The sequence below is a fragment of the Uliginosibacterium gangwonense DSM 18521 genome (assembly GCF_000373965.1).
Lineage (GTDB): Bacteria > Pseudomonadota > Gammaproteobacteria > Burkholderiales > Rhodocyclaceae > Uliginosibacterium > Uliginosibacterium gangwonense.
On sequence record NZ_KB892840.1, the window covers coordinates 57,672 to 115,342 of the forward strand.

The 57,671-nt window shown below is 54.9% G+C and carries 48 protein-coding genes (2 of these 48 cut by a window edge); 30 read left to right on the forward strand and 18 right to left on the reverse strand.

Annotated features, from left to right (window positions below; genetic code table 11):
* Nucleotides 1-371: the start of an ABC transporter substrate-binding protein gene (locus tag B145_RS0109325; protein WP_342662015.1), read on the reverse strand. The gene continues 817 nt to the left of window position 1, outside the view; the window shows 371 of its 1,188 coding nt (coding positions 1-371); the start codon lies at nucleotides 369-371; its stop codon lies beyond the left edge, outside the window.
* A gap of 523 nt (nucleotides 372-894) precedes the next feature.
* Between B145_RS0109325 and B145_RS27400 the strand changes: the two genes are divergently transcribed.
* The 3 genes from B145_RS27400 (at nucleotide 895) to B145_RS0109340 (ending at nucleotide 5,315) form a co-directional block, all read left to right on the forward strand.
* Nucleotides 895-1,803, forward strand: coding sequence for a pectate lyase (locus B145_RS27400; RefSeq protein ID WP_018606873.1), 909 nt, complete (start codon nucleotides 895-897; stop codon nucleotides 1,801-1,803).
* 100 nt (nucleotides 1,804-1,903) lie between these two features.
* Nucleotides 1,904-3,964, forward strand: coding sequence for a WD40/YVTN/BNR-like repeat-containing protein (locus B145_RS0109335; RefSeq protein WP_018606874.1), 2,061 nt, complete (start codon nucleotides 1,904-1,906; stop codon nucleotides 3,962-3,964).
* 292 nt (nucleotides 3,965-4,256) lie between these two features.
* Nucleotides 4,257-5,315 (forward strand): pectate lyase family protein, encoded by a 1,059-nt coding sequence (locus B145_RS0109340; RefSeq protein ID WP_018606875.1) that lies wholly within the window; start codon nucleotides 4,257-4,259, stop codon nucleotides 5,313-5,315.
* 126 nt (nucleotides 5,316-5,441) lie between these two features.
* On the opposite strand, the gene hypB is transcribed toward B145_RS0109340, so the two are convergent.
* From hypB to hypA, 3 genes are all read right to left on the reverse strand, one after another.
* Nucleotides 5,442-6,185, reverse strand: a complete 744-nt coding sequence (gene hypB, locus B145_RS0109345; protein ID WP_018606876.1) for a hydrogenase nickel incorporation protein HypB — start codon at nucleotides 6,183-6,185, stop codon at nucleotides 5,442-5,444.
* Between the two features lie 36 nt (nucleotides 6,186-6,221).
* A complete protein-coding gene (gene moaA / locus B145_RS0109350) occupies nucleotides 6,222-7,241 on the reverse strand; it encodes a GTP 3',8-cyclase MoaA (RefSeq protein WP_018606877.1) in 1,020 nt (339 codons plus the stop codon).
* Nucleotides 7,242-7,347: 106 nt separating this feature from the next.
* Nucleotides 7,348-7,695 (reverse strand): hydrogenase maturation nickel metallochaperone HypA, encoded by a 348-nt coding sequence (hypA, locus tag B145_RS0109355; RefSeq protein ID WP_018606878.1) that lies wholly within the window; start codon nucleotides 7,693-7,695, stop codon nucleotides 7,348-7,350.
* Nucleotides 7,696-7,901: 206 nt separating this feature from the next.
* Here hypA and B145_RS0109360 point away from each other — a divergent pair, with 206 nt between their 5' ends.
* The 20 genes from B145_RS0109360 to B145_RS0109450 all read left to right on the forward strand — a co-directional run bounded on the left by B145_RS0109360 (nucleotide 7,902) and on the right by B145_RS0109450 (nucleotide 31,199).
* A complete protein-coding gene (locus B145_RS0109360) occupies nucleotides 7,902-11,747 on the forward strand; it encodes a proton-conducting transporter transmembrane domain-containing protein (protein ID WP_018606879.1) in 3,846 nt (1,281 codons plus the stop codon).
* Nucleotides 11,748-11,767: 20 nt separating this feature from the next.
* Complete coding sequence (locus B145_RS0109365; RefSeq protein ID WP_018606880.1) at nucleotides 11,768-12,706, forward strand: respiratory chain complex I subunit 1 family protein; 939 nt, start codon at nucleotides 11,768-11,770, stop codon at nucleotides 12,704-12,706.
* A 10-nt stretch (nucleotides 12,707-12,716) separates the two neighbouring features.
* Nucleotides 12,717-13,166: an NADH-quinone oxidoreductase subunit B family protein gene (locus B145_RS0109370; protein WP_018606881.1), complete on the forward strand. Its 450-nt coding sequence runs from the start codon at nucleotides 12,717-12,719 to the stop codon at nucleotides 13,164-13,166.
* 9 nt (nucleotides 13,167-13,175) lie between these two features.
* On the forward strand, nucleotides 13,176-13,679 hold the full coding sequence (locus B145_RS0109375) for a 4Fe-4S dicluster domain-containing protein (protein WP_018606882.1): 504 nt from the start codon (nucleotides 13,176-13,178) through the stop codon (nucleotides 13,677-13,679).
* Nucleotides 13,676-14,272 carry an NADH-quinone oxidoreductase subunit C gene (locus B145_RS27405; protein WP_018606883.1) on the forward strand — a complete coding sequence of 199 codons (597 nt, stop codon included), beginning with the start codon at nucleotides 13,676-13,678 and terminating at the stop codon, nucleotides 14,270-14,272. Before B145_RS0109375 ends, B145_RS27405 begins: the two co-directional genes overlap by 4 nt.
* On the forward strand, nucleotides 14,269-15,357 hold the full coding sequence (locus tag B145_RS0109385; RefSeq protein ID WP_018606884.1) for a hydrogenase large subunit: 1,089 nt from the start codon (nucleotides 14,269-14,271) through the stop codon (nucleotides 15,355-15,357). The genes B145_RS27405 and B145_RS0109385 overlap by 4 nt, the downstream gene beginning before the upstream one ends.
* Nucleotides 15,358-15,527: 170 nt before the next feature.
* Nucleotides 15,528-15,719, forward strand: coding sequence for a 4Fe-4S dicluster domain-containing protein (locus tag B145_RS0109390; RefSeq protein ID WP_018606885.1), 192 nt, complete (start codon nucleotides 15,528-15,530; stop codon nucleotides 15,717-15,719).
* A 17-nt stretch (nucleotides 15,720-15,736) separates the two neighbouring features.
* Entirely contained in the window at nucleotides 15,737-16,576 is an 840-nt protein-coding gene (locus B145_RS0109395; RefSeq protein WP_018606886.1) for an XdhC family protein, read from the forward strand.
* Nucleotides 16,577-16,632: 56 nt separating this feature from the next.
* Nucleotides 16,633-19,389 (forward strand): molybdopterin-dependent aldehyde oxidoreductase, encoded by a 2,757-nt coding sequence (locus tag B145_RS0109400; RefSeq protein ID WP_018606887.1) that lies wholly within the window; start codon nucleotides 16,633-16,635, stop codon nucleotides 19,387-19,389.
* A 65-nt stretch (nucleotides 19,390-19,454) separates the two neighbouring features.
* Nucleotides 19,455-21,746, forward strand: a complete 2,292-nt coding sequence (locus B145_RS0109405) for a pyridine nucleotide-disulfide oxidoreductase/dicluster-binding protein (RefSeq protein WP_018606888.1) — start codon at nucleotides 19,455-19,457, stop codon at nucleotides 21,744-21,746.
* Nucleotides 21,743-21,958, forward strand: coding sequence for a DVU_1557 family redox protein (locus tag B145_RS0109410; RefSeq protein WP_018606889.1), 216 nt, complete (start codon nucleotides 21,743-21,745; stop codon nucleotides 21,956-21,958). Before B145_RS0109405 ends, B145_RS0109410 begins: the two co-directional genes overlap by 4 nt.
* Nucleotides 21,958-22,647: a DVU_1556 family methyltransferase gene (gene trsM / locus B145_RS28070; protein WP_083917698.1), complete on the forward strand. Its 690-nt coding sequence runs from the start codon at nucleotides 21,958-21,960 to the stop codon at nucleotides 22,645-22,647. The genes B145_RS0109410 and trsM overlap by 1 nt, the downstream gene beginning before the upstream one ends.
* A gap of 4 nt (nucleotides 22,648-22,651) precedes the next feature.
* Entirely contained in the window at nucleotides 22,652-23,107 is a 456-nt protein-coding gene (locus B145_RS0109415) for a DVU_1555 family C-GCAxxG-C-C protein (RefSeq protein ID WP_018606891.1), read from the forward strand.
* Nucleotides 23,108-23,111: 4 nt separating this feature from the next.
* The gene (locus B145_RS0109420) at nucleotides 23,112-24,215 is read left to right on the forward strand and encodes a DVU_1551 family NTP transferase (RefSeq protein WP_018606892.1); all 1,104 of its coding nucleotides are present in this window, start codon (nucleotides 23,112-23,114) and stop codon (nucleotides 24,213-24,215) included.
* Entirely contained in the window at nucleotides 24,212-25,603 is a 1,392-nt protein-coding gene (gene trsS, locus B145_RS0109425) for a radical SAM (seleno)protein TrsS (protein WP_026258994.1), read from the forward strand. The genes B145_RS0109420 and trsS overlap by 4 nt, the downstream gene beginning before the upstream one ends.
* On the forward strand, nucleotides 25,584-26,900 hold the full coding sequence (locus B145_RS0109430; RefSeq protein WP_157288343.1) for a DVU_1553 family AMP-dependent CoA ligase: 1,317 nt from the start codon (nucleotides 25,584-25,586) through the stop codon (nucleotides 26,898-26,900). The genes trsS and B145_RS0109430 overlap by 20 nt, the downstream gene beginning before the upstream one ends.
* Entirely contained in the window at nucleotides 26,897-27,532 is a 636-nt protein-coding gene (locus B145_RS25090) for a histidine phosphatase family protein (RefSeq protein WP_018606895.1), read from the forward strand. Before B145_RS0109430 ends, B145_RS25090 begins: the two co-directional genes overlap by 4 nt.
* A 183-nt stretch (nucleotides 27,533-27,715) precedes the next feature.
* Nucleotides 27,716-27,907: a 4Fe-4S dicluster domain-containing protein gene (locus B145_RS0109440; RefSeq protein ID WP_018606896.1), complete on the forward strand. Its 192-nt coding sequence runs from the start codon at nucleotides 27,716-27,718 to the stop codon at nucleotides 27,905-27,907.
* An 81-nt stretch (nucleotides 27,908-27,988) separates the two neighbouring features.
* A complete protein-coding gene (locus B145_RS0109445; RefSeq protein WP_018606897.1) occupies nucleotides 27,989-29,173 on the forward strand; it encodes an FprA family A-type flavoprotein in 1,185 nt (394 codons plus the stop codon).
* A 94-nt stretch (nucleotides 29,174-29,267) separates the two neighbouring features.
* Nucleotides 29,268-31,199 (forward strand): sigma-54-dependent Fis family transcriptional regulator, encoded by a 1,932-nt coding sequence (locus B145_RS0109450; RefSeq protein WP_018606898.1) that lies wholly within the window; start codon nucleotides 29,268-29,270, stop codon nucleotides 31,197-31,199.
* Between the two features lie 72 nt (nucleotides 31,200-31,271).
* Here B145_RS0109450 and B145_RS0109455 read toward each other — a convergent pair whose 3' ends face one another.
* From B145_RS0109455 to B145_RS0109470, 4 genes are read right to left on the reverse strand one after another with little or no spacing between them, the layout of a single operon-like run.
* Nucleotides 31,272-32,900 carry an NAD(P)-binding protein gene (locus B145_RS0109455; RefSeq protein ID WP_018606899.1) on the reverse strand — a complete coding sequence of 543 codons (1,629 nt, stop codon included), beginning with the start codon at nucleotides 32,898-32,900 and terminating at the stop codon, nucleotides 31,272-31,274.
* 26 nt (nucleotides 32,901-32,926) lie between these two features.
* Nucleotides 32,927-33,976: a thiamine pyrophosphate-dependent enzyme gene (locus tag B145_RS0109460; RefSeq protein ID WP_018606900.1), complete on the reverse strand. Its 1,050-nt coding sequence runs from the start codon at nucleotides 33,974-33,976 to the stop codon at nucleotides 32,927-32,929.
* Between the two features lie 14 nt (nucleotides 33,977-33,990).
* A complete protein-coding gene (locus B145_RS0109465; RefSeq protein ID WP_018606901.1) occupies nucleotides 33,991-35,244 on the reverse strand; it encodes a transketolase C-terminal domain-containing protein in 1,254 nt (417 codons plus the stop codon).
* Complete coding sequence (locus tag B145_RS0109470; RefSeq protein WP_018606902.1) at nucleotides 35,237-35,815, reverse strand: 2-oxoacid:acceptor oxidoreductase family protein; 579 nt, start codon at nucleotides 35,813-35,815, stop codon at nucleotides 35,237-35,239. The genes B145_RS0109465 and B145_RS0109470 overlap by 8 nt, the downstream gene beginning before the upstream one ends.
* Nucleotides 35,816-36,252: 437 nt before the next feature.
* On the opposite strand from B145_RS0109470, the gene B145_RS0109475 reads away from it, so the two are divergent.
* Nucleotides 36,253-37,404, forward strand: a complete 1,152-nt coding sequence (locus B145_RS0109475) for an iron-containing alcohol dehydrogenase (protein ID WP_018606903.1) — start codon at nucleotides 36,253-36,255, stop codon at nucleotides 37,402-37,404.
* Between the two features lie 163 nt (nucleotides 37,405-37,567).
* Nucleotides 37,568-38,800 (forward strand): phosphoglycerate kinase, encoded by a 1,233-nt coding sequence (locus B145_RS0109480; RefSeq protein ID WP_018606904.1) that lies wholly within the window; start codon nucleotides 37,568-37,570, stop codon nucleotides 38,798-38,800.
* 85 nt (nucleotides 38,801-38,885) lie between these two features.
* Here B145_RS0109480 and B145_RS0109485 read toward each other — a convergent pair whose 3' ends face one another.
* From B145_RS0109485 to yqhD, 3 genes are all read right to left on the reverse strand, one after another.
* On the reverse strand, nucleotides 38,886-39,929 hold the full coding sequence (locus tag B145_RS0109485; protein ID WP_018606905.1) for a suppressor of fused domain protein: 1,044 nt from the start codon (nucleotides 39,927-39,929) through the stop codon (nucleotides 38,886-38,888).
* Nucleotides 39,930-39,989: 60 nt separating this feature from the next.
* Nucleotides 39,990-41,390 (reverse strand): ATP-dependent RNA helicase DbpA, encoded by a 1,401-nt coding sequence (gene dbpA, locus B145_RS0109490; RefSeq protein ID WP_026258995.1) that lies wholly within the window; start codon nucleotides 41,388-41,390, stop codon nucleotides 39,990-39,992.
* 221 nt (nucleotides 41,391-41,611) lie between these two features.
* Complete coding sequence (yqhD, locus tag B145_RS0109495; protein WP_018606907.1) at nucleotides 41,612-42,769, reverse strand: alcohol dehydrogenase; 1,158 nt, start codon at nucleotides 42,767-42,769, stop codon at nucleotides 41,612-41,614.
* Nucleotides 42,770-42,872: 103 nt separating this feature from the next.
* Here yqhD and B145_RS0109500 point away from each other — a divergent pair, with 103 nt between their 5' ends.
* Together B145_RS0109500 and msbA are read left to right on the forward strand one after the other, a co-directional pair.
* Nucleotides 42,873-43,880 carry a LysR family transcriptional regulator gene (locus tag B145_RS0109500; RefSeq protein ID WP_018606908.1) on the forward strand — a complete coding sequence of 336 codons (1,008 nt, stop codon included), beginning with the start codon at nucleotides 42,873-42,875 and terminating at the stop codon, nucleotides 43,878-43,880.
* Nucleotides 43,881-43,958: 78 nt separating this feature from the next.
* A complete protein-coding gene (gene msbA, locus B145_RS0109505; protein ID WP_018606909.1) occupies nucleotides 43,959-45,758 on the forward strand; it encodes a lipid A export permease/ATP-binding protein MsbA in 1,800 nt (599 codons plus the stop codon).
* Between the two features lie 63 nt (nucleotides 45,759-45,821).
* Here msbA and B145_RS29495 read toward each other — a convergent pair whose 3' ends face one another.
* The 7 genes from B145_RS29495 to ffh all read right to left on the reverse strand — a co-directional run bounded on the left by B145_RS29495 (nucleotide 45,822) and on the right by ffh (nucleotide 53,705).
* Nucleotides 45,822-46,319, reverse strand: a complete 498-nt coding sequence (locus tag B145_RS29495) for a type IV pilin protein (RefSeq protein ID WP_018606910.1) — start codon at nucleotides 46,317-46,319, stop codon at nucleotides 45,822-45,824.
* A gap of 90 nt (nucleotides 46,320-46,409) precedes the next feature.
* Complete coding sequence (locus B145_RS0109515) at nucleotides 46,410-49,367, reverse strand: hypothetical protein (protein WP_157288344.1); 2,958 nt, start codon at nucleotides 49,365-49,367, stop codon at nucleotides 46,410-46,412.
* A gap of 18 nt (nucleotides 49,368-49,385) precedes the next feature.
* Nucleotides 49,386-49,931 (reverse strand): PilX N-terminal domain-containing pilus assembly protein, encoded by a 546-nt coding sequence (locus B145_RS0109520; protein ID WP_018606912.1) that lies wholly within the window; start codon nucleotides 49,929-49,931, stop codon nucleotides 49,386-49,388.
* Entirely contained in the window at nucleotides 49,928-51,037 is a 1,110-nt protein-coding gene (locus B145_RS0109525) for a PilW family protein (protein ID WP_018606913.1), read from the reverse strand. Before B145_RS0109525 ends, B145_RS0109520 begins: the two co-directional genes overlap by 4 nt.
* Nucleotides 51,018-51,392 (reverse strand): type IV pilus modification PilV family protein, encoded by a 375-nt coding sequence (locus B145_RS0109530; RefSeq protein ID WP_018606916.1) that lies wholly within the window; start codon nucleotides 51,390-51,392, stop codon nucleotides 51,018-51,020. The genes B145_RS0109525 and B145_RS0109530 overlap by 20 nt, the downstream gene beginning before the upstream one ends.
* The gene (locus B145_RS27415; RefSeq protein WP_157288345.1) at nucleotides 51,376-51,975 is read right to left on the reverse strand and encodes a pilus assembly FimT family protein; all 600 of its coding nucleotides are present in this window, start codon (nucleotides 51,973-51,975) and stop codon (nucleotides 51,376-51,378) included. Before B145_RS27415 ends, B145_RS0109530 begins: the two co-directional genes overlap by 17 nt.
* 368 nt (nucleotides 51,976-52,343) lie before the next feature.
* Nucleotides 52,344-53,705 carry a signal recognition particle protein gene (ffh, locus tag B145_RS0109540; RefSeq protein ID WP_018606918.1) on the reverse strand — a complete coding sequence of 454 codons (1,362 nt, stop codon included), beginning with the start codon at nucleotides 53,703-53,705 and terminating at the stop codon, nucleotides 52,344-52,346.
* 136 nt (nucleotides 53,706-53,841) lie between these two features.
* Between ffh and B145_RS0109545 the strand changes: the two genes are divergently transcribed.
* The 3 genes from B145_RS0109545 to B145_RS0109555 form a co-directional block, all read left to right on the forward strand.
* On the forward strand, nucleotides 53,842-54,555 hold the full coding sequence (locus B145_RS0109545) for a cytochrome C assembly family protein (RefSeq protein ID WP_245541846.1): 714 nt from the start codon (nucleotides 53,842-53,844) through the stop codon (nucleotides 54,553-54,555).
* Nucleotides 54,556-54,986: 431 nt separating this feature from the next.
* On the forward strand, nucleotides 54,987-56,702 hold the full coding sequence (gene pilB / locus B145_RS0109550) for a type IV-A pilus assembly ATPase PilB (protein WP_026258996.1): 1,716 nt from the start codon (nucleotides 54,987-54,989) through the stop codon (nucleotides 56,700-56,702).
* A gap of 20 nt (nucleotides 56,703-56,722) precedes the next feature.
* A protein-coding gene (locus B145_RS0109555; protein ID WP_026258997.1) for a type II secretion system F family protein crosses the window boundary here: on the forward strand, nucleotides 56,723-57,671 show its 5' portion. 290 nt of this gene lie beyond the right edge of the window; 949 of the gene's 1,239 nt are visible here — the first part of the coding sequence; its start codon is at nucleotides 56,723-56,725; its stop codon lies beyond the right edge, outside the window.

The following is a 57,671-nucleotide window of genomic DNA, read 5'->3' on the forward strand; positions in this document are numbered from 1 at the left end:
GAACCCGCACCTGTGTCAATCGTTACATCCAGGCCTTCTGCAGCAAAATAGCCTTTCGCTTTGGCGAGCAGGAATGGGGCCGCTGGCCCTTCAAAGCGCCAATCAAGTGTGAATTTCAGTTTTGTCAGCTCTTCGGCATAGGTGTTCGGCGTAGCCAGCAGCCCCACCAACATCAACGCCCCTGTAGCAACCCGCATCAATCCCTTAAAACGCACAACCATGACCGCTCTCCTGTAGCTATTGCTGGGTACAGGAGCTTGAGCAATCGTTGTGCCATCTGCCATTCCATAGAAACGGGAGAGTTTCCACCAAAGAGTGGCCTCAATGCTGACTTCCAGGCGCTTTTCGCCCTCTATTAGCGCATATTGCATCACCTCGTGAGTTCAGCTTGCCCTGTAACAGTGCATCTGCACGAAGCTTGGCGCTTTTCAAGATAAAGAGTATCCGTCAAACCAGATATGCGCCAAAGGCGCCCATTCTCTGCTGCACCTGTAACGCAACATGATGCGAATTGTTTACGAAACAAATTGGCAAACCCACTGCCCCTAACAGCGGGCAGCCCAGATCACAGCGCCACAACAGAGCTGGCGCACTGGACAGGAACAATCCAACCCAATAGTGATCGCGCTACATCAATATTACTAATCGTCGCATAAACGCAACAATTTAGTAAAAATAACCCTAATAGGATTAGTGTTTACCCTTATATCTACATATCTTACCAATTCCATTTTCTACACACAGCCAATACCCAGGCGGCTTTCAACGCACTTAAGCGTCATTTTCACGTTCATCACCCCCAATTGACAGGCAAGATTAATCCCTATTACTCTCGCATCGCTGTTTGTTGTTACCGGGAACATACGAATTTCATATTTTGTCATGGAGACAAGAATGCTGAAGAAAATTGCGTTTGGTATCTTTGCTGCATCATTGGCCAGCAGTGCTTTTGCCGCATCAAGCCTGTGTGTCGCTGGGGGCACAATCGACGGTCAGACTGTTGACTGCGGCGGTATCACCCTGGGCACGAGCTGCCTGGCAGACAAAGAAGGTCAAGGTGCTGTGCTGACGCTGAAAAACGGCGCAGTGGTTTCCAACCTGCACGTGAAATCTGGCGCTGGCGGTCATGGTATTTCCTGTATTGCTGGCAATTGCACCCTCAAGAATGTGACCTGGGATGAGGTCTGCGAGCATGCTGCAGGCAACTACTCCGAAGGTGGCACCTATTCCATCTACAACAGCACCGCCTACCAAGTGCTGGATAACCTCTATGAGCATGGCAGCAAGCCGGACAAGTTCTTCCAGGACAATGCCTACAACTCCAAGATGTATGTTCGCACCTTCACCGCCATCATGGTGAAGTCGACTGCCTCTGGCAAAACCAAGAACTCCAGCGGCAGTTCCATTTCAGTCCAAACCTACTCCAGTTCCGGCAAGATCCTGCGTACCTGCGGTGACTGCTCAGCCAACAAGGGCGGCCGTACCCTGGACCTGGATGGTCTGACCGTGAAGCACGTTGATGCCAGTGGCGCCACTGTAAGCGGCCCTGGTCTGGACACCATCGTTGGCCTCAATACCCAGTGGGATAGTTCCGTTCCTTCTGCTTACGCCATTGCGGACAAGGCCATCCTGCGTAACCTCAAGATCCAAGCCTACAAGCTCAGCAGCGACGGCGTAACAAGCTCGCCCAAAGTTTGTGACACCTATGTGGGTTCCCGTATCCACAACAAGTCCACCAATCTCAAACAAGAATGGAACACCACTTCTTGTAACGTAAAGACCTCTGACGTATCTGCGCTCTAATCACATTTCTGTGAAACGAGCCTAGCGTTCGCTCTCAAAGCCCCGACAGCACGGTTGTCGGGGCTTTTCGCAATTATTTTCAGCCTCGGCCTGCCTTGCGATGAAGCTATTGAATATTCTGCAACTATCCTGCGCGCTATGCTTGTTCTGCTCCGGCGCCACAGCAAAACCCATTGCTACCGTCATCAACGCGGAACTCAGCACAATTTGGGCAAGCCAGAATGGACAACTTCTGCTGGCGGGTGGTGAAGATTCAACCCTACTACGCTCTGATGACGGGGGAAAGCATTGGCAGCAAACAGCCTTACCTGGGAACTTCAATATTCTACAGATTGAAGCAGATAGCCAAGCCCATCACTTGGCGCTTGGCGAACAGGGTTTGCTGTATTCCACAGATGAAGGAAAAAATTGGGCCGCCGCACAGGTTCCTGCAGGGCAAATACCTAGTCGTTTGATGTTTGATGGCAAACATGGCAGATGGTTGGCTACAAACGCAAAAGGCGGCATGCTTTACAGCAAAGATGGTGGGCGCAAATGGCAAACCATTGCTACGCTACCAAACATCCCCCTTCTGACTTTGAGCACAACCACGCGTGGTGGCATTGTTGCTGCGGGCATACAAGGTACGATCCTATACTCGGCCGATGGTCGCGCTTGGCATACCTTGAAATCTGATATCAGCGCCAATATCCGCCGCATCCTTCCCTTGTCCGACACGGAAGGCACTCTTGCAATCTGGAGCGATGGCTCGGTCAGCCTCCTTTCTCCAGATGGAAAAAAACTCTCGCGTGTTGCTCCACTTGGCGATCAGGCACCCACAGTAGTGGCCTATGACACCAAGCGTCACCAAGCACTCGTCGGCAATATGAATGGTGAGGTTTGGCGATCCAGTGACGCCGGCCAGAGCTGGCAGACCAGCGTAGTCGTAGACAAGGTATTCCTGACCGGCCTGCATGCCAATCCACTGACGGGAGAACTGATCGCCTCAGGAGGTAGGGGAACTGTCGCCCGCTCACAAGATGGCGGGGACAGTTGGGAACTCCTGCGTGGTAACGAGTGGACCAGCCGCCTTCAGGCGTTGACGACCACTCGTGATGGTCAGTCCATGTATGCAGTTGGCACAGGTGGCCTGACCATCCGTAGTGACGACTACGGCAATCATTGGACCACCTTGCAAGAAGATACCCACCGCTATGTGGCCGACTTGGCAGGCATACCAGAGAGCAACAGCCTTGTGGCAGCAGGGAGCGATGGCCTATTGATCCGCAGCGAAGATGCAGGCCAAACATGGCATAGTGTCGCCACAGGATTGAAAACAGATATATCGTTTCAGGCACTTTTGCGTGATCCTCGCACCAACACGCTCCTGGCATGTGGCCCGATGTCCAGCCTGACTCGCAGCACCAATGGCGGCCAAAGCTGGCAAGGCATACAGCCGGTTGCAGAAGCTGGCGAAGGATACTTCAAACAGGTGGTGACAGACACCAGCGGCAACACCATGCTACTTGTGGGTAGCCCCGGGCAGGTAGTACGTTCCGCAGATAACGGGCAGACTTGGCATGCTACCGATGCCGATACCAGTGATCCGGGTATCGAACAAATCAGCCAAGCAGGTCAAGGCATTTTCATCGCCACACGTAGAGATGGTCGGTTGCTTCGCTCCACAGATGATGGCCAGCACTGGACAGAGGTTGCAAACTTCGGCATCCCTATCTCAGGTATTTATACCGAACCCCAACGTGGCTTAGCCTGGGCAATGGGCTTAGGGAAACTCTTCCATAGCACGGATCATGGCGCCAGTTGGAAGGAACTCAATACCGCTACGGCAACCCTGAACTTTATCATGCGCAGTCAACAAGGAAGCCTGCTGGGATTTGGCAATGCAGGTATCATTATGCGTTCGGTGGATGATGGCATCAATTGGCAGGTTATTGCCTCGGGTATCCGTTCATCGCTGCGCAAACCCTTGCAGAACCCGGCAAACGGACAGATCTTTGTTCCTGGCCGCGATGGCACAGTACTGAGTTCCAACAATGACGGATTGAGCTGGTCTTCACTCCCTACGCATACCCGGGGACACCTGAATCGCTTGTGGCTCTCGACAGACGGGAAAACATTGATCGCCAGTGGAGAGCGCATTGTGCGCATCAACTTGCCATAAACAACGCCATTTCATCACCTGTACTTTCATTGAGGACAATCATGCAGCGTCATGAGGAGGCTTCTATTGTGCCCGTGGCATAGGCTGCACTTGACAATGGAATAGGTTTGCCCCGAGTAGATCCTGCCGTGATTGAGAAAATTTCAGCGGGAAAAACTGGCAGCAAAATAGATTTTTTTGATATTCATATAGAGTAACTTTGCACTAAACTATCTTGCAGTAGTATCAGTTGTTCTCTTAACTCGCGCTGTGTTGTGAATCTGAATTTCATAATAATCAAGGAGAATTACAGATGGCATTCAAACTGTTGAAAAGTGTTCTGGCTCTTTCCGCTGTCATTGCAACAGCGCAAGCCGTTGCGGGGCCTGTTGGTTATGGCGCAGCGACCACCGGTGGGGGCAGCAAAACGGCAGTCAATGTCGCCACCATGGCAGAAATGCAAGCGGCCATTGATAGTTACTCTGGTAGTGGCGGCCTGGTACTGAATTACACGGGGAAATTCGATTTCAGCACGATCACGGACGTCTGTGCACAATGGAAAAAAACCGCACAGACAGTTGAAATCAAAAAGAAGAACGACATCACCATTAAAGGGGCCAATGGCTCCTCTGCCAATTTTGGTATTCATATTGCGGGCCCATCGACAAACATCATTGTCCAGAACATGACCATCGGTCTGCTGCCTGGAGGAGAGGCCGCTGATTCAATTTCGATCGAAGGGATGTCCAGCGGGGTGCCGTCCAACATCTGGATCGACCACAATACGATCTTCGCCTCACTGACGATGTGCTCGGGCGCTGGAGATGCGTCGTTTGACGGTGGTATCGATCTGAAAAAGGGTGCCCACCACATCACCATCTCTTACAACTATGTGCATGACTATCAAAAGGTCAGCCTAAATGGTTATAGCGACAAGGACACTGCCAACGATGCAGCTCGCACGACCTATCACCATAACCGCTTTGAAGAAGTGAAGTCGCGCCTGCCACTACAGCGTTTTGGTTTGAGCCACATATACAACAACTACTTCAACAATGTTCATACCTCTGGCATCAATGTCCGCATGGGCGGGGTATCGCTGATCGAATCAAATTACTTTGAAAATGTTCAGGACCCCGTCACCTCACGGGACAGTTCAGCCATTGGTTATTGGGATCTGCGCAACAACTATGTCGGCTCTGGTATCACCTGGACGGTTCCGACAAGCACGCCTTACGTCAATGCAGTCAATTGGACCACCACAAAGACTTATCCTGAAGCACTGGGCTACACCTACACGGTAACCCCCGCTGCCACAGTCAAGGCCAAGGTGATCGCCACGGCTGGCGCGGGAACCAATCTGGCAGAATAATCCAACAGGCTCGTGAATCCCTCGGCAACAACGCGTCGAATGTCGTTGCCGAGGGATTGTTTTCTGCGCTGCGGGCACTGGAATACAGCTCTTTTTACCAGCCCCTCATCTCATCCGCACAACACTTCACGCGGTTAAATCTTGAATTTCCCGCCGTGAGGACACATTCAAAAGCAGCCACGATATCCAGGCGGCAATACCATCACCTGTCTTGGCAGACAACTCTATGACAGGAAGATCCGCCTGAATGGCTTTGGCCTCATCACGCGCACGGCTGGTGCTGAATTCTTCAATGTATGGCAAAAGATCCATTTTTGTGATCAACATCTGATCTGCCGCACGTACCATCACAGGATACTTTGCCGGTTTGTCGTCACCTTCCGTGACTGAAAGCAAAATCACATCCAGATGCTGCCCCACGTCAAAATTGGCAGGGCAAACAAGATTGCCGACATTTTCGATGAAGAGGATATCAATCCCCTCAAGGGGCAATTGATGCAAGGCCTCATGAACCATGTGTGCATCAAGGTGGCAGGCCATCCCCGTAGTAATCTGCACAGCAGGCACGCCATGTCGGCGAATACGGTTCGCATCGTTCTCAGTTTCCAGATCCCCTTCTATAACGGCCATGCGCACCCCGTTGGGCAAGGCCCTAATGGTAGCCTCCAGCAGACTTGTCTTACCGCTGCCGGGGGCGGACATAATATTGATGGCAAGCACGCCATGTGCATCAAAATGGGCACGATTGTGGTCGGCCTGCCGGTCATTTTCATGCAGGAGGTCTTCCAGCACCTCAATGGTCTGGCGGTGCTCGTGATGGGGAACATAACGATGAGCCCCGGTAATGCTGCAACCACAGTCCTTGCACATGATATTATCCTAACCAATAGGGGTTTGACGTTGTTCTCAACCACCCACCTGCCACATAGGGCGGGTTTCCAGATTGATTCCATTACCTAAAAACTGGTGCTGAGCTGGCTTGCTGGCAAGGCTATCAAGGATGGCGGCCTCAAGCACTTCGTCGGCCTCAGCGCTACGCAACACGCTACGCAGATCAACCCCCTCTTTCCTGCCCAAACATAGCACCAGTTGCCCCGTACAGGTTATGCGCAGCCGATTACACCGGGTACAAAAGGAATCGCTCATCGGGGTAATGAAGGCGATGCGCCGCCCTGTATTTTCCACACGCCAATAGCGTGCAGGCCCACCCGTATTGTCTTCAAGCGGAGTCAAGGTCCAGCGACGCTCCAGATCGTGCCGAACCTCTTCGAGCGAAAGATAGTGCTTGGCTGCAGCGCACAAGGGCATCAATTCAATCAAGGCCAGATCGGCTTCATGATCACCACACCAGCGAATGAGCTGATCAAATCCCCTGTCATTGATGCCTGCCATGGCAACGGCATTGACTCGCACCGCGATCCCCGCTGCGCGTGCTGCGTCGATACCCGACAACACGGCATCCATACCATTGACATGCGTGATGCGCTCAAACAACGATGCATCGAGTGTATCAAGCGACACATTGACCCGTCGCACCCCGTTGGCGGCCAAAGCGGAAGCATGACGTTCAAATAAAGTACCGTTGGTGGTCAGGGTCAGCTCTGCAAGCTGCCCTTTCTTGACCCAAGCCCCCATACGTTCGATCAAACCCAGCGTACCTGGGCGAACCAGAGGCTCCCCGCCAGTCAGACGGAGTTTCGTCACCCCCAGGCGCACAAAAACAGCCGCAAGGCGTTCCATTTCCTCCAGCGTCAATATTTCACTGCGGGGCAGGAATTTGATGCCTTCCTGCATGCAGTAAAAACAGCGCAGATTGCAACGGTCCGTCAGCGACAAACGAAGATAAGTGATCTTACGGCCAAAATAGTCGATCAGCCGAGTCAATGGTTGATGCGCGATCTGATCGGCAGGCAGGCGAATATCCATGGCATGACCTCGTCTTGATTGGATTCAGTATCGGAGCTGGCCCGACAGAACGAAAGTACAAGACCCTCTCCTCACACCTGGCTGTGTCATTTCGTGACACCTCAGGTCAGCCCCCTACCACTTCAAAGCTCTCTATATAGAGCTCCTGCCCCTGGATCACATCCACATCGCCGCCCCCACAGCCGGGGCACTCAAAATGAAATCGTGGAACTTCAAATTCACACAGGCAAGCTTTGCAACACGCTCGCACTGGCAATGCCACAATAGCCAGTTCCGCCCCCTGGGCAACTGTGCCCTCGGCATATATTTCGAAACAGGCAATCAACTGCCTGGGCTCTACGGCACGCAAGCGACCTACTTTCACATTCACTTTACAGATCGCCGATACCTCATGCTGCGCAGCCTGCTGCTCCAGGATACGAATCAGGCCTTGGACAATTGCAGTTTCATGCATGAATGCTCTCCACAAGCAGCGTAACAACATTTACCTCTGGTACTGTTTTACGCCAGAAAACCGCCTTAAGCGAGCTACAAACACCGGCGCCACGTGCCCTTGTTTCAAAGTGACACACCCATCGTCCATATACCTGGGTTTGCATTGCGGGCAATTTCCACAGCTCCGATACTGCAAACAACCAAAGACCCAATGGGGGACCCGCTATGCTCGCCACTGCCGCCACGAATGTCACAACGCTCGCCTGGCTTGGTGCCACGATACTCCTGCTGGGTGAAATTGCCGCCCTGCTATCGGTAAAAAGCCTCTCCAGGCTGATCGCCATTTCAAGCGTTGCCGAGCTGGGATATGTATTGCTTGGATTTGGACTCGGAGGCATCGCAGGAGACACGGGTGCGATTATGCACATGAGCTATCAGCTCGCCATGCGTGGTTTGGTCATCTTTGCCGCATGGGTATTGATTCAGCGCACAGGTTCCGATCGGCTTGAAGATCTCAAAGGCAGCGGCAAGCGCATGCCGGTAACAAGCACACTGTTTGGCTTTGGTATGTTCTCGGTCATGGGGCTGTCCCCATTCAAAGGTTCATTCAGCAAATTCATCATCCTGTATGCAGCCCTTGAGCAGGGGCATTGGCTACTCGCAGCAGTCGGCACTCTGGCCAGTATCATTGCGGCCTTCTATTACATGCTTGTCATTCAACGCATCTGTTTTGAAGCCCCTTCCAGTGAGATCAAGCTGGAAGCGGCCCCGAAATGGCTGATCGCACCGATCGGGCTGCTCACAATACTGACCGTACTCATGAGTCTGTGGCCCGCCCCCTTTCTGCATCAGGCCGCCGCATTTGCGCACATTGGCAATATGGCCGCCCTGCCGGAATTTGAATCCCCCTGGACGATGCTGGTACTCGTTCCCTATATTGGGGGCTTTGCCATCTATCTGCTGGGATTAGGTTCCGCAAGGCTTCGTAACGCAGCCGCCGTACTGCTGTCCCTGGCTACACTGGTTCTGGCGCTGAGAAGCGTGGAGCTGGACGCAGCCTCATATCTATTTGTAATTATCGTTGCGGCCATCACTTTCTTGGTAGTGCTCTATTCGTATGGCTACATGAGCCATGGGGAGAACACCAACCGCTACTATTTCTTTGTATTCCTGATGACCGGATCAATGCTGGGCTTGGCCAGCGCCCATGAATTCGGCAATTTCTATATATTCTGGGAACTCATGACCTGGACATCCTATTTCCTGGTGATTCATGAGCAAACGCCAAAGGCACTCCGTGCGGGCTTCGTCTATTTCCTGATGTGTGCCTCGGGTGCCTACGTGATGAACTTTGGCGTCCTGCTCCTTCATGCACAGCTTGGGAGTTTTGAATTCGCGGCCATCGCCCAGCATATTGGTGCTATAGACATTCTGCCAGGAAGCATTGCAGCGCTCTGCCTGTTCATAGGTTTTGCAGTCAAGGCCGGTTTTGTTCCCGTACATTCCTGGCTGCCACTTGCCCACCCGGAAGCGCCCTCTTCGATTTCTGCGCCCCTCTCTGGCATTCTGACCAAAGCGGGTATCTTTGGCATGGTCAAGATTCTGTTCATGGTCTTTGGCACCGCAACGCTCACTCGGTTTGCACAAACCGGTATTGACATCAGCCACTTGATGCTTGTGCTCGGATGTCTTACTTTTATTTATGGCGAAGTCATGGCGTTGGTTCAAAAAGAACTCAAGCGCATGCTCGCCTATTCAACGCTTGCACAAATTGGTGAAATCGCCGCCATCCTTGGCCTGGGAACCACACTTGCAACCAGTGCCGCCTTGCTGCATGTAAGCAACCATGCGGTGATGAAGACCCTGCTCTTCTTTGCGGCTGGGGCATTCATCCTGCAATCTGGCCGCCGCGTCATTGCAGATCTGGCAGGCCTGGGGCGCGTCATGCCCTTCACTGCGGGCTGTTATGCGTTGGCAACAGTCGCCATCATGGGCTTACCGCCCTTCTCTGGTTTCATCAGCAAATTCCTGATGATTACGGCAGCCGTCTCGGCGGGGCGCATTGATGTGGCTGCACTGCTGCTGCTCGGCAGTGTGATTGCCGCGTTCTACTACCTGCGCGTGGTGCGCCTGCTTTTCTTCCATCCGTATGAAGGCCCTGCCGTCAAGGAGGCGCCCGCCTCCATGCTGATTGCAATTGGCATTCTTGCAGCAGCCATAATCTTTGGCGGCGTAGCACCGAATATCCAGCTTGACGCAGTTCGCACTGTAGCCAAGCTTATGGGCGACCGTGCGGGAATGCCCGCCGTGATATTGCCCGACCTGCTCATCCACTGGCCTGCTGCCGCCTTGATCGCCACCGTGGGGGCTGTTGCCGTATGGCTCCTGGGCAAAGTGGCACCATTATTCGCCAGCAAGCTCGCAATCGCCGTTCCGGCAGCGGCCTTCGTTGCGGTATTGATGCAGCCGGATTACTACGACGGCCTGTCTTTCGCCTTCGCTCTGCTTGTCTCCGGCGTGGGTACGCTGAACATGGCCTATGCCACCGGCTACATGGCCCACGGCCACGCGCAACATCGCTTCTATGCAGCCTTTTCGCTGATGATGGCGGGCCTCTTGGGGATGGTAGCCAGCCACAACTTCTTCAATTTCTTTGCCTTCTGGGAATTGATGAGCAGTTGGGCTCTATACGTTGCGCTGGTGCATGAAGAAAATGCTGATGCGCGTCGCGAAGCCTTCAAGTACTTCATCTTCAATACGGTGGGGGCCAGCTTCATGTTCCTGGGCGTCGCCATGTTGGGCGCCAAAGCTGGGGGCAACTTCGATTTTGCTGCCGTTGCCAGCGTTGTCAAGGCGATTCCCACTCAGGATGCAACAGCGCTTGCCTGGGCAGGCGGCGCGCTTGTCCTGATCATGGCAGGCATGCTGATGAAGGCTGCCATGCTGCCCCTACGCATCGACTACCAGATGCACCCAGCAACAGCACCGACCCCAGTATCGGGCTACATCTCTGCTGTACTGCTCAAGAGCGGTCCCTATGGCGTGCTCAAGTTCTGTGTCTTGTTTGGTGGTGCGACACTGATTGATCGTATCGGGTTCTTCAACGGCCATGTGCAGTTACTCAACGTGATTGCCATCATCGGCGGGCTGACCCTTCTATATGCCGGTGCCATGGCCGTTATCCAGAACGGAATCAAACGCCTGTTGATCTATAGCACCGTCTGCCAATTGGGCTACATCACCATGGCGTTGTCGCTAGGCACCTCGCTTGGCGTTGCGGGTGGACTGATGCACTTTGTCAATCACATGATGCTCAAGGATCTGCTGTTCTTGTGTGCAGGTGCCATCATGGTGAGCAGCCACGCACGCACACTGGATGAGTTGGGCGGCTTGGGGCGCAAGATGCCCATCACCTTTGCCATCTTCTTCCTTGCAGGGCTGTCTCTCGCAGGTATTCCGCCCCTGAACGGTTTCTCATCGAAGTGGTTGATCTACCAAGCAGCCTTCCAGTCGGGTCATTACATTCTGGGCGTATTTGCCTTGATATCCAGCCTGTTCACACTCGCGGCCATTCTCAAGTTTGCGCATGCTGCGTTCATGGGCGCACCCGGCAAGGCGGCCGAGCATGCACAGGAAGCCCCGGCCATCATGCTGGCACCCATGCTTATTCTGACTGCAGGCTGCATTGCAGTTGGCATGCTGCCAGGGCTGTTGCTTGTACCCATCGCCGTCATCCAACAATCCCTTGGCATCACACCGATTGCAGCTGACTGGCTAGGGCCATTGCCCTCAACGGGGGGCTGGCATCCAGCGGTGCTTTCGATTCTGCTCTTGGTCCTGACAGGAATCAGTTTGCTCTATTTACGGCTTGGCCGTGGCGGTGCAGCCATCATCCGCTCGCCAATCCACATGTGCGGCGTACAGGATTTGCAACCCGCTGTTGCCCACGTGGGTGCAGGCAATTTGTTTGAAACACCTGAAGCCGCCATCAGAGGCCTGCTGCACGCAAAACATGACACCGGCTACAGCGACGATGCCGAGCCAGATCATGGCCACGCCACGCCCATTTGAGACTATCGGGAGAGAACGTCATGCTTCAATCCACCACTATCCCCCTTGCCGTCCTGCTCTTTCCCGGCGGAGTCTTCGCTGTGGCCCTGGGTTTGATGCTTAAGGGAATGGACCGGCGCCTCGCAGCACGTTTGCAAGGGCGCATCGGCCCCCCCCTGGCCCAACCTTTTTATGACCTTGTCAAGCTTGCCCGCAAGCGCACCATGGTGCCCGATATTGCCGCCGAACCTGTATTTCTCGGCGCTCCTTTGATTGGTGCAGCCTCCATGCTGCTTGCTGCCGCCCTGGTCCCCATCGCCGGTGTCTATACACCAGACCCGATACTTGGAGACCTGCTGGTACTGCTGTACCTGCTCGCCGTACCAGCCGTTGTGCTGATGGTTGCCGGCTCAGCCTCCGGCTCGCCCTTCGGCGCAATCGGCTTCTCGCGTGAGATGGCGCTTATGCTCGCCTACGAGGGGCCACTGGTATTGGTGGTGGCAACTGTGGCGTTGCGTGTGGGCTCTTTTTCAATCGCGGATATCATCGCCTATCAGCAAGTACATGGGGCGTTTCTGTTCGATCCCATGATGTGGCCGGCGCTGGCTGCCTTTCTGGCCTTCTATCCAGCCAATTTGGGCATCATTCCCTTTGACATCCCGGAAGCAGAAACAGAGGTGCTGGAAGGCCCTCTGCTGGAATACTCCGGCCCGGCGCTGGGGCTGTTCAAAGTCATGTCAGCCCTGAAAGCCGTAGTAGTGCTGGGCCTCGGTATCGCCCTGTTCTGGCCGAGTGCGCCAGATTCTGGGGCACTGGGAATACTGGCCCACCTTGCCAAGCTGATCGTGATGATGCTGCTCGGCGTCACCGTGCTCCGTGTTTCCATGGGGCGGATGCGCATTGATCAGGCCTTCCACTTCTTCCTCAAATGGCCGCTTGCACTCTCTGTGCTGTCGCTGGTCATCGTGGCATGTGCATAAAGGTTTTGTCATGACATTACTGCAAACACTCAACGAAAAGGCCAAGCAGATCGCTGTGCGATCCCCGTGGATCTATCGCATCAACGCAGGCTCCTGCAATGGTTGCGATGTGGAATGTGCAACCACTGCATTAATCCCCCGCTACGATGTGGAACGCCTGGGGTGCCAATACTGCGGAAGCCCCCGGCATGCCGATATCGTACTAATCACCGGGCCACTCACCGCACGCATCAAGGACGACGTATTGCGGGTATTTGCCGAAGTGCCCGACCCCAAAGTCACCGTAGCAGTCGGTGTATGCCCCATTTCCGGTGGCATATTCCGTGAGAGCTATGCCGTTCATGCCCCTGTCGATCAATATCTGCCGGTCGATGTCAACGTACCCGGCTGCCCTCCCCGGCCCCAGGCAATCATAGAAGGAATTGCCCAGGCCATTGCCATTTGGCGCGAAAGGATTTGAGGAGCCATCATGAATTTCCTGAAGATCTTCGTCCGCAATCTGGTGAATGGCCCTTCCACAGTATCCTTCCCCTTTGGTCCGGCATGGACCCCCGCGCGCATGCGCGGTCGCATCGAATTCAAGCTGCCCAGTTGCACCGGTTGCCGCGCCTGCGAACAGGTATGTGCACCAGGCGCGATTCGTTTTGACAAAACGCCAGAAGGCCTGCGATTCATGATGTGGCACAACACCTGTGTGTTCTGTGGCCTGTGTGAATTCTATTGCCCCACCGATGCGATCCACCAGAGTGACGACTGGCACATGGCACATGCTGTTGACCAGAAATTCAGCATGGCTATCCGCGAGCTGATTCCCTACACCAATTGTAGCGCTTGCGGAATGAAAACGCTGGCAAGCGCCCCCAACCCTGTTGGCATCAATCCCCCCTATACGCCAGAAGAGATCGAACAACACCGTCAACTGTGCCCTGCCTGCCGAAAAAAGGCCCTTGCCGAAAGGGGGAATCCATCATGAGTCTCAAACCCGACAATATCGAAGCGCTCCTCACCGCAACCGCCTTGGGAGGCGTCAGCTTTCGGCAAACCACTGATGCCAAAGGCGTCTGTTCGGCATGGTGCACACTTGCTTCCAGCAGCGACCTGCTCGCTACCGTCGCATTGCTGAAAACGCTTGGAGCGCGCCTGTCTACCATGACCGTCTTTCAACCCAAGGCTTCGCCCCCTCCCCCGGCGCCAAAGGAAGGAGAAGCCCCCCCGCAGCCACTCACATTCTTTGGTGGCGTAATCCAGGACGGCAAGAGCTACGAAATCGCGTACCACTTCGACCTCGACGGAGACACGCTCACACTCATTGTGCATGTGGCAAGCGGCGGCCAGGTCGATTCGCTGACGCCCCTCTACCGGGCGGCAGACTGGCCAGAGCGTGAGGCCATGGAGTTGTACGCTTTGGTCGTACGCGCCCACCCCAACCCACAGCGACTCTTCCTTGACCCCAGCATCGATAACGCAGCATTCGAGCGGCTGATTCCTTATTCCACGCTGACAAATGCAGGGGTTTCCAAGGGATTTTGGGAAAAGATCATGGCAACGACAGGACCGAAATCATGAGCGAAAATTTCACCATCCCGGTCGGCCCACTCCATGTGGCCCTTGAAGAACCGATGTATTTCCGCATCGAAGTGCACGGTGAAACTGTCAGCAAGGTCACCATCAACGCAGGTCATGTGCATCGAGGCGTTGAGTATCTGATCACCAAACGCAATGTGTTCCAGAATATCGTGCTCACCGAACGGATCTGCTCGCTCTGTTCAAACAGCCATCCGCAAGCCTTTGCCATGGCCATTGAGCAGATTGCAGGCTTGAAAATCCCGCCGCGCGCCGAGTATCTGCGCACCATTGCCGATGAGATCAAGCGCATTGCCTCGCACCTCTTCAACGTCGGGATTCTTGCGCATCTCGTGGGGTTTGAATCCCTGTTCATGCATGTAATGGAGGTGCGGGAGCGGATGCAGGACGTCAAGGAATGCACCTTTGGCAACCGCATGGACATCGGCGCCAACACCATTGGGGGGGTGCGCTATGACATTGATGACGAACGCATCAGCTTCATCCGCCAGCAACTATCTAGTATCGAAAAGGAAATCGACGAGCTGATTACAATCTACAGCACCGACAACTCCATTTTGCGCCGCACCAAGGGCGTGGGCGTCCTCTCTCAGCAGGATGCGCTCGATTGCGGCGTTGTCGGCCCGGTGGCCCGTGCAGCAGGCATCCATTACGACGTGCGGATCAAAGCCCCCTACGCAGCCTATGACCGCCTGGATGTAGCTGTCCATACCTTCCAGGATGGTGATGTATGGTCCCGAGCCATGGTGCGCCTGTACGAAGCACGAACAGCCATCGATATCATCCGCCAAAGTCTAGACTCGTTGCCCGCCGGGCCCACCGTGGCCACCGATGAACGCCCCCCCATCCCGGCAGGGGAAGCCATCGCCAAGTGCGAAGCACCGCGCGGCGAGCTGATCTACTATGTGCGGATGGCCGATTCCCCCAAGCCTGAGCGCGTCAAATGGCGTGTGCCCAGCTTTCTCAATTGGGATGCATTGGGCATCATGCTGGATCGGGCCAAGATCTCGGACATCGCCATCATCGTCAACAGCATCGATCCCTGCATTTCCTGCACCGAACGCTGAAGGATGTGGGCAGGCTGTCACAAAACGGAACAGCACAACTCAAAATCAGCGGGTTTGACTTTCCTCCCGCACATTTGCGGCAAATACTTCAATACAAGGATCGCCTGATACTGAGTTAAAACGATCAGTCACCAAGGCACACCTTAAACATCAACCTGGAGGAGAACATCATGGCATACAAAATCGTCCCTGAACTGTGCAATGGTTGCGGCGCCTGTGAATCTGAATGCCCCAGTCGCGCCATCAGCCACGTAGAAAAAGTCTATACCATCGACCCAGCCAAGTGCGTCGAATGCCAAGGCACCTACGATAGCCCGATGTGCGCCCAACTCTGCAATACAGACGCCTGCGTACCAGCCTGAACTTCGCGGAGGACGTCATGGACATCTACGAAGAAATCGTCCGTTTGCGTCAGCAGGGCCGCACAAGTGCCCTGGCCACAATCGTCAACACCCAAGGCTCCATTCCCTCATTTTCCGCTGCCAAAATGTTGGTGCGCGACGATGGCAGCATCGTCGGCACCATTGGCGGCGGCGGGGCCGAATACGAAGTCATCCAAGCAGCGCTCCAGGTTATCGAAACCGAAAAGCCAAGCCTTGTTCACTTCGACCTCAACAAAAAACCTGGGCTGGATGCAGGCATGGTATGCGGAGGAAGCCTGGAAATCTATGTGGAGCCCATTGTTGTGGCCCCAACACTCTATCTTTTCGGCGCGGGCCATGTCGGCCTGTCAACCTATCGCATTGCCCAATCGGTCGGCTTTGAAGTCATTGTCATAGATGAACGCGATGCATTCGCCAACCGCGAACGCTTCCCACTGGCAAAAGACATCATCGCGGCAGAACTTGATGCAGCCACGGCCATGATCAAGCCCAGTTCCTCATCATATATCCTGATATTCACCCCCAGCCACCTGAGCGACATGCGTGTCCTTCGTTGGGCAACCGGCACTCCTGCACGCTACATCGGAATGATGGGTTCCAAACGCAAAGTAATCGGCATATTTCAGGAGTTGCAAAACGAAGGCATCCCTGCCGAAAACTTCAAAGCGGTGCGTGCGCCCGTTGGGCTGGATATCGGCGCCCAACCGCCAGAAGAAATCGCAATATCGGTCGTTGCAGAGATGATTGCCTGCCGTCGCCGATGTGCAGCCGCCTTACCCCACCTTTGCTTGAACACACCCGCAGCCACAAACACACGCCTACGTGACGTTGCCTAAAAAACACGGTTTATCGAATCAATCATGCAGATCCATTACTTAGTCAGGAGTCCGCAATGAAACGCATCATCATCAATGTAAACGGGGTCGACCGGCCACTCATCGCAGACCCCAATCGCAAACTCGCTGATGTACTACGCGAGCAATTGTTGCTCACCGGTTGCAAGGTATGTTGCGACACCGGCCAATGTGGCACCTGCACAGTCTTGGTTGACAACAAGCCCATCAAAGCCTGCATGGTCCCGGTCAGCAAATATGCCAAAGGCGAAAAAATCGTTACCATTGAAGGCATTGGCACAGCGGAAAACCTGCATCCCCTGCAGGTCACCTGGATGCATCACGGCGGCGCCCAATGCGGCGTATGCACACCGGGTTTCATCATGTCGGCAAAATCTTTGCTCGACAAGAACAACAGCCCGACCCGCGAAGAAATCCGCACCTGGTTCAACCGCAACCGCAACGCCTGCCGTTGCACAGGTTACAAACCACTGGTCGATGCAGTAATCGATGCTTCTGCCATCATGCGGGGTGAGAAGACCAAAGAAGAATTCATGCCCAAGGTGCCGGATAACGGCAGCATCATTGGCTCAAAGTACCATCGCCCCTCCGCGCTCGCCAAAGTGACTGGCACCTGGGACTTCGGCGCTGATGTCGTCATGCATATGCCACCCGATACACTGCATCTGGCGTTGGTACAAGCCAAGGTGTCGCATGCCAACATCAAGGAAATCCATTGCTGCGAAGCTGCGAAAATGCCCGGTGTCGTCAAAGTAATTACCTGGAAAGATATCAAAGGCAAGAATGCCATCACCGGCCTCATCACCTTCCCGACGAACAAGGGAGACGGCTGGGATCGCCCCATTCTGTGCAAAGACAAGATCTTCCAGTTTGGGGATGCGATTGCAGTAGTCGCCGCCGATACCGTTGAACACGCACGTGCTGCGGCTGAAAAGGTCACCGTCGATCTGGAAGTGCTACCCGCCTACCTTGATGGCTGGGCAGCCCAGGAACCTGATGCCTTGGAAATTCACCCCGGCGTCCCCAATGTGTATTACGAACAAGGTGTCATCAAGGGCGAAGAGACCGCTCCTATCATGGCTGAAGCAGCACATGTGGTGGAAGCGGCGACCCTTTGCAGTCGCCAGCCTCACCTGCATCTGGAGCCAGACTGCGGATGTGCCTATGTTGATGATGATGGCGTATTAACCATCCAATCAAAGAGCATCGGCTTGCACCTGCACCATGCCATGATCTGCCCAGGCCTCGGGATTCCGCCAGAAAAACTGCGTATCGTGCAAAACGCCACAGGTGGCACTTTCGGCTACAAGTTCAGCCCTACCATTGAGGCAATTTTGGGTGCCGCCTGCCTGGCCACCCAGCGCCCTGTCTCATTGGTCTACACCCAGTATCAGAACATTACCTACACGGGCAAGCGCTCACCCGGCTATGTGCAAACCAAGCTTGCCGCAGATGACACGGGCAAATTGCTGGCCATGGAAACGGACTGGTGGATCGACCACGGCCCCTACTCCGAATTTGGCGATCTGCTGACCACGCGCCAAGCCCAGTTTACCGGCGCAGGCTATGACATTCGGAATATCCGTGGCCACGGAAAAACTGTTTGTACCAATCATGCGTGGGGCTCTGCCTTCCGAGCCTATGGTTCGCCACAAGCCTTCCTGTCTTCAGAAATTGCCATGGACATGTTGGCCGACAAGCTCGGCATGGACCCACTGGAGTTGCGCTACAAGAATGCCTATCGCCCAGGAGCAACCACACCAACCGGGCAAGTGCCCGAAGTATTCGTGGTCGATAAACTACTGGATATGATCCGCCCGAAATGGGAAGAAGCCAAGGCACGCTGTAAAGCCTTCAATGTACCAGGGAAAAAACGCGGAACAGGTATCTCGATAGGCATCTATGGATGTGGCCTGGACGGTCCGGACAGTGCATCTGCGGCAGCGGAACTCACCCCCACTGGCGTCACTATCTATGACGCTTGGCAAGATCACGGACAAGGCTCTGACCTTGGCACACTGACTTTTGCCCATGAAACATTGAAGCCTCTTGGTCTCAGGCCAGATCAGATCAAGCTCGTCATGAACACCACGGACTGCCCCAACAGCGGGCCAGCAGGAGGCAGCCGCTCCAACGTATTCGTTGGCAATGCCATCCGTGTGAGTTGTGAAATGCTGCTCAATGCCATGCGCAAGCTAGATGGCACATACCGTAGTTACAAGGAGATGGTCAACGAGAATATCCCACTGCATTACGAAGGGAAATGGGTCGTCCAGGGTTGCTCGGAAATTGATCCGGTCACCGGTCAGGGTAATCCCTTCCCGATCTATATGTACGAGGTGTTCGTACCCGAAGTAGAAGTCGACCTGGAAAGTGGTAAGGTAAGCGTCGTGAAATTCACGACTGCCGTTGATGTCGGTACCATCATCAACCGGGCGACCGTGGATGGGCAAATCTATGGTGGGCTGGCCCAAGGGGTTGGACTGGCTTTGACAGAGGATTTCGACGACCTGAAGAAACACACCAACCTGCTCGACTGCGGCCTGCCTTATCCACGCGATATTCCTGATGACATGGAGATTCTGTATCTCGAAACCCCGCGCCCACAAGGCCCCTATGGCGCTGCCGGGGTGGGTGAGGCGCCGCTCACAGCGCCTCACCCGGCCATCCTCAATGCCATCTATAATGCTTGTGGAGTGCGTATTTTCAAAGTTCCCGCCTTGCCAGAACTCGTCAAGAAGGCTCTGGATGAAAAAGCGGCAGGCAAACCAGGCATCGTTCCGGCTCGTAATTGAGCCTGAAACCTGCGGGCGTGGATTTGACCGCGCCCGCAGGTTGCATGCCGCCAGGAGGGTCGATCATGGATAGCCAGCAAGTCAAGCTCTGGGAATCCCGTTGTATCGAGGAGGCTCCACCCGCCTGCAACGCGGCATGCCCTGTACACCTTGATGTACGTGGCATGGCCGAGCTTATTGCCAAGGGCGACATCAAAGCCGCCTATGCTCTCTTCTGCCGCTTTATTCCATTTCCCGGCATTATTGGTCACCTTTGCGATCACCCTTGTGAAACTGCTTGCAGACGCAGCGAGGCAGGCGAAGCCATCCGGATTCATGAGCTTGAACGGATGCTATCAGCATCTTGCATGGAGCCGCCACCCCTACGCCGTGGGCGGGCTGTTGAAAAAAAGCGCGTTGCCGTTGTTGGTGGAGGACTTTCAGGGCTGACAGTGGCAGCAGACCTGATCGTCAAAGGGCACCATGTTGTTGTCTATGAAACAAAACCAGAGTTGTTTTCTCGCCTGCGGAGCCTCACTGCATTACCTTCATCCGCAATTGAAGCAGACCTGTTGCGCTTTGAGAACACTGGCATAGAATTCCTCTGTAATCGCAAACCCGACATTGCGATGCTTGCCGAAGAATTCGACGCAGTCTACCTGGGCATAGGCCCACAACCCATGCCTGTACTTGCGGGCTTGGTCAAACTGACGAACGACGACAGAATCCAAGCAGCCCCCCTTACCCTGGCAAGCAGCCATGCCAAAATCTTCGCAGGGGGAAGCCATCGCTACGATGGCAACTACTCCCCCATCGCCTCACTTTATGACGGTCGCAGTGCGGCTCTTTCCATTGAGCGCGTGCTGCAAGGCGCCTCACTCACTGCCAATCGTGAAAATCAAGGCAGCCAGCCAACGCGGCTCTATGTCAACATCGCCCGTCACGCACCCCTGTCAGCCATTCAACCCGCAACCCCTGCACAGGGCTATACCCTGGCTGAAGCCCAGCGCGAAGCCGCCCGTTGCTTCCCCTGCCACTGTCTGGAATGCGTAAAAGTCTGCCCTTACCTGGAGCATTACGGCGCCTACCCGAAGCGCTACATCCGCGAAATCTATAACAATGAAACCATTGTCATGGGGGCTAGAAAATCCAATCGGATGATCGACTCTTGTACACTCTGCGGCTTATGTGCTGAAGTCTGTCCAGAACAACTTGGCATGGGCGAAGTTTGTTTATCCGCACGGCAAGGTATGGTAGAAAAAGGCCGGATGCCCATTTCACACCATGATTTTGCTTTGCGAGACCTGGAATTCAGCCGTAGTGAAGCATTTGCTTTCGCCAGTCATCAACCGGGACACACTGAAAGTGCAGCGGTTTTCTACCCAGGGTGCCAACTGGCGGGTTCATCACCCGAGCATGTCGAGAAAATCTATGCGCATCTATGTCAAAAAATTGAAGGTGGTGTGGGTTTGATGTTGGGTTGCTGCGGCGCACCTGCACAATGGGCTGCGCGTACCGACTTATTCAATGCAACGCGCGCTGAGTTTCACTCAGCCTGGAGCGCACTCGGCAAACCGACTATCATCAGCGCCTGTTCCAGCTGCTACCGGATGTTTACCGACCACTATGCCAACGTAGCCGTAGAAGCTCTCTGGACGACGCTGGAACGCATTGGTTTGCCAGACCACGCCTTACTCAAATCGCATCCACTCGCCATTCACGATCCTTGCACAACACGCCATGAAACCGCCGTACACCAAAGCATACGGCGGCTTGCGGCTCAATGTGGGGTAGACCTCATTGAGCTTGATGGGCCTGAGCGCACAAGTTGCTGCGGATTCGGCGGACTTGCTGCTTTTGCCAATCCAACTGTTGCAGATAAAATCATTGATCAACGTATCGCCCAAAGCACTGCGGATTACCTCACTTATTGCGCCATGTGCAGAGATAATTTCGCAAGGCGTGGAAAAAATTCTGTTCACATACTTGATCTACTCTACCCGAGTAAGAACGCCCTTCCCCGATCCGACCCAGGTTTCTCCGCCCGCCAGGAAAGCCGAGGTCGGCTGAAAAAACGCTTGCAAAGAGATTTATGGGGGAAAGATTTACATGAATCGCTTCCTGAAATTGACATCATCATCAGCGCAGAAGTTCACGCAGACCTCGAAAAGAAACTGATTCTACTCGACGACATCCGTCAAACACTCCTCCACGCCGAACGAAGTGGCGAGAAACTCCTGGACAAAAAAAACGGCCACATGATTGCTTGCCATCGTCCATTACGAATCACCTACTGGGTCGAATACACAGTAGAGAAAAATAGTTATCTGGTGCACCGAGCCTACAGCCACCGCATGGAATTGGAGATGGTGCCATGAGTAGTATCCCTCCGCCCTCTAGCCAAAAAGAAGACTTCCTGTGCATCAAATGTGAGCAGGCACTCGTGCTGAGAAAGGTCAATGCAAGCTATCTGGGTAGCTCCTTTCAAGTAGATTTATTGTGCTGCCCAAGTTGCGGTTTCGTTTATGTCCCTGAAGCGCTTGCACTAGGCAAGATGTTACAGGTTGAACAAGCGCTGGAGGACAAGTAATGGGATGCAGCCTTGAGCGCGCCTATCAGAGCGGCCACACTGAGAATGACATTGAACTCCGCCCTGGAGGCGACGAACTCTCTGTAAAAACGATTCTCCGTGCAGGATTTGCGCAAAATGAACGCATACTTGACCTGGGCTGCGGCAAGGGCGCCGGAACCCGGCTCTTGCGGCAACTGGGTTGTGCGCCTGTCGGGCTTGATCCAATATCGGATTGCCTGCTGCACGCAAAATCGTCAATACCAGACCTTGCATTGATTGTGGGCGCAGCCCACCAACTACCACTCGTCAACGATTCCTTTGATGGAATACTCGCGGAATGTTCGCTTTCTCTAGCCGGATATCGAGCAGAGGTTTTGTCAGAATGCCATCGTGTTTTACGCCCAGGCGCCAAGCTTGCCATTACAGACATGTACGCACGGCTAACACACCCAGCGCCAATCACGTATCCCTCCTGTCTATCAGGCATAACCACCGCACCAAGCATCCGTGCGGCACTAGAAGACGCAGGTTTTTCTATCGAACACTGGGAAGATCAATCCTGCGTATTAAAAAATGTGCTGGCACAGTTGATATTCGAAGCACCAAAAAGCAATAGCGAAGGAGAAAACTCTACGCTACTGGCTGCGTTGAAGAATTGCCGCCCTGGCTATTTCATGCTTATAGCGACAAAAACAGCAAGGAGTTGACATCGTGCCTGATGATGATTTTCGCGTCGCGGAATTGATGCTAAAAGGATATAAATGTAGCCATATCCTGGTACAGATTGGTTTGGATGAACAGGCAAAAGACAATCCAGACCTGTTGCGTGCCATATCAGGGCTCGCCAATGGAATGGGCTGCGGGCTTGCATGTGGTGTATTGACTGGCGGATGCTGCCTGATCGCCATGTATGCAGGCATGGACACACAAAAACATGAAGAACATGAACTGCTCTACCTCATGCTTGAAGAATATACGGACTGGTTCCGCAGTGAGTATGGAGAACGCTACGGCGGCACTGATTGCAGCCAGATTATTCGTGGCGATCCGCGTTTGCGTAATGAGCGTTGCCCAGGGCTGATCTTGGCTGCCGTCCAAAAGGCACGAGAAATACTTGAAGCCAATGGTTTTGAACTGGATGGTATCAGCGGACGCTCACAAGGATAAATCTATGAGCAAGTTTGCTGCCCTCATCTTGGCTGCTGGCTTCTCTTCCCGCATGGGAAGCTTCAAACCGCTGCTTAAAATGGGCGATAAGATGGCTATTGAATGGACGGTCGAGACATTTCGCGGTGCGGGAATCACCGATATACGGGTCGTCACCGGCCATATGGCTGAGTTGCTGGAAGCCCAGATGCATAGGCAGAAAATTCAGACCGTACGAAATCCAGACTACGCCAAAGGCATGTATACAAGTGTTTGTGCGGGGCTCCGCGCACTACCTGGGGATATCGACGCCTGCTTTTTACTCCCAGTGGACATCCCCCTGGTGCGTACTTCAACAATCACGGCGCTTACCCAGCACTATGAAAATAGCTCTACCGCTGTCACTTACCCCGTCTTCCGCAAGCAACGCGGACACCCTCCCTTGATCCGGCGTGATCTATTCGCTGCAATTCTCAAAGGCAATGGTGAAGGCGGGCTGTGTGCACTTTTGCATCACTATCAGGCCGCCGAGTTTGCTGTTGCGGATGAAGCGATCCTGCTTGACATGGATACCCCGGCAGATCACGTCATGCTGTCTGAACGAAGCCGTATCAAGCATCCAAACATTGCAGAATGTGAAGCTCTGCTTGAACTTCACGGAATAAGCGAGGCGGTTTACCGCCACAGCCATGCCGTGGCCCGCGTTGCAGTGGCATTATGCAGGCATTTGGGCAACATTGATGCGGAACTCATACTTGCCGCAAGTCTGTTGCATGATATTGCCAAAGGTCAATCGAAACACGCCGTCATTGGAGCAGAGCTTCTTGATGGTTTGGGCTACCCAAAGGTTGCCGATATCATACGCGTGCACATGGATCTTGAGTACACAGGAAGCAACTTGGATGAAAGTGCAATCGTATTTTTCGCAGATAAGCTGATCAGTGAAGACTGCCTTGTCTCTCTGGAACACCGCTTCTCTCCAGCGTTTGAGCGTTTTGCAGACCAACCTGAAGCATTGGCAGGCGCCCAGCGCAAATACAGAAGTGCATGCAAAATACGTGATGCAGTGGAAAGCGCTACAGGCTTGAGCATCGCCCAAATTCTAGCCACCTGTGGAGTCCAAGCATGAACCCGGACATTCTGGCACACACAGAGAGCGTCTGCCCTATCTGCCTGCGGACAATTGCGGCAACGCGGATTGCTGAAGGTAATGATGTCTATCTTCTCAAACAATGCCCAGATCACGGGGCCTTCAAAACCATTATCTGGCGAGGACTGGAATCCTATCGACACTGGGGGGAACATGGTAGCCGGACAGCGCCCCCACCCATAACAGAAACAATGGCACAGCATGGTTGCCCACATGACTGCGGACTATGCCCGGAACACAAACAGCATAGTTGTTGCGTTTTGCTTGAATTGACTCCGCGCTGCAACCTGCGTTGCCCAATTTGTTTTGCTTCTGCCGATCACGCAGGCAACGAACCCACCCTTGCTGAAATCGAGTCCTGGTTGCAACGCCTGCAAGCGCATAGTAGCCCGGTCAACATCCAACTCTCGGGTGGAGAGCCCAGCATACGTGACGACCTGCCCGAGATCATCAGGCTCACCCATTGCATGGGGTTTGACTTCGTACAACTTAACACCAATGGCATTCTTCTTGCAAAAGAACCAGATTATGCAAAGACATTGAAAGAAGCTGGGCTTGACTGCGTTTTCCTGCAATTCGATGGCGTCAGTGATCGGGTATATCAGCACATTCGTGGCGCCCGGCTGCTGGAGATCAAAATCCAGGCCATTGAACATTGCGCACAGGCCCATCTTGGCGTGGTACTTGTCCCTACCCTGATACCCAACGTGAATGTAGATGAGATCGGCGCCATCATCGCTTTCGCCCTAGCACATGTACCCACCATACGTGCAGTACACTTTCAGCCTATCAGCTATTTTGGTCGCTATCCCAAACCCCCAGCGGATCATGATCGCATCACTTTACCTGAAGTGATGCAGGAACTAGAAATTCAGACCCATGGCATGGTTCACGCAGCAGACTTCTCACCGGGTTCTGCGGAGAATGCATACTGTTCATTCAGCGGAAAATTTTTTGTTGATACGCGTGGTCATCTGAGTGCCCCGGCCAAAACAACTGAAAAATGTTGCAGCACACAGTCTGGCTGCGGCTGCGGAGCCCCCATACCCGGCGAAGACGTACAACGTGCCCGACGTGTTGTTGCAGGTCAATGGGCGGCGGAACAAGTGCCTAAGCCTACCGCCGTGCCATCACAAATCAATATCAGCAGCCTGGATGCCTTCCTTGCCCTGCGACGCCACAGCTTCAGCATCTCCGGCATGGTATTTCAGGATGCCTGGAATTTGGATCTGGAGCGCCTGCGGGAATGCTTTATTCATGTCGTTTCCCCTGACCGGCGCATTATTCCATTCTGTGCCTACAACCTGACAGCCGCCTCTGGGCAAGCACTCTATCGGCGCCCCCATCATGAACATGCCCAGGTTTAACTTTGCCTCGCCCAATCCACTCGATGCCTGGGTTGCAGCCAGAACAGGCTTGAGTGAGGCAGATTTTTGTCATACCCAATTACAAGTCTACCAGATAGATAGATTTGTCGACACCGTCACCTGGGCCAAGCTTCACAGTCCCTATTATCGGCACGCACTGGCCGATGTGAATGCACACGCACTGCGTTCGCTGGAAGACGTTCGACGCTTACCATTTACGACGGCAGAAGATTTGTGCCGCAATAATCCCACGCTGCTTTGCGTCTCTCAAAATGAAATCAGCCGGATCGTCACACTCGATACATCAGGCACCGGTGGTAGCCCCAAGCGCTTGTACTTTACGCCAGAGGACCAAGAAGCCACCATTGATTTCTTCCTTCATGGCATGGCTGTACTGACACGTCCGGGGGACCGCGTAGCCATTCTTTTCCCTGGTGAGCGCCCTGGGAGCGTTGGGGGTTTGCTCGCCCTGGCCCTGCGGCGCCTAGGCGCTACACCAATCCTGCTAGGGTGGCCGCACGATTCGGAAACAGCCGCCTTGCAGCTTAAGAATTCTCACGTCGATATCATAGCAGGAGCGCCGATTGCAGTTCTCGCCCTTGCAAAATCCACGGGGGCCATGCAAGTGCGGAGCGTGTTGCTGAGTTCGGATCACGTCGCCCAGAGCCTGCGAAACTCCCTGGAAAAGATTTGGGGATGCGAGGTCTTTGAACATTACGGTATGACCGAGATGGGCTTGGGTGGCGGCGTAGACTGCACTGCTCACACAGGCTACCACATGCGCGAAAACGATCTGCTGATCGAATTGCTGCAGCCAGGCAGTAATGAACCCACGCAGCCTGAAGAACTTGGAGAAATTGTGATTTCCACGCTGACACGACGCGGAATGCCCTTGATCCGCTATCGCACGGGGGATCTCTCTCGTCTGCGCACAGAAACCTGTCCATGTGGCTCCCCGCTTATGCGTTTGGATTACATCCATGGCCGCATTGGCACACCTGTCAACCTCGGCCTAGGAATACTGAACATGGCGATGCTTGATGAGGTCCTGCTGGCAGACAACGGTGTCATAGATTTTGCCGCAACCTATCGTCTAACCTCTTCGCCACATCTACACCTGGATATCGCCAGCCTGAACGGTGAAGATGAATTACCGCTTCTGAAGTGCAGACTCCTGGAGATTCCGGTTTTGGCCCACGCCGTGGATCACGGTTTGCAGCTTTCGCTTTCATACGTGGGCAGGGAATTGATCAAACACGCTGGTAAACGCCGAATCCATGTGGAGATGGCACCATGACAACGGTTTATCTGCTTCGGCATGGCGCGCTGATGGGTGACAGCAGGCACCACTTTGTCGGGCAAATCGATCTGCCTTTGGCTCCAGAGGGCTTGGCCCAAGCCACTGCTTTGGCGCGTGCGCTCCAAGCCAGGGAGATTGAATCCATCCATTGCAGCGATTTGATTCGCTGCCAAACGACTGCACGCATCCTGGCCGAAAACCTGCATGTGCCGATTTTTGCCCACAAAGAGTTGCGTGAAATCTCGCTGGGTGATTGGGAGGGACTCCCACGCGGTGAGGTTGCTCAACGATGGGCACGGGAATTTGAAGCACGCGGACGCGACATTGAGCATTACCGCCCTCCCCATGGAGAGAGTTTTGCTGATTGTCTGGCACGCGCGTTACCTATTTGGCAATCAATCCAGCAGACCCGATGCAAAGCCGTGGCAGTGGTGGGCCATGCCGGGCTGAACAGAGTTCTACTGTGCCACATCCTTGGCAAACCCATTGCCGAAATGTTTCACATTGAGCAGGACTACGCATGCATCAATGTGATCGATTGTGGTACGGAGAGCTGCCACGTTCGGCTCATCAACGCCTGTGCGACAACGCTGCCTGCGTGCGGAGAACCTCTCCACACAGCCTTATAGCCTCTTCCTGCAATACTTCTACCATAGCTGTGTCAATCCGTGACAGGTCTCTTGAAAACTGAAGGGTTTGCATTGCTACCGCCTGGCACTATTTCCATACTGTGTAGAGGACACCATGAGGCATGGTGTGGTCTATTCCACATCAGAAGCGGGTGTCGATAAAAAATACTCAAGGAGACAGACATGGCCTACAAGATCGTTCCTGATCTGTGCAATGGTTGCGGTGCTTGCGAATCGGAATGCCCGAGTCGTGCCATCAGCCACGTTGAAAAGCTCTATACCATTGATCCCGGTAAATGTGTTGAATGCCAAGGCAGCTACGACAGCCCGATGTGCGCACAACTGTGCAATACAGACGCCTGCGTACCTGCCTGATCATTCCAGATAGACTCCCGATCGCACTGATCGAATGGGCTATTCCGGCCGCTACACGAAGCCATCAAAAAGGAGCCTGCCATGATCGTCAGGGCGCTCAAACCCGGCATCTATGCGCTGACCGCAATCGACTGGGACCGAAAGCTTTTCGATGAACTGGTCCCCCTGCCAGAGGGGACCAGCTACAACGCCTATGTTGTAGTCGGCAGTGAAAAGACCGCCCTGATTGACTCCGCCCACCCATCGATGACGGAAGCATTCATCAGGGCATTCCAAAGCCTGGGCATCCAGCATCTGGACTATATTGTCTCCAACCACGCAGAGCCAGATCACTCTGGCTCGATTCCCGCAGTGCTGGCCCTGCATCCGGAAGCCAAGGTGCTGGCGAACGCCAAATGTCGCAGCCTGCTCATCGCCAGTCTGGGCTTGAAACCTGAAAATTTTACGCTGATCAAAGACAAACAAACCGTATCGCTGGGCGACAAGACGCTGCGCTTCATGTGGGTACCCTGGGTACATTGGCCCGACACGACCTTCACCTATATTGAAGAAGACCGCACCTTGTTTTCCTGCGATTTTCTGGGTGCCCATCTTGCCACTTCTGATCTGTATGCCGATGATGAGGCCCGTGTGGAGCGCGCCGCACGCATGTATTATGCCGAAATCATGATGCCGTATCGATCACACGTCATGAAGTATGTGGATCTTCTGGCAACCATGGATATCGATTTGATCGCCCCTAGCCACGGGCCTGTATATCGCAGACCAGAATTCATTCTCTCGCGCTACCGGAGCTGGGCGGCAGATGCTACACGCCCGGCCATCGTGATTCCGTACCTATCAATGTACGAGAGCACTGCCAAGATGGTGGCATACCTGATTGATCGCCTGATGGAAAAGAGACTTTCAGTTCAGCCCTTCAACGTTGTGGAGCTGGATAGTGGGCGTTTTGCGGCGTCCCTTGTCGACGCCTCGACCATCGTTTTCGCCTCCCCCACCGTACTGGATGGCCCACACCCGGCCATGGCCGCAACAGCTTATCTGGTCAACGCCCTCAAACCCAAGGCACGCTATGCCAGCATGATTGGCTCCTACGGCTGGGGAAACGATGCAATGCAAAACAGCCTGGGCAAAATGCTGCCCGACCTGAAGGTAGAATGGCTCCCACCGGTCGTAACAGGCGGAACACCCAAGGCAGACGACTTCACCAATCTGGATCGACTTGCGGAAGAAATAATCAGGGTAAACACGGAGGTTCAAGCCTAGCGATTATGCGCTAAAACACACAGTGATATTAATATTACTGCTAAACAAATTTCCTCTATTTATACTCTAGCAACCATACGTTCTGGGGAGAGCAATGACTGCCCAAAAGTCCGACCGCGCCGCTTTGCGCCGAGCCCGCGATCTGATGCTGGAACGCGGGGAGCTATCCCTGAGTTATCTCGTCAGCACACTTCTGGTCAGGTCCTGGCAGAGAAGCGTCGATGCAGGCCTGGCGCCAGATGGTCGGCTCCCGGATGCAGGGCGGCTCAGTAATAACCAGCTTGCCCAGGCACGTGACCGGCAGAATGAACTGATTGCCCATGCCCGACCCATCATGGAATACCTGCATGCGCAAACCAGGAATTCAGATAGCATGGTCACCCTGGCAGATGACAAAGGGGTGCTTCTTGAGGTATTGGGTGACTCCGAGTTCCTGAGCCGTGCAGAGCGCGTATCCCTCTCCCCTGGCACTTCGTGGCACGAATCTCACCGGGGCACCAATGCCATCGGTACGGCTCTGGCGGAATCCCGCCCTGTGGTCGTGCATGGTGGTGAGCATTTCCTGGAACGTAACGGTTTTCTGTCGTGCGCGGCAGCACCTCTGATCGCCCCGGATGGTCGCCTGCTTGGCGTACTCAACATTTCCAATGCCGAACGACAGCGTCACCCTCATGCTTCTGGCTTGGTGCGTGCGGCGGCCCAGGTCATTGAAAACAGGTTATTCGACGCGCGCCACGCCAAAAGCATACGCCTGCGTTTTCATCCCATGGCGGAGGGGATCGGCACTTTTGGTGAAGGCATTGCTGCAGTCTCGGATGATGGCATGATCATCGGAGCCAACCAGGCTGGCCTCGTCTTTCTGGGGCTGCGTATCGGCGACATCAAGACGACCCCTTTGTCACGCCTCCTGACTTTGCGTCTGGAAGATCTGATCGACTGGGCGCGCCGCCGCCCTGGGGAGCCACTGCTGGTCACGCTCAACGATGGGGAACGCTTGTTCATGCGGCCAGACCCGATTCTGAACGCTACACCAATCAGCGTACCGCCCCCAAGTTCCGCCATGCAACGCCTGCCGGATGCGCTGGATCGCCTGAACACAGGTGATGAGCGTTTGGCTGCCGCCATAGAGAAAGCACACAAACTGATCGGCAAACCGATCTCCTTGCTGCTACAAGGCGAACCGGGGGTGGGCAAGGAAAGCTTTGCGCGTGCCTGCCACGCCTCCTGGCCATCCCGCACCGGCCCATTCGTTGCAGTCAACTGCGCGGCGCTACGGCCCGAGCAGGTTGAGGCCGAATTGTTTGGCACCGCCCCCCTCACGCCTGATAGTCCGTGCTCTCCAGGCCGTATCCTTGAAGCACAGGGCGGGATTCTGTTCATCGACGAAGTCGAGTGCATGCCCAAGCAGGTTCAGGCCCGGATGCTGGATCTACTCGTCAATCGCCGCGTCAAGTCTGCCAAGGGGGAATCCGTAGCAGTTGATGTCGTCATCATTACCGCAACACATAGCAATCTCAAAGCGGCCATTGAAGCAGGCAATTTTGATGCGGATTTTTATTACCGTATCAATGGCATGACCATCAATATGGTGTCGCTGCGGGAACGTCAGGACTTCCCTGCCCTGGTTGCGCGGCTCCTGGAAGATTTTGCGCCGGGTCGCGGAGTCAGTCTTGAACCCTCTGTTGCCAAGGCCTTTGCCGAATACGCATGGCCGGGCAATCTGCGGCAGTTGAGCAATGCTCTAAGCGCAGCCTGTTCCCTGCTTGATGAAAGCGAGACACGCATAGGCTGGTGTCATCTGCCCGACGATCTGGCTGAAGAGCTCCGCTGGCAGGCGCCACCTTGTCAATCATCCGGTGGGGAGACCACGGAAAACTTGCGGGAACTCTCCCAGTCAACCATTACCCGTGCCATTGCGCTCTCTCATGGCAACATGTCTGAAGCCGCACGCCGTCTGGGCATCAGCCGCAACACACTGTATCGCCGCCTGCGTCAAGACCCGGCTGCCGCCAACAGCGAAATTTGAGCGTAAAAAAAAACCGCATCCACCTTGCGATGGATGCGGCCACTTACACCACTACAGGAAACCAGTTGGCGATCAGTTCTCTTCTGCCACCATCTTGATCGCCCCACAGGGACATTCGGCAACACAAATGCCACAGCCCTTGCAGTATTCATAATTGAACTCAAAACCCTTGCCTGCGCCGAGCTTGATCACAGCATTATCCGGGCATACCCCGTAGCAGTTGTCGCACTCGAAGCAGTTGCCACAAGACAGGCAACGGCGGGCCTCAAACAAAGCGTTATTTTCATCCAACCCACCCTGCACTTCATCGAAGGAACTCTGCCGGCGGATGATGTCGAGCATCGGCCGCACGGTTTTGTCCGCATCGGTGTAGTACCAGGGGTTGAGCTTTTCGAAATTGGCGAGTTCCCCCTTGGGCGCAGGTTGATACACAGTGCCACGCAACCAGGCATCAATGTGGCGTGCCGCACGCTTGCCGTGACCGACACCTACCGTTACGGTACGTTCGGAAGGCACCATGTCACCCCCGGCGAAGATGCCAGAATAACCTGTCATCATATTTTCGCCAACCTGTACCACACCATCTTCGAAAGTGAGGTCGGGTACGCCATCCAGCAAGCCTAGGTCCACATCCTGACCAAGTGCCAGCACCACCGAGTCGGCTTCCAGAGTTTCGAATTCGCCGGTTGGCACCGGACGCCCCTGCTCGTCCAACTCCATCTTCTCGACCTGGATCGCGCCACCATCGCCCACTTGCTTGATGGTGGAGAGCCAACGCATCATCACGCCTTCCTGCAGCGCTTCTTCCACTTCAAAGTCGTGCGCAGGCATTTTGTCGCGGGTGCGGCGGTAGACAATGATCGCCTCTTCCGCTCCCAGGCGCTTGGCAGTACGCGCCACGTCAATCGCGGTATTGCCACCGCCATAGACCACGACACGACGGCCCAGCATGGGCTTGTCTTCACCTTCCATATTGCGCAGCACCGATACAGCATCCAGAATGCGGGCGGATTCCGCAGCAGGAATGGCTGTACGCTTGGCAATGTGTGCGCCTACTGCAAGGAAGGCAGCATCAAACTTCTCATCCTTCATCGTCTTGAGGATGTCGGTCACCTTGGTATTCAGGCGTAATTCCACGCCCATATCCAGGATGCGCTGCACTTCGGCATCCAGCACCTCACGCGGCAGGCGATACTTCGGGATACCGAAGCGCATCATACCACCCGCATAAGGTGCAGCATCAAATACGACCACAGTATGCCCCAATCGGCGCAACTGATAGGCAGCAGACATGCCGGAAGGGCCGGAGCCCACGATCAGGATGCGCTTGCCCGATTCCTGTGCCGGCTTGGCAAACTTCCAACCTTGCTTGATGGCCTCGTCGCCCAGAAAGCGCTCAACCGAGTTGATGCCTACAGCAGAATCGAGCTTGCCACGGTTACACGCCCCTTCGCAGGGGTGGTAGCAGACGCGCCCCATCACGGCAGGCATGGGATTATCCGCAGTCAGCGTGCGCCATGCGGTTTCATAATCACCGCTCTCGGCATGGTAGAGCCAGCCCTGGGTGTTCTCGCCAGCAGGGCAGGCATTGTTGCAGGGCGGCAGGCGCTTGATGTACTCAGGCCGGTAGGTACGCCAGGTACCGGTCTTGTTGGCAAGCGAACTGCCAACATTGAGCGTGATCGCAAAGGGTTTATTCATCTCATTTGCTCCATTCTCTTGACCGTTCAGACCGACTCAACGCCGTAGTAACCAACCGTCGCCTTGTCTTCCCCTAGCAGACCGAACTTGTAAATGTTCTGGTCGGCAATATGCTGGAAGCGTGCAATCACATCCAGTTTGGGCGACTTGCCAAACAGGTGGGCAAAACGACGCTGCGGGCGCAGGTACTCTTCCACGGCCATTTTCTGGCGGATCTTCGAGACGTTGGTCACTTCGCCATACTCGGCTTCGAAAACAGGGAACAAGCCGGTTTCCTTGGCCAGACGGGCAAGCTTGATGGTGTCATGGGAAGCACTACCCCAGCCCAGCGGGCATGGCACAAAGATGTGGATGTAGCGAGCCCCGCGCATGCCCATGGCCTTTTTGACCTTGTATTCCAGATCACGCAGGTCAGCCACGGTCGCGGTAGCAACGTAAGGAATACCGTGCGCCATGGCAATCAGCGGCACGTTCTTGCCTTGGCCGAACACGTTGCCCGGCTCTGGCCCCACCGGCATGGTGGTGGCGGTACGGGCTGCTGGCGGTGTGGCGGAGGAGCGCTGCACACCGGTGTTCATGTATGCCTGATTGTCATAACAGATGTAGAGCACATCGTCATTACGCTCAAACATCCCGGACAGACAGCCAAAACCGATGTCGGTAGTACCGCCGTCACCGCCCTGCGCGATCACGCGGGTCTGGCTTTCGGCCTGCCCCTCTTTTTGCGCACGGATTTTGTTGGCTGCAGCCACCCCGGTTGCCACCGCAGCAGCATTCCCGAACAGGGAGTGAATCCAGGGCAATTGCCAGGAGGTTTCCGGATACGGCGTGGAGAACACCTCCAGGCAACCCGTGGCGTTCACAGCAATCAGCTGGTTACCGGTAGCACGCATAGCCGCGTCAATCGCGTAACGTGCGCCCAAGGCCTCACCACAGCCCTGGCAGGCACGGTGGCCAGAGTTCAGCGCGTTGCTGCGCTGCATATCCGCCTGCACCGAACGTTGTTCCGGCGGCAGCAACCGGTTGCCGACAGTGAAAGTGCCGGTCTGGTAGAACTTGATAGGTTGGAATCCCATTTTGGACAAGCTCCTCAAACGGACTGACGCGATGCGGTACCCACATCGCGCAGAATGTTCTCTGCAATCGGGCCCGAACGGCGTGTGGTACGCTCACGATCCAGCTCACGGTTGACCACGCCCCAATCCAGATCCAGGAAATGCAGGGGTTCGAGCTGGTCGTGCATGGCCATACGGAACACGCGATGCAGCGAACCACGCGTGATGTTGCGCCCGCCCAAGCCGGCAACCACGGTGTAGATACGCTGATCCAGACCATCCAGAGCCAGACGCACATCGGTTGCCACGATGCCACCGATACCGACTGCGAGACTCTTTTCCAGCACCACGATGCGCTTGGCATGCGACAAGGCGCGGCGCACGGCAGAGATCGGGAAAGGACGGAAAGAATTGATGCCGAGCACACCAATCGAAATGCCATCGGCACGCATTTCATCAATCGTGTCCTTGATCGTCCCCAGCACTGACCCCAGCGCAACGACCACGGTCTCGGCATCGTCGAGCATATAGGGACGCACCAGCCCGCCGGATTCGCGCCCAAATATTTCCTGGAATTCACGCGAGATTTTCGGGATCAGTTCCAGCGCCTGCATCTGCTTGGCATGGGCAAGGTAGCGCACCTCCGAGAAGGCTTCCGGCCCCACCATCGCCCCAATCGATACGGGGTTAGCAGGGTCCAGCACCTGACGCGGGGAGTACGGCGGCAGAAAGGCATCCACCTGCGCTTGTGTGGGGATGTCTACCCGTTCATAAGCGTGGGTGAGGATGAAGCCATCCATACAGACCATCACCGGCAGCGACAACTCTTCCGCCAGCTTGAAGGCCTGGATATGCAGATCGGCCGCTTCCTGGTTGGTTTCCGCAAAGATCTGAATCCAGCCACAGTCCCGCTGACTCATGGAGTCCGAGTGGTCGTTCCAGATGTTGATGGGCGCACCAATGGCACGGTTTGCCACGGTCATCACGATCGGCAAGCCCAGGCCGGAGGCGTTATAGACAGCTTCCACCATGAACAGCAGCCCTTGGGAAGCCGTGGCGGTGTAAGTACGTGCCCCGGCAGCGGAAGAGCCGATAGCCACCGACATGGCGGCGAATTCGGATTCCACATTCAGGAATTCGCACTGCTTGATTTCACCGGACTTCACCATCTCGCCCAAGCCCTCAACAATGTGGGTTTGCGGAGAAATGGGATAGGCACAGATGACTTCCGGACGGCATAAGGCAACCGCTTCGGCTACGGCATGCGACCCTTCAATCTGCTTAAGCATGAGCAAGCTCCATGGCGGCCTTGGCCGTGTTGTAGGCTTCGGTGGCGGCGGCTACGTTGCCTTCAGCCACCTTGCCGGAGAACTTCTCACGGATGGCGGCTGCCACAGAATCGATGGAAATCAGCCCAGATACCGCAGCAAACGCGCCCAGCAAGGGCACGTTTGGCACGGCACGGCCAACGTGCTTGATGGCCAGCTCGGTAGCGGATACCGTGATCAGGCGCTCGCGCCGATACTTCTGGGTGATCGCACCAAGCCCCAGTTCCTCGAAACTGCGGTTGGTATTGAGTACGACGTAACCAGACTCCGACAGACCGGAAAAAACGTCAATCTGATGGAGCAGTGTGGGGTCTTGAATGATGAGGGCGTCCGGTTCGACGACCGGTTCGCGCAATCGGATCTCTTTGTCTGCAATACGGCAAAAGGCCACAACCGGCGCCCCCGTCCGCTCCGAACCGAAGCTCGGAAATGCTTGTGCAAATCGGCCTTCAAGGAATGCGGCAATCGAAAGCATCTCGGCCCCCGTTACCACCCCTTGACCACCGCGCCCGTGAATTCTCACCTGGAACATTGATTGTCTCCCTGATGTGAGCAAGCTGCGATATATGAGGCAACCGGAAGAACTCCGGCACCATGTTGTCGTGTAGCCACACTCCTATTGAGGCGAGCTGCGCGATACGAACACGCTATCGTATGTCTGACAACCAGGGACTGCGCTAGGTCAATTTAATGCAGTTAAATCTCTCGAAACCCGCATGGATATTAGTTAGAACGAAAAACCAACAAGTTGTTTGACAACCTAATTTTCTGATTTACTTTATTTGCATAATTCACAAAATCTCGCAAACGCCCGCCCATCAAGGCTTATAGGGGTTTTCCCGTGTTTTATATCAGATAGCGGAGGCTTGCCTTAGCTCAAAACCCGATTTGGTTAATCGGTCGAACATTCATGGCACATACAGAATTTTTTCTTTTCACACTATTTAAAGTAAAGAACGGAGACTTCCTATGGCTACTTTTGGCTTTTCGGTTCCGCGCGATATCGTCTATGGCGAAAACTCGCTGGAAAAACTCGCCACCCTCAAAGGCAAACGCGCAGCGCTCGTCACAGGCGGCAGCTCAATGAAGCGCCTGGGCTTTCTCGACAGGGCAGAAGCCCTGCTCAAGAAAGCCGGGATGGACACCATCATCATTGATGGCGTAGAACCCAACCCCTCAGTCGAAACCGTGTGGCGCGGCGCCAAGGCCATGCAGGACTTCCAGCCAGACTGGATTGTTGCCATCGGTGGCGGCTCCGCTCTGGATGCGGCCAAGGTAATGTGGTGCTTCTACGAACACCCGAACCTGACGTTCGAAGACATTGTCCCCGTCGGCGCCATGCCCCCGCTGCGTAACAAGGCCCGCTTTGCGGCAATCCCCTCCACCAGCGGCACGGCATCGGAAATCACCGCCTTCTCGGTGATTACCGACACCAAGAATCACATCAAGTACCCGATCGTGGCTGCTGACATGGTGCCGGACATCGCCATTCTGGACCCGGTGCTGCCCGCAGCCATGCCCAAGCACGTAACCGCCAATACCGGGATGGACGTGATGGCCCACGCCACTGAAGCCATTGCCTCGATTGCCGCCACCTCCTTCACCGATCCCTACGCCCTGGAAGCCATCCGCCTCGTATTCGCCAACATTGCCACCGCTTACAACGAGCCGGGCAACATGGAGGCACGCTTTAACATGCACAACGCTTCCGCGCTGGCAGGCATGGCCTTCACCAACGCTTCGCTGGGTCTGGTGCACTCACTCGCACACAAGATCGGCGGCGAGTTCGGCGTCACCCACGGCTTGGCCAATGCCATCCTGATGCCCTACATCATCGACTTCAACCGCAAATCCAGCGGCAAGTACGCCATGGTGGAAAAGGCACTGGGCATCGCCGATCTGGCCCAGTCCATCCGCGATCTGAACAAGAAGCTGGGTATCCCGGCCACGTTCAAGGACTGTGACGAGGTCGACTTCAACGAAGCCAAGTTCAAGGAAGTGCTGGAGCGCATGAGTGCAAACGCCCATACCGACCCCTGTACCCTGACCAATCCGGGCAAGCCGACCGTGGCAGATGTGAAGGCCATCTACACTGCTGCCTACTACGGCCAGAAGATGTAATAGAATAGTGGGAACCGTAATGGGTGGCCGCTGCTTTGCAGGTGCCACCCATTGTCTCGATGGTCGATGTAAACCCGTAGAACCACTAGCGGTTTTCCCGCCGAGCCTGAGTCTCACGTAGAATCTTTATTTTTCTAATCCCTTCCCTATCGGAAAATTTGATATGACCAAGCTATTCATTGAAGATCTGGATCTGGCTGGCAAGCGCGTGCTGATTCGCGTGGACTTCAACGTACCCGTCAAGAACGGCGTTGTGGAAAGCGACAAGCGCATCCGCGCAGCTCTGCCCACCATCAAATACGCACTAGAAAAAGGCGCCTCCGTGGTGCTGATGTCCCACCTGGGTCGCCCCGATGGCAAGAAGAACCTGAAGTACACCCTGGCACCGGTTGCCAAGCGCCTGGAAGAACTGCTCGGCCGCCCGGTGAAGTTCCTGGACGACTGCGTCGGCCCCACCGTGGAAGCCGAATGTGCCAAGCTCACCGCTGGCCAAGTCGTACTACTGGAAAACGTCCGCTTCTACCTCGAAGAAGAAGGCAAGACCAAGGATGCTGAAGGCAACACCGTCAAGGCCGATAAGGCCAAGGTGGAAGAATTCCGCGCAGCACTCACCCGCCTGGGTGATGTGTTCATCAACGACGCTTTCGGCACCGCCCACCGCGCCCACTCCTCCATGGTTGGCGTGAACCTGCCGCGCGCTGCTGGCTACCTGCTGAAGAAGGAACTGGACTTCCTGGGCGAAGCCGTCAACAAGCCGGTGCGCCCCTTTGTGGCCATCATCGGCGGCTCCAAGATCTCCGGCAAGATCGACGTGATCGAAGCTCTGCTGCCCAAGGTCGACAAGCTGCTGATCGGCGGCGGCATGGCCTTCACCTTCCTGAAGGCACAAGGCAAGGAAATCGGCAACTCGATCTGCGAAAACGACAAGATCGAATTGGCCAAGGCACTGATGGCCAAGGCTGGCGACAAGCTGGTGCTGCCGGTTGACACCATGGTCACCAAGAAGCTGGACTTTGATGCCCGTACCCTGGACGGCCTGGTTGAATACTCTTGCGACGCCATCCCGGCGGGTCAAGAAGGTGTCGACATCGGCTCCAAGTCCGCAGCCCAATACGCTGATATCGTTCGCGGTGCCAAGACCGTGCTGTGGAACGGCCCGATGGGCGTGTTTGAAATCAAGGAAAGCGCCGTGGGCACCTACGCCGTTGCCAACGCGCTGGCTGAAGCTACCGCCAAGGGTGCGACCACCGTTGTGGGTGGTGGTGACTCCGTAGCTGCAATTGAGAAGGCTGGCCTGGAAGACAAGGTCTCCCACGTCTCCACCGGCGGCGGCGCTTCGCTCGAATTCCTGGAAGGCAAGGAACTGCCCGGGGTTGTGGCACTGAGCGACAAGTAATCTGTTGAATGGCGGGCCCCTGCCCGCCTGAAACGACAAACGCCCCACTTGCTGGGGCGTTTTCACATCCAAGGCGAGCTACGCATCAGCCTATCGTCTCAACGACCTTGCCTTCTCCATCCTTGATGAATGTTTTGGCAACCTGAAACACCAAGCCATCAAAACCCTTCAGTGGATAGCGCCCTTCTTTCTGCTCCAGCACGCGGCCAATCTCTGCTACGGTTTCTGGGGTCAGCCCAAGGCGCAAGGTATCCTCATCAATTTCGCTGGTATTGCTGTCTGCGGGAAAGAAATTGACTTCAATCTCCTTTCCAATCAAGCTGAATTCGCGGCCAAATGCCAAACGGTTAGGCAGTATCCCCAATAGCTCTCCCACCTGCCTCGCCCCGAGTGTCACGACGAAACCGCCCTCCTTCACCCAAGACAGTTGGTCGACAAAAATGTGGCCGGTATTAGAACCATCGCGGGCAGCGCCTGCCTTGAGGCGTGTGCGAATCTCCTCATTTTCCAGCAGTGAGTGCCGCCCCAGGTCTGTCACCAGCAATGGCAAATATTCACAGAACACCTCCAGCACATCCAGCGTTCTCCATTGCTTGATGGCCAATTCTTCATCGGTGGTGATGCCGGTGACTTGCAGAAACTCCACCCGCCCGTTTGGAGTTGCGATGGGTGGCAGTTCTGGGTCAAAAGAAAACACGACCGAATGAATCAGGGTGTCTTCCTCCAGCGCAATCGGGCCGTTTGCATTCAGATAGTCGCCGTTGTTGAACACGTTGCCGCTGTTAAAAACATAGCGGGCAAGATTCTGCAAAAAGTTCAGCACCCAGGCAGGGGGTTCTTCACTGTCGGCCTGGGCCAACAAACGAAAGCTCAACTCAAAACCCCATCCGCTATATTCGGGGTTATCTGTTTCTTTCTCATAGAGTTCTGAAAAGCCATACGTCACAAAATGCCAATGCGGTACAGGTTCCAGGCGTTTATAGGCACTGATGCCTTGGAGCGGATCACTTCCGCCCAGCGCGTAACTGAGCACAGTCCCGTAGTGCTTGGGCTCCTGACCGTGATAGATGGGCTCAAGTGCCTTGTCGATGGCATCCCAACCGGGCGCCTGAATTTCGTCCTGATCCAATACAGCCTCCTTGAAAAGATGCGTATGGTCTGTGCCGCTCAGCCTGATGCCAATCAGGCATCAGCCCCGCGACACAAACTTCATTTTGAAGCGTTTGCCCTTGATATTGGCATTCACCAGACGTGTCATGGTCTGGGAGGCGATCTGCCGATCCAGCGCCACATAGGTAATGGTGTCAAAGACATTGATCTTGCCAACCTGCTCCTTGGCAAGCCCAATATCCCCGGTCAAGGCGCCAAGCAGGTCACCGGGGCGCAGCTTGTCACGCTTGCCCCCCAGGATCAGCAGGGTACGCATCGCAGCCTTCGGGCCACCTTCCGCGTGAGGGGCAAGTTCTTCGAGCGGATACCACGCCACCGGGCGCCCTTGGTATTCCTCGATCAGCCGGACCCATTTGCGCTCTTCTGGAGCACATAGGTTGAGCGCCAGCCCTTTTTCGTCGACTCGCCCGGTACGCCCGATGCGGTGAACGTGCACTTCGGTATCACGCGATACGTCGGCATTGATGACTGCTGCCAGCGATTGGATATCAAGCCCCCGCGCCGCCACGTCGGTTGCGACCAGAATCGGGCAACTGCGGTTGGCAAATTGGATGAGGATTTCGTCCCGGTCACGCTGCTCCAGGTCACCATGCAGCGACAACGCATCCATGCCATTGCGGTTGATCTCTGCCACCAGTTCACGGCAGTGAATCTTGGTATTACAAAATATCAGCGCAGAAGCAGGCCGGAAGTGTTGCAGCAACTTGACCACAGCCGCGTTACGAGCCTCAGCAGGCATTTCGTAAAAACGCTGCTCAATGCGCCCTGCATCATGTTGGGCCTCAACCTTGACCTCGGCAGGCTGGCGCAGGAAGGCTGCCGTGGCGGTACGAATGTCATCCGGGTAGGTGGCGGAAAACAGCAGAGTTTGTCGCCCCACTGGGCAAGCCGTGACGATATTGGCGATTTCGTCGTAGAAGCCCATGTCAGTCATGCGGTCCGCCTCGTCCAGCACCAGCGTCTGCAAAGCACGCAGATCAATGCTGTTGCGCCCGAGGTGATCCCGAATCCGCCCCGGTGTGCCGACCACGATATGTGCACCATGCTCCAGCGAGGCCACTTGCGGGCCAATCGGCGTCCCCCCGCATAGAGTGAGTACCTTGACGTTCTCGGACTGACGCGCCAGACGGCGCAACTCGTTGGCGACCTGATCAGCCAGTTCCCGGGTAGGGCAGACCACAAGTGCCTGAATGGCGAAGTTCTCGACAACCAGACGGTGCAGAATCCCCAGGCCAAACGCCGCTGTCTTGCCACTCCCGGTCTTGGCCTGTGCGATCAAGTCTTGCCCGCCCAGAATCACGGGCAGGCTGGCAGCCTGGATCGGCGTCATCTGGAGGTAGCCCAGGCTCTCAAGATTAGCCAGGAGAGGTGCGGAAAGCGGCAAACTGGCAAAGGAAGTGGTAGAGGTCGTATTCGTCACGGACAGGGTTGAGCAATGGGCAAAGGTTTGCCAGTCTATCAGGGGATGGTCAAAATCACGCTATCCGATGCAGATCGCACTGTATTTCACTATATTCCACCCGAATCTATGATTCAAATATCAGGCCCTGAACGCCTGTATAAAAATAGCCGTGCAGGCTGCACGCCATGCACGGCTATCTGTATTGCCCCGCACTTCGACGGGGCGAGAGCAGTCAATTATTAACGCGCCCGTTCCAGGATACGCTGGCTGACTTCCGGGGTAATGGCCTGGCGTTCGCCCAAGGCAATCATCCCATGTTCGCGCAACTTGGCGACCACAGCGGGGATGGAAGAACCATTGAGCTTGTGGCCAGAAAGCCGAGTCGGCACACCCATGCGTTCAAAGAAATCGCGCGTTGCCTGGATTGCGGCAGTGATGCGGGACTCTTCATCGCCCGAGTTCAGCCCCCAAACCCGGCTGGCAAATTGCAGCAGCTTTTCACGCTTGCCCTGGCGCTGCTCTTCCAGCAAGGCCGGCAATACGATTGCCAGAGTCTGCGCGTGATCCAGGCCATGCATGGCCGTCAGCTCGTGACCAATCATGTGGGTTGCCCAGTCCTGCGGCACCCCTGTTCCAATCAGCCCATTGAGCGCCTGGGTGGCAGCCCACATCACGTTGGCACGCACTGCGTAGTTTTGCGGCTCGGCCAGGGCACGCGGACCCTCTTCGATCAGCGTCTGCAAGATGCCTTCGGCAAAGCGATCCTGAATCCGGGCATCCACCGGGTAGGTCAGATATTGTTCGGTGGTATGGACGAAAGCATCCACCACGCCATTCGCAACCTGACGTACCGGCAGGCTGTAGGTGGTTTCGGGGTCCAGAATCGAGAATTGCGGCAGCACCAGCGTGGAGTGGAACGCCAGCTTGTCGCCCGTGGCCTTGCGGCTGACCACGGAGTTGCCATTCATCTCGGTGCCCGTGGCAGGCAAAGTCAGCACACAGGCCAGCGGTACTGCAGCCTTGACCGGAGCATGCTTGGCCAGGATATCCCACGGATCAGCCCCTTCGAACTTCAGCGCGGCAGCAATGAACTTGGTGCCATCGACCACGGAACCACCGCCCACCGCCAGCAGGTAGTCAATCTTCTCAGCCTTTGCCAGCTTGACCGCTTCCATCAGCGTTTCATAAGCCGGATTGGGTTCGATACCACCAAACTCCACGACGCTACGCCCGGCCAGCGCCTTGCGCACCTGCTCCATCACGCCATTGCGCATGATGCTGCCGCCACCGTAGGTCACCATTACCCGTGCATTGGCTGGCAGTTCATCTTTCAGTGCTGCAATCTGCCCCTTGCCAAAGATCACTCGGGTTGGGTTTTGGAAAATGAAGTTATCCATGTTGGCTCCATGAGTCGTTATAAATTTGAAAGGCTGAGTCTAGTGACTGCTCGCAACCAATGCTAGAGTCTGAAAGGGACTTTTGAATCAACCATTGGTTGTTATGCCTAATACCGTCAACACTCGTATCGATATCTTCCGCGCCCTCAAGGCTTTCGTGGAAGCCGCTGAACTTGGCAGTTTCCACCAAGTGGCCACCGCACAGGGCATCAGCCCCCAGGCCGTCAGCAAAAGCATCCGCCAGCTTGAACAGCACCTGGGGGTGAGACTGTTTCACCGGACCACACACAAAAACAGCCTGACCGATGAAGGAGAGCGCCTGTACGAGACCACCCGCCTGCACCTGGGTGAGCTGACAGGTGCCTTGGGGCGCATCCAGCAGGTTGCCACCGACGACGAAGGCACCATCCGCATCACCGCCCCCCCTGCCCTCGGACGCAGGCTACTCGTCCCCCTGATTGCAGAGTACCAGGATACCCACCCGGGTATCGAAGTCGAACTCCTGTTCGAAGAACGCTTCACCGATCTGGTCGCCTCCCGCGTGGACGTCGGCTTCCGTGCTGGCACAGCGCCAGAGGGGCAACTGGTCAGCCGCCAGCTCTTCCCCCTTCAACTCATCACCTGTGCTGCCCCAGCCTACCTGCAGCGGTCCGGGTGGCCCACCACGCCCGATCAGTTGTGGCAGCACCGCTGCACCGGTTTTCGCCACCCGGACACGGGGCGCCTTTTCCCATGGGAGTTTTTGATGGATGGCGAAATTGTGTATCGGGACATTCCAGCCATTTTCTGTACCAATGACGGCGAGACAGAATTCTGCGCCGTACTGGAAGGCATCGCCATCGGCCTGCTGGACTCAGTCAGCGCCGCCCCGGTGCTACGAGAGGGGCGCCTGGTGCCCCTGCTGTGCGAACACGTCAGCCCACGCATGGGGCTACACATTTATTACCCTCCGCGCAGCAACATGCCACGGCGGATTGGTCGCTTTATTGACTTTGCCATGGCCCGTCTGAGCCAGCGCCGGGATTGCCAGTTGTCCATCGACGAACTGCGCACACTTCACCAAGCAGGGACACAGGGGATAAAACCGACCGGCAGGCACTTCTTAAGCTAGCAAATAGGTCACTACATACCCGACTGGTACAATGCCCACACTTTGAGGATCAACGATCCCGCCCACCAGACCCATGCGATGAAAGACTCCATCCAGCTCTACAAACGCCTGCTCGCCTATATCAAACCTTACTGGCGTGTCTCCCTGATTTCGCTGCTGGCAATGGCCTGCACGGCCATACTGACTCCACAGCTTGCGCAGCAGATGCAACCGCTGGTTGATCAAAGCCTGATTGGCAAAAACCCCGCAGCAATGTGGCAGGTGCCCCTCATGATCTTGCTGATCGCCTGCGCCAAGAGCATTTCAGATTACGTGGGGAGTGTCTCCAGCCAGTGGGTAGCCAACAAGGCGGTGGAAGACCTGCGTCGTCTGGTCTTCGACCACCAGATGGATTTACCTGTTGGCACTCATCAGGCAGAAACTTCGGGCCGCATGCTCTCGCGCATTACCTACGATATTCCGCAGGTCAGCAGTGCGCTCTCCACTGCCTGGATTGTCGTCATTCAGGATTCAATGCAAGTCGCTGCAATCCTGGCTGTCCTGTTCTGGAAATCCTGGCACCTCACCGCGCTGATGTTTGCCATCGGCCCCGTTATCGCATGGGTGATCCGCAAAGCCAGCACCGGCATGCGCAAATCCAACCGTGCCCAGCAGGCACAGATGACAGCCATGACCTCAGCGGTAGAGGAGCAGATCTCCAGCCTGAGAGAAATCAAGATATTTGGCACACAGGCGCACGAAGCCAAGCGCTTTGCCCGCATCAATCACATCTTGCGTCAAGAAACCATGCGCGTTGTGCGCATCTCGTCCGCCAACGTTCCGCTTGTGCAGATGCTTGCCTTTGCCGCAATGGTGCCTGTCATGTATGCGGCCTCAAAACTGAGCCAGAGCGGTCTGCTGACGCCAGGTGAGTTTTTTGCCTTCATCACCACCATGGCATTGATTTTTGAACCCATCCGCCGCCTCACCAATATCAACTCCACCATTCAACGTGGCTTGGCAGGGGCACAAAGCATTTTTGAACTGCTTGACCTGCAGACGGAAACCGACACAGGCACACGCACCCTGCCCCAGGTTCGCGGTGACATTCGCTTTGAACACGTCACCTTCAACTACCCGAGACAGGAAAGCCCTGCAATCAATGATTTCTCCCTGGACATCAAGGCAGGTGAAACCGTCGCCTTTGTTGGCGCATCAGGTAGTGGCAAAACAACCTTGATGGCCTTGCTGGCCCGCTTCTTCGATGTCCAGCAAGGGCACATTCTTCTCGATGGCGTGCCGCTCAATGAACTCAAGCTGGCAAACCTGAGAAGCCATATGGCCCTGGTCAACCAGCATGCGGCCTTGTTCGACGACACCATCCGCTACAACATCGCCTACAGCCGACAAGACGCCGATGATCAGGCCATCCGGCGCGCAGCCGAGCAGGCCAATGCGCTTGAATTCATCACGAAGGAGAAAGACGGTTTTGACATGCGCATTGGCAACAATGGCAACCAGCTCTCCGGCGGACAGCGCCAGCGTCTGACCATTGCACGCGCCTTCCTCAAGGATGCCCCGATCCTGCTGCTCGACGAAGCCACATCAGCCTTGGACAACGAATCCGAACGCGTGGTGCGTGAAGCGCTGGTCGAATTGCGCCGCAATCGCACCGTACTGGTAATCGCCCACCGCCTGACCACCATCCGCGATGCCAACCGCATTGTCGTGATGGAGCGCGGGCGCATCGTGGAAATCGGCACGCATGACGAACTGCTTGCCGCCAACGGCGCCTATGCTCGCCTGCTTGCCAGCGGTGAAGAAGTGCTGACCGACGACCCCATCATCGTGCCTGTGCTTGAAAAAGCAGCTGCCGGCGAAGTACTGCATTCACGCTGACACCACTTCAGGTTCAATAAAAAAACCGGCCTCTGCCGGTTTTTTTATTGGGCTGGCACTCCATCAAAATGCCGTACCAATCCCGCTACAACTGGTCGTTGTTGCCGTAAAGTTCCCACCACCGCAGGCATGGCCTCCACCTTCCGAGCAGAAGCAGCGCGTTCCCGCTGAATTGATCCAGGTCTTGATCCCGAAACGCGCAGTCGTCTCTTCAACCGCCAAACTATAGTTGCGCGCTAGCGTATTCGTACCTGAAGCAAAAGTGGTTTCAGGTGAGTAGGAATACACCATCTGCCCTTGATACGGCAATGCATAATCACTGCCATTCGGGTCTTTGATGCTGTTGGTCTTGGAGGTTGCCACCCCAGGATAGGCATTGAAACTGGCGCTCATCCGCTCCAGCGCCGTAGCCGCCTGCATCGCCCCCTCCTTCTGGTGAGACTCCTGCGTCTTGCGCACGGAGTCCCGGTAGCTTGGATAAGCAATGGCCGCCAAAATCGCAATCACCGCCATCACAATCAACAACTCAATCAAGGTAAAACCGTTTTCACGCTTGCTCATCACACGCCTTTCCTTAACCCGCCTCACACAAACCAAGAAAATGGGCGGGAAGCAAACCGCCCCCGCCCATCCATTACCCATGCATATCAATCAGAAGAAGTTGGTCAGCTCGCGCCAGTTCAGGCGGGTCTTGGCAGTACCTGTCGCCTCAAAGTGAGTTTCATTCCCGGAAGGCTTGCTGGCATTTGTTGAACCCGCAGAGGAACCATAGTTATAGAAGGTCTTGGGCCAACCTGATGCTGCAGCCTGACCGGCAATATACGTTCCAGTTACACCACACGAACCTTCCACCACATAGGTTACGACCGAAATCCCCGTCGCTTCACCATCCCCTGTACGAATAGACAAGGAAGAACGACTGCTAGACCCCATCATGGATCCATCCAAAGCAGACTTACCCGTTGCCAACAACAGCGGACCGAATGAATATGCACCCGTCGTCGTAGCATCGCTATCCGCAATACACTTTACATTCAAGGTTTCTTCCTTGGTATAAGGAATCAGGGTCGTTTCCATATACGACTTGGTTGGTGGCAGGATGGCAGGCAAGGCTGTGATCGAAGCACCTGTTGGAATCGAAGGCACAGTCACATTCGCATCCGAACTGTCTGATCCACCTGCCCTGGCATACCAAAGGTATGACCAAGACGGATTGCCACTCACCCCATCATACTTCACAGCCGTTACCTGACTCTTGGTCTGTGCCTCCACGATTTTTGCGTTTGCAGTTCCGCTGCTAATGAAAGAACCATTCAGACCAAATACAGGCTCGCCGCTGGGTAACTTCAAATCAATATCGTCAAGGCCAGTCAGCTTTTCGCCATCGGCAGTCATCTCGTAGAGCTTCCGGCCAGTGCTGCCAACCATGATGCTGCTGTCACTCCAGTAGATCAGGTTGGAACTCTCCTTGTCACTCGTTCCCAACACTGTATCCAGAGAATGCTCCGAAATCGTCCCACTACCGTCGGCATTGCGAACAACCAGTTTGTGATCGACTACGTACGCGACCTTCCCCGCGTTGTCCTGGCTAACAGCCTCAGTGGGCGCAGCCCCGCCAAAAGGCCAACCTGTAGTGGGCACCCCGGCTGCAATATCTGCATAGGCACCTCCCGGGGAATTCTTCCCGGAGCGATAATCGTAAAAAGCAATGCCACTAGAGGTTGCCAAAGCATCACCATCTGCGTTCGTTTGGATTGAGAAGTGCAAAGCACCTCCTAGTGCAGAACCGGTAATGTAATACTTACCATCAATTTCAACTGTACTGATCTGCCCCCAAGGATGCGCATTCATGATGGCATCTGCAGCAGCCTTCTTAGCCGCTGCGGTAGCGGTAGTGGAAATCGGTTGAATTTTCTGTCCAATATCGTAAGGCATCCAGCCCCAATTGAAACCGCCTGTTTCTCTATCGATGGAATACAGGAAACCATCTTCACTTACGAAAATTATTGATTTGCCAAAAATAACGGGGGCCGTGCGCCAAGGGCGACCAAACACAGAATCACTTGCCCGACTGCCCAATTCCTCTACCGAAGGGTTCAGAATGCGTTCAACATACGGCTTAGCCCAAGTACTGCCTGCAATGGTCGTAATATTCGTGGTGTTGTCATTCGTATACATATGCGCCCTGCGCCACGTATCACCTCGGGATTCGCCATTGACAGTAACCTTCCCGCTCTTCATGGCCACCAATTGCGTTGCAGCGCTCCACGCCTGCGTACCGTAAGTACCGTTGGACATGATGTGGTAAGCCACCAAATCGCCCGAAATCCCTGCAGTCTGCGTGCCATCCGATGCGGTTGTACCATCGCGTTGCGTGGCAACATAGGCGTAACCATCGGTTGTCTGTATGACATTCGAGGAAACTGTCGCCTGACAGTTATCCACGTGCATGGTCGGCGTCACCGCCGTCATCGCCAGAGAGTAGGAACTATAGACGTAACCAGCCTTGACGGTGGTCTTATTCCCCTCCATCTGAGATGCTTTGTAGAAATAGAAGTTCTGAGCGTTGTTCTGCGTATAAATATTAGTGGCCAAAACCTCACCAATAATAGTCGCTGGCGTCGCACTGGCTGGCTTGAAATCGCCATTATCTACATAAATCCCTGCCGCCATCGCCATGGCGCCTTGGGTGTAAAAATTACCTTTGTAGAGATTGATCTGTAGCCGTTCCGGGTGCTCGGCGTTCATCACCGTATACTGCTCGTTATAGATCGAACGGCTTTTGCCACTGTTTGCACGCCATGTGCTGTAGTCGCCACCCAGCATCTTCTGGCAACCAGTCGCCGACATGTTGAGGCATGAATTAGATGAAAGTGAAAAACCTGAACTATCCCAACTGTTAGGACTCACCCCCAGAATATTGAGAACCGCAGTACCTGAGCCCGTGGCTACATCTATATCACAGCTAGCCGCATGGCCAACATAGTCGATATAGTTTACAGAACTATCTGCAAACGTAACGCCTCTTTTTGTCGAAGCATTACTATTACAAGCGCCAAATGACAAATACTTGATTTTTACCGCCCCGGTAAAAATCAGCATCGAGTCATTCGGCACATATACCGTGCCGTACTCACCTGCAGGCAGGGAGTAGACTCCACTCCCCATATTCTTCATCAATGAAGAGCCACTATCAACATTGGTACTTGACGAACTTGAAACGTATGTATCAAGCGTACGCTTGCTACCTGTTGCGGTGCTGGCCTTGGCATCCACCGTCTCTGTTACGATATTCCCATTGGCATCAACAGAAGTGTTGCCGAGCGAATCCTTGGCAGGCATCGTAGCCTGACAGGCATTCCCCCCCATCACCAAATGGGTGGAATCAGTTCCTATTAAGTTGGAATTAAATATCTGTGCATTACACGTATCATGTTCAGCAGAATTCACAAAACTGATTGTCCCGTTTTTCATAACGGTGAAGACACCAGGCAGTGTGCTTCCGTCTGTACCTACCGTACACTCAGCTGCAATCGCAACACCGGCGGCTGTGAAACACAGGGCGAGCCCTAAGGCCAATGCCTGCTTGGTAAAATTCGGAGTTCTCATGTTGTGCCTCCCTATTTCTCAATACAGTTCTTGTGCGGTGGATAGCACAACCAAGGTGCCGTCACGCTGACCGCCGGCCTTGGCATAAATGGTGAATCGCGCATGCTGGCTGCTGGTGGATTTACTGCCATTACTGGAGACCACCCCACCGCTGGCGCTCGTGGAGGCCATGCCTTCATACACCACGACATAGCGCCCGCTGGTCCCGGTCATATTGGCCAGATCCGTCAATTCCACCGATTTGGAGTTGAAGGTGTATTCATTCCACGGCAGCACGGCAAATGCGGTTTCACCGCGAACATAAAAACCTTTGCCTTTGCTCAACACAGCCTGTTTGACATTGGTTTTCCGCGCCAGAACGGTCGCCTCAGACAATGCCACCTGCATAGCAGATTCCGCCAGATACAATGCACGTTGGCGATCGCTCCACCCGGCAGCACTGCGCGCTTCCCCAGTCGTTGCGATGTAACCTGCGGCGGCAATCAAAGACACCATGACGAGCAGAACCAGAGACACCACTAGTGCGGCACCTTGCTGTGCAGACCTGTAGTGAAGTGTTTTCATAGGTTTCGAATCCCTACAGACATTTTCATGGGCAGGTACACATAGCGATCAGTCGGCATGGTCTGCACATCACTATCAAAGGTGTAAGGGACGGCTACGGTATTCCCCGGCTTGCTGGAACGAATGAGCATATTGATAGTGACGCCACGTACCGAGAACCACCCACCCAACCCGCCAGCGTTGACGTTGGCAATCAGTTGGTCAGCCGTTACCGTTTTGACTTCACCTGTGGCAAGCGAGCTGCCCGTGGTGGGTTCCGCAGCCAGTTCATAGGCATAGTTCAAATGCAGGGTAGCCACCTGATCTGAGACCAGTTGAGGTTTTGCGTTGCCAAGAATAGCGTCGCGTGCGCTGAGACGATACAGACCCTTGATGTTATTGATGGTAGCCACAAACCACCAGACAACATCCAGGCGACCGACGATAGCGCCCGTCTTGTAGATCGACCCCAGCCCTTCCTGTTTGTTGCCCGTGCCAATCCCAGTAGTGGTACCTGCGGTATGCGTAACAGAGGTAGTAGAGTTACTTGTTGCCTCAAAGATTGAAGAAGCCTTGCAATCGGTAATGAGAAGCGCATCACCGATCTTGACATCCTGCCCTGCTGCAGGGGTGACAAGCTTGAGTGCAGTAGTGCCATCTGTCATGGCCGAATCAAGCTCGGTCAGCATGCCATTGATGCCACGGATGGCCACGACATCCGATTGTGAATCAAGCGTGTAAGTGGCAATGATATCTGCCGCTGGCATGGTGACAGTCGCCTGCCCGTCCTTACCTTTGAGCTTGGCGGTTGAGACCGTGCCACGTGCAAAGCCGACAATACCACCGTTGTCGGGATAGAAGCGGTTACCGTCATTGATGACCTGGGTATAAGTGCCCACTGGCCAGCAGCCAAAATCACCTGCGGCACGCACATCACGCGCCAAGGAATCCATGGCTATGCGCCCCTCTGCCTGGATACCGACCATTTCGGTGGATTGGCGGTTGGTGACGCGCTGTGAGACGAACAAGGCTACAGACCCGCCGACGACGATCAACCCCAGCACCATGGCGATCATCAGTTCAACGAGGGTAAAGCCTTGAGAATACTTAGCTGGTACGTACTGCATATTCAGCTTTTTCCGGAGTTGATTTGCCTGGAGGCGTCCAGGTGATGGTGACGGTACAGACATTTGCCGCACAAGCTACGCTGCCGGTGCCCTGCGGCAAATCCCGTTTAATATCTGTCTTCCAGGATTCCAGGCTACCTGTCTGCCAATTTTTCCCAGAATAATTGAACGACAGACCGTCCAGTGCAGTTTGTGCATAGGCACCCGCCAGCAAGGTGTAACGTGAATCGGCATTTTGGCGCACAGCCTCGGATTGCAGCTTGAGCGCACCTACCATGCCAATCGAGAGAACCAGCACAGCGATCAGCACCTCAATCAGGGATGAGCCCTGTTGTGACTCAAGATGTTTTGACACTGGCTTTTCCTCCAGGCTGGATCTGCACCTGCACCGTTTTAGCGCTTCCAGTATTAGCGCCTGCAATGAAGCTCAACGTCACCGTATTGGTATTTGCGCCAATGCCGGAAGGCAGGTAGGACACCGAACACATGCCCGGCAATTCGCTTGACGCTGCGCAGGCGTCAACATTGAGAACAGCGTTGCCGTAACGGGCGGTGAAATCTGTCTTGCTCAGACAAGTCACAGCCTTGGGCTGTGCCACGCCGGTTGAGGTATTGGTGTCCCAACGCACAACGGCCCATGCAGCATCGCCACAACTGCCGGTTACCGAAGTGCCTGAAAGCGTATTGGTATTGGTTTGAACCAGGAGCACAGTACGGCTGCCAGTCTGCGAGGCCAAGGCACGCGCACTGGCGGCGGCACGCAAAAAGCCATCCGAAGCCCCTTCTGACTTGGCTTGTTGAACACGATCAGAGAAGTTGACCACAGCAATCGCCAACAGGATTGCTGACACCGAAAGCGTCACCAATAGTTCGATTGCGGTAAAGCCTCTGCCTCGAATCCGCCCCCTCGCATTGCTTCGGGCGTAGTTTTTTGACATTTTTTCCTCCAGCATCTCTATCAATGAAGATATGCTGAGTGCAATTACAGTTATTTGATGCGATAGTGCCGCAGGCGGGGGTTTCCCGCAATAGAAAACGATATCAAGACACCGAACGGCGGGAAAAAACCGACGAACGGCCAATAAAACATATAACTTTAGTAGTATATATTGGCATAAAAAAACGAAATCAAATCAACAAAATGCATTGATCATTGAAAGTATATAGTCACCCTTGCCGTATATCCTGCCGTTCATCCTCCAAATTCATTACCAGAAATCGAAGATAAAAAAAGGGCGCCCCAAGCGCCCTTTGTCAATACAAAACCTAGCAGCAGGTGTATCCCCCACCAGTCGAAATGTGAATATCAGAAGCGAGGCATCATGCCTTTCATTCCGCCCAAGCCACGCATGAGCTTACCCAGGCCGCCCTTGGAGAACTGCTTCATCATCTTCTGCATCTGCTCAAACTGGTTGAGCAGGCGATTGACTTCTTGCACCTGCACCCCTGCTCCTGTAGCAATGCGACGCTTGCGGCTGGCTTTGATAAGCTCTGGGCGCGCGCGCTCAGCGGGGGTCATGGAATTGATGATCCCTTCCACACGGCCAATCGCCTTTTCCTCCGCTCCGCCTTGCAGTTGGGAGGCGGCCTGGGCAAACTGGGCTGGCATTTTGTCCATCAACTTGGAGATGCCACCCATTTTGCGCATCTGGGCGATCTGCTCTTTAAAGTCATTCAGATCAAAGTTTTTGCCCTTCTTGAGCTTTTCAGCCAGATCAAGCGCGGCCTGCTCATCCACGGCAGAGCGGGCCTCTTCAACCAAAGAGAGGATGTCGCCCATGCCCAGGATACGGCTGGCCATCCGATCGGGGTAGAACTCATCCAGGCCGGTAAGCTTTTCACCGACCCCGGTAAACTTGATGGGGGCACCTGTTACGTGACGCACGGACAAGGCCGCGCCACCACGTGAATCGCCATCCAGCTTGGTCAGCACAACCCCAGTCAGCGGTAGCGCTGCGTGAAACGCCCGGGCAGTATTCACGGCATCCTGCCCCTGCATGGCATCGACGACAAACAGGGTTTCAATGGGGTTCAAGGTCACGTGGAGCTGGCGGATTTCTTCCATCATGGCTTGATCGACGGTGATCCGGCCTGCCGTATCCACCAACAAGACATCAAAATAGTGGCGTTTGGCGTAATCCACGGCTGCCCGTGCAATATCAACAGGCAGCTGATCAGCTTGGGAGGGGAAAAACTCGGCGCCTACCTGAGTGGTGACAGTCTGCAACTGGGCAATAGCCGCAGGGCGGTAGACGTCACAGGAGACGGTAAGCACCTTTTTGCGGTGTTTTTCCTTGAGCCATTTAGCGAGTTTGGCTACGGTTGTGGTTTTACCGGCACCTTGCAAGCCTGCCATCAGGATTATTGCGGGCGGTTGTGTGGCAAAATTGAGGGCTGCCTGACTTCCTCCCATAATCTCGGTGAGTTCGCGCTGGACGACACCGACCAAAGCTTGACCGGGAGTAAGCGAGCCGATGACCTCCTGCCCCACGGCACGTTCCTTGATACGGGCAACCAGGTCTTTGACGACAGGCAACGCCACATCGGCTTCCAACAGGGCCATACGGACTTCCCGTAGCATGTCGGCAATGTTGTCTTCCGTCAGGCGTGCTTGCCCCCTGAGGTTCTTGACGAGTTTAGCGAGTCGGTTGGTCAGATTATCCAGCATGAGGTTTCGAATGAGCGTAAGTGGGAGTTAAACTGCAAGTATGCAAGGAATTCTACTTCATCTACTCGCCACGGCACTGTATATCTGCCTGTGGTTGACCTGTTGGCACGCCAATGAGCGGCCAAACGGTTCGCGCATGGCGACTACTGTTGTGCTTTGCGCCGCACTGTTGAGCCACGCCCTGGCATTGGGAACGGATCTGTTTGCCGCCCAACATTTTCATTTTGGCTTGAGCAATGCGTTGTCCATCACCATGTGGCTGGCAATGATGCTATACGCGGTAGAAAGCACGCTGACTCCGCTAGATGGGCTCTTGCTTTTCGCCGCCCCGGTTGCCGCCATCGCCACCGTCATGCCTGCCGTACTGGGCGGGCATCCTATGGTCGTTCCGCTTAGCGGCTGGGCGTTTCGTCTGCACATCATCGTCGCCCTGATGGCCTACGGGCTCTTTACCCTGGCGGCCTTCCACGCATTGTTGATGATGGCGATTGAACGCAGCCTACACCACGGCAATCAACCCGGATCACTGCGGCGCCTGCCTCCGCTCCTGACCATGGAGCGATTGCTTTTCCGTCTGATCAGCTCTGCATTTGTGTTGTTAACCATCACAATTGTCTCCGGCTTGTTCTTCTCGCCAGAAATTTTTGGCAAACCCTTTGCACTGACCCACAAGTCTGTATTCAGCATCCTTGCCTGGTTTGTGTTCGGGGCACTGTTGATCGGGCGTCATCTCTACGGTTGGCGTGGCCGGACAGCGCTACGCTGGACCTTGTCTGGCTTGGTATTGATGCTGCTTGCCTATGTAGGCTCAAGATTTGTGCTTGAATTCATACTTGGGCGTAGCTACTAGCTCGCCACATTGACTAGCAGATCCGGCGGACAATGGGGAATGCACCAATAAAAGTGTTGTAAAAATACATCTCCGGGCACTATAGACTTTATAGTAAAAGCGGCGCCCCTCAAGGCTGTGCGGAGGTTTTGATGAATGAACAAAAGTGGCTCAACATCTACCTTGAGCGAGCCGTTATTGCATGAATTGCCGTACAAAAACCGGGGCTTATAGCATTCCGCGCAGTCAGCAGGCATCTTACTCAGATTCTTGAGGCGAATACCGGATTTGCGCTTTGAGCTCGCCAAGCAGGCGGAGCCAAGGCGCAACAGATATGTGACTGTACCGACTATCGGTACCTCACAGCGGCCTTGACTTGATTACAATCGAAGAATCTTCTGTGCTTGATGAACATTGGCACCTAACCCATTGAAAGTCAGACGTTTCAGTACATGGCAGCAACACCTCAACCTATTATGAATGGCTTGGCACGAGCCTTGGTGCAGCAGGGGCGCATCAAGGAAGCGGATGCCATTGCCTGTTCTGCTGCAACCTCCACGCCTGGTGGCTTTGTAGGCGAGGCCATACAGAAGGGGTTGATACGCTCACTTGATCTTGCCCAGTTCTGCTCGGAGACATTCGGCTGCCCTTGGCTGGATCTGGCAGCCTTTGACGATGCCTTCTTTGCCAAAGACGCCATTGACGCCAAGTTGATGTCCAAGCACTTGGTGCTGGCCTTGGGCAAAAAGGGCAACCGGATTACTGTAGCACTGGCAGACCCGACCAATCTGCGCGCGCTGGATGAAATCCGCTTCCAAACAGGGATGGCGGTTGACCCTGTCGTGGTGGAAATCGACAAGCTGATCGCCCGCGTCGGCAAGCTATCCGAAAGCAGTACCACAGCACTGAGTTCGCTTTCGGAAACCGACGAATTTGGTTTGGAAGGCATCGAGACAGAGGCGGAGGGAGAAAGCTCCGCAGATTCTGGAACTGCGGATATCGATGATGCCCCCGTCGTCAAATTCATCCATAAAGTGCTGTTGGACGCCATCAACGAAGGGGCTTCCGACATCCACTTTGAGCCTTACGAGAAATTTTACCGGATCCGTTACCGTACAGACGGCATTCTGCGGGAAGTGGCGCAGCCACCGCTTCCGCTCAAAGAAAAAATCGCTGCGCGGATCAAAGTCATCTCGCGTCTGGATATTTCTGAAAAGCGCGTCCCGCAGGACGGGCGGATGAAGCTGGTGCTGTCCAAACAAAAAGCCATTGATTTCCGGGTCAGCACCCTACCAACGCTGCATGGCGAAAAGATCGTAATGCGTATTCTCGACCCCAGCAGCGCCATGCTGGGTATTGACGCGCTGGGGTATGAGGCTGACCAGAAGGCGGCGCTGATGGACGCCATTGAGCGCCCGTATGGCATGGTACTGGTGACCGGCCCAACCGGTAGCGGTAAAACGGTGTCCCTTTACACCTGCCTGAACATTCTCAACAAACCCGGCGTCAATATTTCCACCGCAGAAGACCCGGCGGAAATCAACCTGCCGGGGATCAACCAGGTCTCAATGAATGACAAAGCGGGGCTGAATTTTGCGGTGTCGCTCAAAGCCTTCCTACGTCAAGATCCTGATGTGATCATGGTCGGGGAAATCCGTGACCTTGAAACCGCAGAAATCTCCATCAAAGCGGCCCAAACAGGTCACATGGTGCTCTCCACCCTGCACACCAATGACGCACCGACAACGCTGGAGCGCTTGAAGAACATGGGGGTCGCCCCGTTCAATATTGCATCCAGCGTCATCCTGATTACCGCCCAACGCTTGGCACGACGCCTATGCTCGTGCAAAAAGCCATTAGAAATTCCTGTTGAAGCACTTCTGCAGGCGGGCTTTAGTGAGGCGGATCTGGATGGCAGCTGGACACCTTATGGCCCTGTTGGATGTGATCGTTGCAAAGGCTCCGGGTATAAAGGGCGGGTCGGTATCTATCAGGTCATGCCGCTTTCTGAAGAAATACAACACATCATCATGACGGGGGGGAACTCCATGGACATTGCAGCCCAGGCGCAACTAGAAGGGATTCGCGATCTGCGCCAATCCGGCCTGCTCAAAGTCAGACAAGGCATGACATCCCTGTCAGAAGTCTTGGCCACCACTAACGATTAATCGCCGCAGGACACTCAGTCATGGCTACAGCAATGCGCTCTGTCAAACGCCCAGGGGCCCCCCAGGAGATCATCTTCAACTGGGAAGGCAAGGACAAGTCTGGAAAAATCATTCGCGGGGAAATGCGGGCCCAGACCAAGGCCGTGGTCAAGGCCACCTTGCGTCGCCAAGGCATTTCAGTTAACGAAAACAAGATCAAAAAGCGTAGTTTCGCGCGCGGCTCCAAGGTCAAAGACAAAGATATCGCCATCTTTACCCGCCAGCTCGCCACCATGATGCGAGCCGGGGTGCCTTTGCTGCAATCCTTTGATATCGCCATCAAGGGTACCAGCAATCCTGCTTTGGGGCGTCTGCTCAACGACATCCGAACCGAGGTTGAGTCAGGCACCAGCCTTGGCAACTCATTGCGCAAGCACCCTCAGTATTTTGATGCCTTGTACTGTAACCTGGTCGCAGCAGGTGAGCAGTCCGGTGCGCTGGAAAACCTGCTTGACCGGATCGCCATCTACCAAGAAAAGATGTTGGCGATCAAGAGCAAGATCAAATCAGCCTTGTTCTACCCCATCGCGGTGATGGTTGTGGCCGCCGCAGTGGTGGTTGTGATGATGATCTTCGTGATCCCGGAGTTCAAAAAGGTTTTCACCAGCTTTGGCGCCGACCTGCCTGCACCTACATTGTTTGTGATGTCCTTGTCAGACTTCTTCGTCGAACACGCCTTTTTGATTTTTGGTACGCTGATTGCCGCTGTAGTAGGCTTTATGTACGCATTCAAGCGCTCCCCTACCTTACAGGCCAGGGTTGACCGGATGGTGCTACAAATCCCGGTCATTGGCGAAATTATCCGCAAGGCCACCATTGCACGCTGGACACGCACGCTTTCCACCATGTTTGCAGCCGGGGTGCCACTGGTTGAAGCACTCGATTCTGTAGCAGGCGCCGCAGGGAACCATGTCTACAAGGTGGCAACCA

Coding starts and splice junctions, on each gene's coding strand:
- B145_RS27400 (WP_018606873.1), top strand. CDS start 895: ATGCTGAAGAAAATTGCGTTTGGTATCTTTGCTGCATCATTGGCCAGC.
- B145_RS0109335 (WP_018606874.1), top strand. CDS start 1,904: ATGAAGCTATTGAATATTCTGCAACTATCCTGCGCGCTATGCTTGTTC.
- B145_RS0109340 (WP_018606875.1), top strand. CDS start 4,257: ATGGCATTCAAACTGTTGAAAAGTGTTCTGGCTCTTTCCGCTGTCATT.
- hypB (WP_018606876.1), bottom strand. CDS start 6,185: ATGTGCAAGGACTGTGGTTGCAGCATTACCGGGGCTCATCGTTATGTT.
- moaA (WP_018606877.1), bottom strand. CDS start 7,241: ATGGATATTCGCCTGCCTGCCGATCAGATCGCGCATCAACCATTGACT.
- hypA (WP_018606878.1), bottom strand. CDS start 7,695: ATGCATGAAACTGCAATTGTCCAAGGCCTGATTCGTATCCTGGAGCAG.
- B145_RS0109360 (WP_018606879.1), top strand. CDS start 7,902: ATGCTCGCCACTGCCGCCACGAATGTCACAACGCTCGCCTGGCTTGGT.
- B145_RS0109365 (WP_018606880.1), top strand. CDS start 11,768: ATGCTTCAATCCACCACTATCCCCCTTGCCGTCCTGCTCTTTCCCGGC.
- B145_RS0109370 (WP_018606881.1), top strand. CDS start 12,717: ATGACATTACTGCAAACACTCAACGAAAAGGCCAAGCAGATCGCTGTG.
- B145_RS0109375 (WP_018606882.1), top strand. CDS start 13,176: ATGAATTTCCTGAAGATCTTCGTCCGCAATCTGGTGAATGGCCCTTCC.
- B145_RS27405 (WP_018606883.1), top strand. CDS start 13,676: ATGAGTCTCAAACCCGACAATATCGAAGCGCTCCTCACCGCAACCGCC.
- B145_RS0109385 (WP_018606884.1), top strand. CDS start 14,269: ATGAGCGAAAATTTCACCATCCCGGTCGGCCCACTCCATGTGGCCCTT.
- B145_RS0109390 (WP_018606885.1), top strand. CDS start 15,528: ATGGCATACAAAATCGTCCCTGAACTGTGCAATGGTTGCGGCGCCTGT.
- B145_RS0109395 (WP_018606886.1), top strand. CDS start 15,737: ATGGACATCTACGAAGAAATCGTCCGTTTGCGTCAGCAGGGCCGCACA.
- B145_RS0109400 (WP_018606887.1), top strand. CDS start 16,633: ATGAAACGCATCATCATCAATGTAAACGGGGTCGACCGGCCACTCATC.
- B145_RS0109405 (WP_018606888.1), top strand. CDS start 19,455: ATGGATAGCCAGCAAGTCAAGCTCTGGGAATCCCGTTGTATCGAGGAG.
- B145_RS0109410 (WP_018606889.1), top strand. CDS start 21,743: ATGAGTAGTATCCCTCCGCCCTCTAGCCAAAAAGAAGACTTCCTGTGC.
- trsM (WP_083917698.1), top strand. CDS start 21,958: ATGGGATGCAGCCTTGAGCGCGCCTATCAGAGCGGCCACACTGAGAAT.
- B145_RS0109420 (WP_018606892.1), top strand. CDS start 23,112: ATGAGCAAGTTTGCTGCCCTCATCTTGGCTGCTGGCTTCTCTTCCCGC.
- trsS (WP_026258994.1), top strand. CDS start 24,212: ATGAACCCGGACATTCTGGCACACACAGAGAGCGTCTGCCCTATCTGC.
- B145_RS0109430 (WP_157288343.1), top strand. CDS start 25,584: ATGAACATGCCCAGGTTTAACTTTGCCTCGCCCAATCCACTCGATGCC.
- B145_RS25090 (WP_018606895.1), top strand. CDS start 26,897: ATGACAACGGTTTATCTGCTTCGGCATGGCGCGCTGATGGGTGACAGC.
- B145_RS0109440 (WP_018606896.1), top strand. CDS start 27,716: ATGGCCTACAAGATCGTTCCTGATCTGTGCAATGGTTGCGGTGCTTGC.
- B145_RS0109445 (WP_018606897.1), top strand. CDS start 27,989: ATGATCGTCAGGGCGCTCAAACCCGGCATCTATGCGCTGACCGCAATC.
- B145_RS0109450 (WP_018606898.1), top strand. CDS start 29,268: ATGACTGCCCAAAAGTCCGACCGCGCCGCTTTGCGCCGAGCCCGCGAT.
- B145_RS0109455 (WP_018606899.1), bottom strand. CDS start 32,900: ATGAATAAACCCTTTGCGATCACGCTCAATGTTGGCAGTTCGCTTGCC.
- B145_RS0109460 (WP_018606900.1), bottom strand. CDS start 33,976: ATGGGATTCCAACCTATCAAGTTCTACCAGACCGGCACTTTCACTGTC.
- B145_RS0109465 (WP_018606901.1), bottom strand. CDS start 35,244: ATGCTTAAGCAGATTGAAGGGTCGCATGCCGTAGCCGAAGCGGTTGCC.
- B145_RS0109470 (WP_018606902.1), bottom strand. CDS start 35,815: ATGTTCCAGGTGAGAATTCACGGGCGCGGTGGTCAAGGGGTGGTAACG.
- B145_RS0109475 (WP_018606903.1), top strand. CDS start 36,253: ATGGCTACTTTTGGCTTTTCGGTTCCGCGCGATATCGTCTATGGCGAA.
- B145_RS0109480 (WP_018606904.1), top strand. CDS start 37,568: ATGACCAAGCTATTCATTGAAGATCTGGATCTGGCTGGCAAGCGCGTG.
- yqhD (WP_018606907.1), bottom strand. CDS start 42,769: ATGGATAACTTCATTTTCCAAAACCCAACCCGAGTGATCTTTGGCAAG.
- B145_RS0109500 (WP_018606908.1), top strand. CDS start 42,873: ATGCCTAATACCGTCAACACTCGTATCGATATCTTCCGCGCCCTCAAG.
- msbA (WP_018606909.1), top strand. CDS start 43,959: ATGAAAGACTCCATCCAGCTCTACAAACGCCTGCTCGCCTATATCAAA.
- B145_RS29495 (WP_018606910.1), bottom strand. CDS start 46,319: ATGAGCAAGCGTGAAAACGGTTTTACCTTGATTGAGTTGTTGATTGTG.
- B145_RS0109515 (WP_157288344.1), bottom strand. CDS start 49,367: ATGAGAACTCCGAATTTTACCAAGCAGGCATTGGCCTTAGGGCTCGCC.
- B145_RS0109520 (WP_018606912.1), bottom strand. CDS start 49,931: ATGAAAACACTTCACTACAGGTCTGCACAGCAAGGTGCCGCACTAGTG.
- B145_RS0109525 (WP_018606913.1), bottom strand. CDS start 51,037: ATGCAGTACGTACCAGCTAAGTATTCTCAAGGCTTTACCCTCGTTGAA.
- B145_RS27415 (WP_157288345.1), bottom strand. CDS start 51,975: ATGTCAAAAAACTACGCCCGAAGCAATGCGAGGGGGCGGATTCGAGGC.
- ffh (WP_018606918.1), bottom strand. CDS start 53,705: ATGCTGGATAATCTGACCAACCGACTCGCTAAACTCGTCAAGAACCTC.
- B145_RS0109545 (WP_245541846.1), top strand. CDS start 53,842: ATGGCGACTACTGTTGTGCTTTGCGCCGCACTGTTGAGCCACGCCCTG.
- pilB (WP_026258996.1), top strand. CDS start 54,987: ATGGCAGCAACACCTCAACCTATTATGAATGGCTTGGCACGAGCCTTG.